Source organism: Devosia sp. (assembly GCF_014860165.1).
GTDB lineage: Bacteria > Pseudomonadota > Alphaproteobacteria > Rhizobiales > Devosiaceae > Devosia.
This window is the reverse complement of the sequence record NZ_JACZKG010000009.1, coordinates 1-55085: the sequence shown is the minus strand read 5'-3', so window position 1 is coordinate 55085 and position 55085 is coordinate 1. Positions and strand designations below refer to the sequence as shown.

At 64.9% G+C, this 55085-nt stretch carries 58 protein-coding genes and 1 riboswitch (1 of these 59 running past the window's edge); of the genes, 24 read left to right on the top strand and 34 right to left on the bottom strand.

Annotation, left to right across the window (positions count from 1 at the left end; translation table 11 throughout):
• The 11 genes from IH615_RS01970 to coxB all read right to left on the bottom strand — a co-directional run.
• On the bottom strand, positions 1-567 hold the 5' portion of the coding sequence (locus IH615_RS01970) for a GNAT family protein (RefSeq protein ID WP_291359397.1). The gene continues 42 nt to the left of window position 1, outside the view; 567 of the gene's 609 nt are visible here — the first part of the coding sequence; it begins with the start codon at positions 565-567; the stop codon falls past the left edge of the window.
• A 15-nt stretch (positions 568-582) separates the two neighbouring features.
• Complete coding sequence (locus IH615_RS01965) at positions 583-1812, bottom strand: pitrilysin family protein (protein ID WP_291359457.1); 1230 nt, start codon at positions 1810-1812, stop codon at positions 583-585.
• 84 nt (positions 1813-1896) lie between these two features.
• Complete coding sequence (gene thrC / locus IH615_RS01960) at positions 1897-3288, bottom strand: threonine synthase (protein WP_291359396.1); 1392 nt, start codon at positions 3286-3288, stop codon at positions 1897-1899.
• Between the two features lie 69 nt (positions 3289-3357).
• The gene (locus IH615_RS01955) at positions 3358-4113 is read right to left on the bottom strand and encodes an SURF1 family protein (protein WP_291359395.1); all 756 of its coding nucleotides are present in this window, start codon (positions 4111-4113) and stop codon (positions 3358-3360) included.
• On the bottom strand, positions 4110-4463 hold the full coding sequence (locus tag IH615_RS01950; protein WP_291359393.1) for a DUF983 domain-containing protein: 354 nt from the start codon (positions 4461-4463) through the stop codon (positions 4110-4112). Before IH615_RS01950 ends, IH615_RS01955 begins: the two co-directional genes overlap by 4 nt.
• Positions 4464-4529: 66 nt before the next feature.
• The gene (locus tag IH615_RS01945) at positions 4530-5363 is read right to left on the bottom strand and encodes a cytochrome c oxidase subunit 3 (protein ID WP_291359391.1); all 834 of its coding nucleotides are present in this window, start codon (positions 5361-5363) and stop codon (positions 4530-4532) included.
• Positions 5364-5365: 2 nt separating this feature from the next.
• The gene (locus IH615_RS01940) at positions 5366-5932 is read right to left on the bottom strand and encodes a cytochrome c oxidase assembly protein (protein WP_291359390.1); all 567 of its coding nucleotides are present in this window, start codon (positions 5930-5932) and stop codon (positions 5366-5368) included.
• Positions 5932-6114, bottom strand: coding sequence for a hypothetical protein (locus IH615_RS01935; protein WP_291359389.1), 183 nt, complete (start codon positions 6112-6114; stop codon positions 5932-5934). The genes IH615_RS01940 and IH615_RS01935 overlap by 1 nt, the downstream gene beginning before the upstream one ends.
• Positions 6114-7046: a heme o synthase gene (locus IH615_RS01930; RefSeq protein ID WP_291359388.1), complete on the bottom strand. Its 933-nt coding sequence runs from the start codon at positions 7044-7046 to the stop codon at positions 6114-6116. Before IH615_RS01930 ends, IH615_RS01935 begins: the two co-directional genes overlap by 1 nt.
• Before the next feature lie 54 nt (positions 7047-7100).
• Positions 7101-8798, bottom strand: coding sequence for a cytochrome c oxidase subunit I (gene ctaD, locus IH615_RS01925; protein ID WP_291359387.1), 1698 nt, complete (start codon positions 8796-8798; stop codon positions 7101-7103).
• A 24-nt stretch (positions 8799-8822) separates the two neighbouring features.
• Positions 8823-9746: a cytochrome c oxidase subunit II gene (coxB, locus tag IH615_RS01920; RefSeq protein ID WP_291359386.1), complete on the bottom strand. Its 924-nt coding sequence runs from the start codon at positions 9744-9746 to the stop codon at positions 8823-8825.
• Between the two features lie 352 nt (positions 9747-10098).
• Here coxB and IH615_RS01915 point away from each other — a divergent pair, with 352 nt between their 5' ends.
• Positions 10099-10587, top strand: a complete 489-nt coding sequence (locus IH615_RS01915) for an invasion associated locus B family protein (protein WP_291359455.1) — start codon at positions 10099-10101, stop codon at positions 10585-10587.
• A 15-nt stretch (positions 10588-10602) separates the two neighbouring features.
• Positions 10603-10857, top strand: a complete 255-nt coding sequence (locus tag IH615_RS01910) for a PilZ domain-containing protein (RefSeq protein WP_291359384.1) — start codon at positions 10603-10605, stop codon at positions 10855-10857.
• Between the two features lie 175 nt (positions 10858-11032).
• Here IH615_RS01910 and IH615_RS01905 read toward each other — a convergent pair whose 3' ends face one another.
• Positions 11033-11287, bottom strand: coding sequence for a hypothetical protein (locus IH615_RS01905; protein ID WP_291359382.1), 255 nt, complete (start codon positions 11285-11287; stop codon positions 11033-11035).
• A 151-nt stretch (positions 11288-11438) separates the two neighbouring features.
• On the opposite strand from IH615_RS01905, the gene IH615_RS01900 reads away from it, so the two are divergent.
• From IH615_RS01900 to IH615_RS01885, 4 genes are read left to right on the top strand one after another with little or no spacing between them, the layout of a single operon-like run.
• Entirely contained in the window at positions 11439-12326 is an 888-nt protein-coding gene (locus IH615_RS01900) for a LysR family transcriptional regulator (RefSeq protein ID WP_291359380.1), read from the top strand.
• 41 nt (positions 12327-12367) lie between these two features.
• The gene (xseA, locus tag IH615_RS01895) at positions 12368-13981 is read left to right on the top strand and encodes an exodeoxyribonuclease VII large subunit (RefSeq protein ID WP_291359379.1); all 1614 of its coding nucleotides are present in this window, start codon (positions 12368-12370) and stop codon (positions 13979-13981) included.
• Positions 13982-14030: 49 nt separating this feature from the next.
• Positions 14031-14252 (top strand): DUF2093 domain-containing protein, encoded by a 222-nt coding sequence (locus IH615_RS01890; RefSeq protein WP_291359378.1) that lies wholly within the window; start codon positions 14031-14033, stop codon positions 14250-14252.
• Positions 14253-14254: 2 nt separating this feature from the next.
• Entirely contained in the window at positions 14255-15403 is a 1149-nt protein-coding gene (locus tag IH615_RS01885; RefSeq protein WP_291359376.1) for a hypothetical protein, read from the top strand.
• A 151-nt stretch (positions 15404-15554) separates the two neighbouring features.
• Here the strand turns inward: IH615_RS01885 and IH615_RS01880 are convergent, their stop codons facing one another.
• A complete protein-coding gene (locus IH615_RS01880) occupies positions 15555-15797 on the bottom strand; it encodes a DUF4170 domain-containing protein (protein ID WP_291359374.1) in 243 nt (80 codons plus the stop codon).
• Positions 15790-16650 (bottom strand): 3'(2'),5'-bisphosphate nucleotidase CysQ, encoded by an 861-nt coding sequence (locus IH615_RS01875; protein WP_291359372.1) that lies wholly within the window; start codon positions 16648-16650, stop codon positions 15790-15792. The genes IH615_RS01880 and IH615_RS01875 overlap by 8 nt, the downstream gene beginning before the upstream one ends.
• Before the next feature lie 267 nt (positions 16651-16917).
• On the opposite strand from IH615_RS01875, the gene IH615_RS01870 reads away from it, so the two are divergent.
• The gene (locus tag IH615_RS01870; protein ID WP_291359370.1) at positions 16918-17433 is read left to right on the top strand and encodes a DUF6101 family protein; all 516 of its coding nucleotides are present in this window, start codon (positions 16918-16920) and stop codon (positions 17431-17433) included.
• Positions 17434-17574: 141 nt separating this feature from the next.
• Here IH615_RS01870 and ubiA read toward each other — a convergent pair whose 3' ends face one another.
• Positions 17575-18510, bottom strand: a complete 936-nt coding sequence (gene ubiA / locus IH615_RS01865) for a 4-hydroxybenzoate octaprenyltransferase (RefSeq protein ID WP_291359368.1) — start codon at positions 18508-18510, stop codon at positions 17575-17577.
• Between the two features lie 147 nt (positions 18511-18657).
• Here ubiA and IH615_RS01860 point away from each other — a divergent pair, with 147 nt between their 5' ends.
• The 4 genes from IH615_RS01860 (at position 18658) to IH615_RS01845 (ending at position 23342) form a co-directional block, all read left to right on the top strand.
• Positions 18658-19398, top strand: a complete 741-nt coding sequence (locus IH615_RS01860) for a 16S rRNA (uracil(1498)-N(3))-methyltransferase (protein ID WP_291359366.1) — start codon at positions 18658-18660, stop codon at positions 19396-19398.
• 75 nt (positions 19399-19473) lie between these two features.
• Positions 19474-20844: a glutamate--cysteine ligase gene (locus tag IH615_RS01855; RefSeq protein WP_291359364.1), complete on the top strand. Its 1371-nt coding sequence runs from the start codon at positions 19474-19476 to the stop codon at positions 20842-20844.
• Positions 20845-21043: 199 nt separating this feature from the next.
• Positions 21044-22318: a phosphoribosylamine--glycine ligase gene (purD, locus tag IH615_RS01850; RefSeq protein ID WP_291359362.1), complete on the top strand. Its 1275-nt coding sequence runs from the start codon at positions 21044-21046 to the stop codon at positions 22316-22318.
• Positions 22251-23342 carry a patatin-like phospholipase family protein gene (locus tag IH615_RS01845; RefSeq protein ID WP_291359360.1) on the top strand — a complete coding sequence of 364 codons (1092 nt, stop codon included), beginning with the start codon at positions 22251-22253 and terminating at the stop codon, positions 23340-23342. Before purD ends, IH615_RS01845 begins: the two co-directional genes overlap by 68 nt.
• On the opposite strand, the gene IH615_RS01840 is transcribed toward IH615_RS01845, so the two are convergent.
• Both IH615_RS01840 and IH615_RS01835 read right to left on the bottom strand, forming a co-directional pair.
• Complete coding sequence (locus tag IH615_RS01840; RefSeq protein ID WP_291359359.1) at positions 23339-23812, bottom strand: DUF5680 domain-containing protein; 474 nt, start codon at positions 23810-23812, stop codon at positions 23339-23341. The genes IH615_RS01845 and IH615_RS01840 overlap by 4 nt on opposite strands.
• A gap of 62 nt (positions 23813-23874) precedes the next feature.
• Positions 23875-24306 (bottom strand): nucleoside deaminase, encoded by a 432-nt coding sequence (locus IH615_RS01835; RefSeq protein WP_291359358.1) that lies wholly within the window; start codon positions 24304-24306, stop codon positions 23875-23877.
• 260 nt (positions 24307-24566) lie between these two features.
• Here IH615_RS01835 and mutL point away from each other — a divergent pair, with 260 nt between their 5' ends.
• From mutL to IH615_RS01820, 3 genes are all read left to right on the top strand, one after another.
• Complete coding sequence (mutL, locus tag IH615_RS01830) at positions 24567-26366, top strand: DNA mismatch repair endonuclease MutL (RefSeq protein ID WP_291359357.1); 1800 nt, start codon at positions 24567-24569, stop codon at positions 26364-26366.
• Positions 26367-26725: 359 nt separating this feature from the next.
• Positions 26726-27145 carry a hypothetical protein gene (locus tag IH615_RS01825; RefSeq protein ID WP_291359355.1) on the top strand — a complete coding sequence of 140 codons (420 nt, stop codon included), beginning with the start codon at positions 26726-26728 and terminating at the stop codon, positions 27143-27145.
• 207 nt (positions 27146-27352) lie between these two features.
• Positions 27353-28282, top strand: a complete 930-nt coding sequence (locus tag IH615_RS01820; RefSeq protein ID WP_291359353.1) for a tetratricopeptide repeat protein — start codon at positions 27353-27355, stop codon at positions 28280-28282.
• Between the two features lie 130 nt (positions 28283-28412).
• Here the strand turns inward: IH615_RS01820 and edd are convergent, their stop codons facing one another.
• The 4 genes from edd to IH615_RS01800 all read right to left on the bottom strand — a co-directional run bounded on the left by edd (position 28413) and on the right by IH615_RS01800 (position 33671).
• Complete coding sequence (gene edd / locus IH615_RS01815; RefSeq protein ID WP_291359351.1) at positions 28413-30227, bottom strand: phosphogluconate dehydratase; 1815 nt, start codon at positions 30225-30227, stop codon at positions 28413-28415.
• A gap of 123 nt (positions 30228-30350) precedes the next feature.
• Positions 30351-31046: a 6-phosphogluconolactonase gene (gene pgl / locus IH615_RS01810; protein WP_291359349.1), complete on the bottom strand. Its 696-nt coding sequence runs from the start codon at positions 31044-31046 to the stop codon at positions 30351-30353.
• 177 nt (positions 31047-31223) lie between these two features.
• Complete coding sequence (zwf, locus tag IH615_RS01805; protein ID WP_291359347.1) at positions 31224-32705, bottom strand: glucose-6-phosphate dehydrogenase; 1482 nt, start codon at positions 32703-32705, stop codon at positions 31224-31226.
• 27 nt (positions 32706-32732) lie between these two features.
• On the bottom strand, positions 32733-33671 hold the full coding sequence (locus IH615_RS01800) for a BadF/BadG/BcrA/BcrD ATPase family protein (RefSeq protein WP_291359346.1): 939 nt from the start codon (positions 33669-33671) through the stop codon (positions 32733-32735).
• A 216-nt stretch (positions 33672-33887) separates the two neighbouring features.
• Between IH615_RS01800 and cobU the strand changes: the two genes are divergently transcribed.
• Entirely contained in the window at positions 33888-34442 is a 555-nt protein-coding gene (cobU, locus tag IH615_RS01795; protein WP_291359344.1) for a bifunctional adenosylcobinamide kinase/adenosylcobinamide-phosphate guanylyltransferase, read from the top strand.
• A gap of 156 nt (positions 34443-34598) precedes the next feature.
• Here the strand turns inward: cobU and cbiB are convergent, their stop codons facing one another.
• The 4 genes from cbiB to cobA form a co-directional block, all read right to left on the bottom strand.
• Positions 34599-35561, bottom strand: coding sequence for an adenosylcobinamide-phosphate synthase CbiB (gene cbiB / locus IH615_RS01790; protein ID WP_291359342.1), 963 nt, complete (start codon positions 35559-35561; stop codon positions 34599-34601).
• 130 nt (positions 35562-35691) lie between these two features.
• Complete coding sequence (locus IH615_RS01785) at positions 35692-37140, bottom strand: cobyric acid synthase (RefSeq protein ID WP_291359341.1); 1449 nt, start codon at positions 37138-37140, stop codon at positions 35692-35694.
• Positions 37141-37148: 8 nt separating this feature from the next.
• Positions 37149-38444 (bottom strand): cobyrinate a,c-diamide synthase, encoded by a 1296-nt coding sequence (locus tag IH615_RS01780; RefSeq protein ID WP_291359339.1) that lies wholly within the window; start codon positions 38442-38444, stop codon positions 37149-37151.
• Complete coding sequence (gene cobA / locus IH615_RS01775; protein WP_291359453.1) at positions 38431-39198, bottom strand: uroporphyrinogen-III C-methyltransferase; 768 nt, start codon at positions 39196-39198, stop codon at positions 38431-38433. The genes IH615_RS01780 and cobA overlap by 14 nt, the downstream gene beginning before the upstream one ends.
• A gap of 283 nt (positions 39199-39481) precedes the next feature.
• Between cobA and IH615_RS01770 the strand changes: the two genes are divergently transcribed.
• Positions 39482-40210: a cobalt-precorrin-6A reductase gene (locus IH615_RS01770; RefSeq protein ID WP_291359337.1), complete on the top strand. Its 729-nt coding sequence runs from the start codon at positions 39482-39484 to the stop codon at positions 40208-40210.
• On the opposite strand, the gene IH615_RS01765 is transcribed toward IH615_RS01770, so the two are convergent.
• On the bottom strand, positions 40144-40575 hold the full coding sequence (locus IH615_RS01765) for a cobalamin biosynthesis protein (RefSeq protein ID WP_291359336.1): 432 nt from the start codon (positions 40573-40575) through the stop codon (positions 40144-40146). The genes IH615_RS01770 and IH615_RS01765 overlap by 67 nt on opposite strands.
• Before the next feature lie 279 nt (positions 40576-40854).
• Here IH615_RS01765 and IH615_RS01760 point away from each other — a divergent pair, with 279 nt between their 5' ends.
• The 3 genes from IH615_RS01760 to IH615_RS01750 all read left to right on the top strand — a co-directional run bounded on the left by IH615_RS01760 (position 40855) and on the right by IH615_RS01750 (position 42568).
• Positions 40855-41754: a cation diffusion facilitator family transporter gene (locus tag IH615_RS01760; protein WP_291359335.1), complete on the top strand. Its 900-nt coding sequence runs from the start codon at positions 40855-40857 to the stop codon at positions 41752-41754.
• Positions 41755-41843: 89 nt separating this feature from the next.
• A complete protein-coding gene (locus IH615_RS01755) occupies positions 41844-42017 on the top strand; it encodes a hypothetical protein (RefSeq protein ID WP_291359333.1) in 174 nt (57 codons plus the stop codon).
• An 83-nt stretch (positions 42018-42100) separates the two neighbouring features.
• Positions 42101-42568 carry a hypothetical protein gene (locus tag IH615_RS01750; protein ID WP_291359331.1) on the top strand — a complete coding sequence of 156 codons (468 nt, stop codon included), beginning with the start codon at positions 42101-42103 and terminating at the stop codon, positions 42566-42568.
• A gap of 172 nt (positions 42569-42740) precedes the next feature.
• Here IH615_RS01750 and cobO read toward each other — a convergent pair whose 3' ends face one another.
• The 6 genes from cobO to IH615_RS01720 all read right to left on the bottom strand — a co-directional run bounded on the left by cobO (position 42741) and on the right by IH615_RS01720 (position 50308).
• Positions 42741-43382 carry a cob(I)yrinic acid a,c-diamide adenosyltransferase gene (cobO, locus tag IH615_RS01745; protein ID WP_291359330.1) on the bottom strand — a complete coding sequence of 214 codons (642 nt, stop codon included), beginning with the start codon at positions 43380-43382 and terminating at the stop codon, positions 42741-42743.
• Positions 43379-47296, bottom strand: coding sequence for a cobaltochelatase subunit CobN (gene cobN / locus IH615_RS01740; RefSeq protein ID WP_291359329.1), 3918 nt, complete (start codon positions 47294-47296; stop codon positions 43379-43381). Before cobN ends, cobO begins: the two co-directional genes overlap by 4 nt.
• A 6-nt stretch (positions 47297-47302) precedes the next feature.
• Positions 47303-48358, bottom strand: coding sequence for a cobalamin biosynthesis protein CobW (gene cobW / locus IH615_RS01735; RefSeq protein WP_291359328.1), 1056 nt, complete (start codon positions 48356-48358; stop codon positions 47303-47305).
• Positions 48355-49125, bottom strand: coding sequence for a CbtA family protein (locus tag IH615_RS01730; RefSeq protein ID WP_291359327.1), 771 nt, complete (start codon positions 49123-49125; stop codon positions 48355-48357). The genes cobW and IH615_RS01730 overlap by 4 nt, the downstream gene beginning before the upstream one ends.
• A 25-nt stretch (positions 49126-49150) precedes the next feature.
• Complete coding sequence (locus IH615_RS01725) at positions 49151-49336, bottom strand: CbtB domain-containing protein (protein WP_291359326.1); 186 nt, start codon at positions 49334-49336, stop codon at positions 49151-49153.
• Positions 49337-49432: 96 nt separating this feature from the next.
• A riboswitch (cobalamin riboswitch) is annotated at positions 49433-49628 on the bottom strand.
• An 80-nt stretch (positions 49629-49708) separates the two neighbouring features.
• Positions 49709-50308, bottom strand: a complete 600-nt coding sequence (locus IH615_RS01720) for a hypothetical protein (protein WP_291359324.1) — start codon at positions 50306-50308, stop codon at positions 49709-49711.
• A 94-nt stretch (positions 50309-50402) separates the two neighbouring features.
• Between IH615_RS01720 and IH615_RS01715 the strand changes: the two genes are divergently transcribed.
• Together IH615_RS01715 and IH615_RS01710 are read left to right on the top strand one after the other, a co-directional pair.
• On the top strand, positions 50403-50657 hold the full coding sequence (locus tag IH615_RS01715) for a DUF2164 domain-containing protein (RefSeq protein ID WP_291359322.1): 255 nt from the start codon (positions 50403-50405) through the stop codon (positions 50655-50657).
• Between the two features lie 89 nt (positions 50658-50746).
• Complete coding sequence (locus tag IH615_RS01710; protein WP_291359321.1) at positions 50747-51103, top strand: DMT family protein; 357 nt, start codon at positions 50747-50749, stop codon at positions 51101-51103.
• Positions 51104-51221: 118 nt separating this feature from the next.
• Here the strand turns inward: IH615_RS01710 and IH615_RS01705 are convergent, their stop codons facing one another.
• Complete coding sequence (locus IH615_RS01705) at positions 51222-52169, bottom strand: zinc ABC transporter substrate-binding protein (protein ID WP_291359319.1); 948 nt, start codon at positions 52167-52169, stop codon at positions 51222-51224.
• A gap of 159 nt (positions 52170-52328) precedes the next feature.
• Between IH615_RS01705 and znuC the strand changes: the two genes are divergently transcribed.
• The 3 genes from znuC to IH615_RS01690 are packed head-to-tail and all read left to right on the top strand — an operon-like array spanning position 52329 to position 54367.
• Positions 52329-53156: a zinc ABC transporter ATP-binding protein ZnuC gene (znuC, locus tag IH615_RS01700; protein WP_291359317.1), complete on the top strand. Its 828-nt coding sequence runs from the start codon at positions 52329-52331 to the stop codon at positions 53154-53156.
• The gene (locus IH615_RS01695; RefSeq protein ID WP_291359452.1) at positions 53146-53964 is read left to right on the top strand and encodes a metal ABC transporter permease; all 819 of its coding nucleotides are present in this window, start codon (positions 53146-53148) and stop codon (positions 53962-53964) included. Before znuC ends, IH615_RS01695 begins: the two co-directional genes overlap by 11 nt.
• Positions 53954-54367 carry a Fur family transcriptional regulator gene (locus IH615_RS01690; RefSeq protein WP_291359316.1) on the top strand — a complete coding sequence of 138 codons (414 nt, stop codon included), beginning with the start codon at positions 53954-53956 and terminating at the stop codon, positions 54365-54367. The genes IH615_RS01695 and IH615_RS01690 overlap by 11 nt, the downstream gene beginning before the upstream one ends.
• A 31-nt stretch (positions 54368-54398) precedes the next feature.
• On the opposite strand, the gene rsmD is transcribed toward IH615_RS01690, so the two are convergent.
• Complete coding sequence (gene rsmD / locus IH615_RS01685; RefSeq protein ID WP_291359314.1) at positions 54399-54962, bottom strand: 16S rRNA (guanine(966)-N(2))-methyltransferase RsmD; 564 nt, start codon at positions 54960-54962, stop codon at positions 54399-54401.
• Positions 54963-55085 lie beyond the last annotated feature (123 nt).

The following is a 55085-nucleotide window of genomic DNA, read 5'->3' as shown; positions in this document are numbered from 1 at the left end:
GGTCAGTCCCATGAGCACATGGTCTTCCCAGCGACCATTGATCTGCAGGTATTTCTCGGCAAAGCCTTCTTCGACGAAGCCGTTCTTTTCCAGCACCCGGCGCGATGCGGCATTGCCCGGCAGGAAGGCAGCGTGAATGCGGTGCAGGTCGAGCGTGTCGAAAACGAATGGCAGGCTGACGCCCACAGCTTCGCTCATCAGGCCCTGGCCGGCGAATGGCTGGCCCATCCAATAACCCAGGCTGACGAATTGCGCCGCCCGGCGTCGCACATTCGACAGGGTAATGCCGCCAACCAGCGTCTCCTGCTGGCCCGCAGGGAGAAAGATGAAGAACGAATAGTCGCTCCCCTCCTCAGCTTCCTCGCGCGCCCGCTTGACCCGTGAGGCGAAGACGCGCCGCCCGAGGTCGGCCTCGGTCCAGCGCGGCTCGAACGGGCGCAGGAAATCCCGGCTCGCGTGGCGCAGGGCATACCAAGGCTCATAGTCGTCCATGCGTGGCAGGCGCAGCAGCACGCGTGGGCCACGCAGGGCTATCAGCGGTGCAGGGGATGACCAGGGCCACAGCATGAAGGGTCAGCGGCCTCAGCGCTTGAGATGGTCGCCAATGGTGCCGACATCGGCAAGATTGCCGATGGGGCCAATGCCCGCCAGCGTGGGCGAACCAATGGTGAATATCTGCTCGGCCACATCCTGCACCCGCCGGGCGGTGATGGCATTGATGCGGTCCACCGTCTCCTGCATGTGGATGGGCCGGCCCCACAGGATCTGCTGGCGGGCCAACTGCCCGGCGCGCGCCGACGGACTCTCCAGCGACATCAGCAGGCCCGCCCTGATCTGGTTGCGGACGCGGATCACCTCGTCGTCGGTGATGCTCTCGGTGGCGCGCTTGAGTTCGTCGAGCACGACCGGCACCAGGTCGCCGACCTCGTCCCCGCCCGTGGCCGCGGCGACGCCGAACACGCCGCTATCGGCAAAGGCCCAGTGGAAGGAATAGACCGAGTAACAGAGGCCGCGTTTTTCGCGCACCTCCTGGAACAGGCGCGAGCTCATGCCGCCGCCCAGGATCGATGCCAGGACCTGCGCGGCATAAAAGCCGTCTGCATTGTAGGCGCGGCCTTCGAAGCCGATGACGATATGGGCCTGTTCGTGGTCGGACAGGAGGCGCTCCTCGCCGCCCTGGTATTCGGCCCGCTGCGGCGCCGGGGCACCATTGGGCTTGAGCGTCGCGAAGCGCTCGCGGGCAACATCGACCAGCCCGTCATGATCGACATTGCCGGCCGCAGCCATGACCATGTGGTCGCCCACATAGTTGCGGTTCATGTATTTGCGAACGGTGTCGGGGGTGAATTCGCGCACCGAATCCACCGTGCCCAGGATGGTGCGACCGATTGGCTGGGTGGGGAATGCCGCGGCCTGGAACAGGTCGAAGACATGATCGTCGGGATTGTCGCGCGCTGCGCCGATCTCCTGAACGATAACCTGCTTCTCGCGTGTCAGTTCGTCGTCCTCGAACAAAGAATTCTGCAGGATATCGGACAGAATGTCCGCGGCGAGAACCACGTCTTCCTTGAGCACCCGGGCGAAATAGCCGGTATGCTCGATCGAGGTTGCTGCATTGAGGTCGCCGCCGACATTCTCGATCGCCTCGGCAATCTGCAAGGCGGAGCGCGACGTGGTGCCCTTGAACGCCATGTGCTCGAGCAGGTGTGAAATGCCGTGCTCGGCCTTGCGCTCGCTGCGCGCGCCGGCCTTGACCCAGACGCCGAGGGAAGCACTTTCGAGATGCGGCATATTATCGGTGAGCACCACCATGCCATTATCAAGGGTCGTCGATTGTACGCTCACACGAGGCTCCTCCACGAGGCCTGCGGTCGAGCGACCACTGGCCCCCGTTCGTCAGGCAGCGCGCGTACGCGCTGAAATGAAATCTTCGACTGCCGTCTGGTCGTTGGCAAGGACGCTGAGGCGCTCCTGGCGGCTATGTAGATCGGCCAGCCACGCCGGCAGTGCCGGATCGATACCCGACGCGGCCTTCACGGCAGCCGGAAATTTGGCGGGATGCGCCGTTGCCAGCGTCACCATCGGCGTCGCACCGAGGTGGCTGCGCGCCACATGGGCGCCGACGGCGGTATGAGGATCGAGCAGATAGCCCGAGTTCCGCAATATGGTGGCGATGGTCGCCACCGTTTCCGCTTCGCCGGTGGTGCCGGCAGCAAAATCGCGGCGGATGGCGCCGAGGGCGTTGTCGGGCAAGGCAAAGCCGCCTGACTGCTTCAGCCCGTCCATCATGCGCACCACGGCAGCGGCATCGCGCCCGGCGCTCTCGAACAGCAGTCGCTCGAAATTGGAAGATATCTGGATATCCATCGAGGGGCTGATGGTGGGGGCCACGCCATCCATCTCGTAGCGACCGGTATCCAGGGTCCGGCGCAGGATGTCATTGGCATTGGTGGCTATGACCAGCCGGTCGATCGGCAGGCCCATGGCCTTGGCGCAGTAGCCGGCGAAGATGTCGCCGAAATTGCCGGTCGGCACGGTGAAGCTCACCTTGCGGTGGGGGCTGCCCAGCGACACGGCTGATGTGAAGTAATAGACGATCTGCGCGACGATGCGGCCCCAGTTGATGGAATTGACGCCGGAGAGCCGCACGCGGTCGCGGAAGCGGTGATTGTTGAACATCGCCTTGACGATGTTCTGGCAGTCGTCGAACGTCCCCTCGAGCGCGATGTTATGGACGTTGTGATCGAGCACCGTCGTCATCTGCAGGCGCTGCACCGGGGAGGTGCGGCCCTGGGGATGGAGGATGAAGATGTCGGTTGTGTCGCGGCCGCGGAAGGCCTCGATGGCCGCCGAACCGGTATCGCCCGAGGTGGCGCCGACAATGGTCGCCTTTAGGCCGCGTTCGGCCAGGATGTGATCCATCACCCGGCTCAAGAACTGCATGGCCACGTCCTTGAAGGCCAGCGTCGGCCCGTGGAACAGCTCCAGCACGAAGTGGTTGGGTTCGAGCTCGAGCAGTGGCGTCACCGAGGGGTGGCGAAAGACTGCATAGGCGTCGTCGATGATCTGCTTGAGCTTGTTGGGCGCGATCTCATCGCCGGTGAAGCGGCTGATGATGGCATAAGCGACATCGGCATAGGGCTTGCCGGCGAAGGCGGCGATCTCGGTGGCGTCGATCTGGGGCCAGGTCTGCGGCACATAGAGGCCGCCGTCGGAAGCCAGACCAGCAAGGACCGCGTCAGAGAAACCGAGCACCGGCGCCTGGCCGCGCGTTGAGACAAACTGCATTCGGGAGAAGCGCCCTTTTAGAATTGTTGCAACCTAGTGAAACGGAGGGGGAACCGCAAGTTTGCTGGCTCAACCACTGCCGGAGGCGCGCTGGCGGGCCAGCCAGAAGGCGAGCATGACCACGGCGACGATGGCGAAGCCGTACCAGGTATAGGCGTAGCCCAGGTGGTTGTTGGGGAATTCGACCACGGTTTCGCCGCCCTGTGGCAGCTCTCCTGCCGGACCGGCCGGCAGGTCGACATAGAAGGGGGCGAAGGGCGCAAGAGCCGGATCGACCATCTCGGCGAGGCGCTGGGGGTCGCGCACCCATTCGATGCGGTCGGACGTATTGGGGCCGGGCGTCATCATGCCGGCGGCCTCAGCGGGGCGCAGCAGGCCCGATATCGTGACCTGGCCATCCTCGCCCTGGCCGTCGGTAACCGCCGCTTCCTGGTAATCCTGCGGCACGAAACCGCGATTGACGAAGACGGTGCCGCCTTCGGCCAACAGGAAGGGCGTCACCACCCAGTAGCCGGGGCCGTCTGCCGGGCCGCGCGCATTGGCGAGGCTGGTGAACACAGTCACAGTCTGATTGTAGCGGAACGCGCCGGTAAGCGAGACCGGCTGGAAATTGAGGGCTTCGAGGTCGAGTTCGGCCCACTGCTCCGCCGGTGGCACCGGCACCGGATCCGCATCCAACCGGGCATCGACGGCGGCGACCAGGGCTTCCTTCTCGCCCAGCCGCTGCAACTGCCAGGTGCCGAGCCAGACGCAGGTGGCGGCAAGGGCCAGCATCAGGACCGCGAAGGTCCACGTCATCACCGGACTGACGCGCCGCTCGCTCACTGGTGGCCCTCATGGGCATCGTGGCGATATTGCAGCGCCACCAGCACGCCCTTGAAGGGCGGCAGCAGCAGGAGCGACAGAACCAGGGTCGTAGGGATCCAGAGGATCAGGTGGACATAGGGCGGCGGATTGAACAGCGCCCCGACCAGCAGGGCCAGGCCGATGACGATGGGCGCGACCAGGAAAATGACGAAGATGGCCGGGCCATCGCCGCTGTCGGCGAATTTGAGGTCGAGCCCGCAGGTGGCGCAGACGGGCGCCACCTTGAGGTAGCCGGCAAACAGCTTGCCCTCGCCGCAGCGCGGGCAGCGGCAGAGCAGACCGGTCAGGATGGGCGACGGCTGGGCCAAAACTGGTCTCCAAACAATTCGGGGCGCAGCTTCCGGCTGCGCCCCGTGAATTTTCGTCCGGGCGGACTAGTGATGGATCGCCACGCCCCAGCTGCCCCAGACATAGATCGAGGCAAACAGGAACAGCCAGACCACGTCCACGAAGTGCCAGTACCAGGCAGCGAATTCGAAGCCGAGGTGACGCTCGGGGGTGAAATCGCCGCGCAACGCCCGGATGAGGCAGACCAGCAGGAAGATGGTGCCGATCAACACGTGGAAGCCATGCAGGCCCGTCGCCATGAAGAAGGTGGCGCCATACATGCTGCCGGCGAAGGAGAAGCCGGCCTCGCTGTATTCAAGGATCTGCACGCCGGTGAACACGGCGCCCAGCAGCACGGTCAGCACGAGGCCCCACTTGAGGCCTTCGCGGTCGCCTTCGAGCAGCGCATGGTGGGCCCAGGTCACCGTGGTGCCCGAGGTCAGTAGGAGTAGGGTGTTGAACAGGGGCAGGTGGAAGGGGTCGAACAGCTCGACGCCTGTCGGCGGCCAGGCACCGCCGCTGGCGGCGAGGCGGGCATATTGCTCGACGTCATCCCAGCGGAAGAAGCCGTCGAAATAGGCCCAGAAGAAGCCGAAGAACACCATCACTTCGGAGGCGATGAACAGCATCATGCCATAGCGGTGGTGCATCTGCACAACGGCCGTATGGTCGCCCTGGTTGGCTTCCTTGATCACGTCGCTCCACCAGGCAAACATGGTGTAGAGCACGCCAGCCAGGCCGATGAAGAAGACGAACGGGGTCCAGTCCTTCATCCAGAAGATGGCACCCATGGCCATGATCAGCACGGCGGCCGACATAACGAACGGCCACGGGCTCGGTTCGACCATGTGATAGTCGTGGTTCTTGGCTATTCCGGCCATGGTCAGCTTCCCTCGTTGTCTGAAGCGTAGAAAGTGTAAGAGAGCGTGATCTCTTTGATGGTGTCGAGCTCTTGGTTGTCGTCGAGCTCGGGATCGACGAAGAACACGATCGGCATGTCCACGGTTTGGCCGGGCTGCAGCGTCTGCTCGGTGAAGCAGAAGCATTCGATCTTGTTGAAGTAAACGCCGGCCTTTTCGGGCGAGACGTTGAACACGGCCATACCTGTAATCGGCTGGTCCGAATTGTTGGTCGCCACGAAATTGACCGTGTCGACCTTGCCGATATTGTCTGTGATGTGCGCCGCGGGCGTCACGGTCCAGGCCAGGTCGTGGGCCACGTTGGAATCGAAGCGCACCGTCATCTGCCGGGCGATGAAGCCCTTGGGCGCGTCGCCGGCGATCTGGGTGGTGCCGCCAAAGCCGGTGATCTGGCAGAACAGCTGGTAGAGCGGCACCGAGGCATAGGCCAGGCCGACCATGCCCGCTGCGACGAACAATCCGGCCATCGCCACGCGCTTATTGCGGCGAGCCAGGACAGGATCGATGCCGGGGTGGTGCAGTTCGGTCATCACAGCGACCGATCAAACAGCGCCGGGCCCATCTTGGCGATGGTCAGCACGTAGAAAGTCACCGCAAACAGCGCCAGCGCGATGCCGAGCGCAATCGAACGCCGGCGACGGATCCGGGCCCGCGCCGCTGCCACTTCGGGCGTCTCGGGCTCAACGCTGCGCATTTCGTCAGGGGCGCTCATCAGATCGAGCCCCCGAAACGCGTCAGCAGGTTGTCGGTCATGAAGGCGAAGAACACGATGAACAGATAGCTCAGCGAGTAATTGAACAGGGTCCGGGCCGACTTGCGCATGGCGATGTCCTCGCGCGTCTGCAGCAGGCGCCAGGCCAGGAGGATAAACGATGCGCCTGTGATCACGGCCACGGTCGTGTACACCCAGCCGGCAAAGCCGAACCAGGTCGGCAGCATGGCCGATGCGGCGAGGATCAGCGTATAGACGAAAATCTGCAGCTTGGTCGAAGCCTCGCCCACCACGTTAGGCATCATCGGCACGCCGGCAGCGCCATAATCGGATTGCTTGTAGAGCGCCAGCGCCCAGAAATGCGGCGGGGTCCACAGGAAGATGATCAGGAACAGCACGACGCTTTCGAGCGACACCGTACCCGTGACCGCAGCCCAGCCGACGACCGGCGGGAAAGCCCCGGCCGCGCCGCCAATGACGATGTTCTGCGGGGTCGAGCGCTTGAGCCACATCGTATAGATGACGGCGTAGAAGAAGATGGTGAAGGCGAGCAGGCCCGCAGCGACCCAGTTGGTCGCGAGCCCGAGCAGCGCCACCGAGAATCCTGACAGCACCAAGCCGAAGACCAGCGCATGCTCGCGGGGCATGCGGCCGGCAGGAATTGGCCGGTTTTGCGTGCGGCTCATGATGGCGTCGATATCGGCATCATACCACATGTTGAGCGCGCCCGAGGCGCCGGCCCCGATGGCGATGCAGGCAATGGCGATGACTGCTATGACCGGGTTGATGCCGCCCGGCGCCACAATCAGCCCGACGATGGCAGTGAACACGACCAGTTGCATGACGGACGGCTTCAGCAGCGCGAGGTAATCCTCCACGCGCGCTTCGCCGGCCATGCCGGGCAGGTTCCTGCTGTCGTCGATCAGAGCCAATGGCCTAGCCTTGGTTGGTGTGGAGCGGGCCGCGCGGACGCGGCCCTCGATACCTTAGTGTGCGTTGGTCGAGTCGATCTTGGGCAGCGTGGTGAACTGGTGGAACGGCGGCGGGGAGGACAGAGTCCATTCCAGCGTCGTCGCGCCATCACCCCACGGGTTGTCACCGGCCGGGCGCTTCTTCCGGCTGGCTTCCCAGGTTGCGTAGAAGAAGATCAGCATGGCCGCGAACGTGATGTAGTAGCCGAACGAGGAGATGCGGTTGAAGAAACCGAATGCGTCCGGATAGTCGATATAGCGGCGCGGCATGCCGGCAAGGCCGAGGAAATGCTGCGGGAAGAAGATCAGGTTCACGCCGACGAACATGACCCAGAAGTGCAGCTGAGCCAGGAACTCGTTGTACATGTAGCCGAACATCTTGGGGTACCAGTAGTACCAGGCCGCGAAGATCGAGAACACGGCACCCAGCGACAGCACGTAGTGGAAGTGCGCGACCACATAATAGGTGTCGTGCAGCGCGCGGTCAGCACCGGCATTGGCCAGCACCACACCCGTCACACCACCAACGGTGAACAGGAAGATGAAGCCGATGGCCCAGAGCATGGGCGACTTGAAGGTGATCGAGCCGCCCCACATGGTGGCGATCCAGCTGAAAATCTTGACGCCCGTCGGCACCGCGATGACCATGGTGGCGGCAACGAAGTAGCGCTGCACATCCAGGCTGAGGCCCGTGGTGTACATGTGGTGAGCCCACACGACGAAACCGACGAAGCCGATGGCGACCATGGCATAGGCCATGGCCATGTAGCCGAAGATCGGCTTGCGGCTGAAGGTCGATACGATGTGGCTGATGATGCCGAAGCCCGGCAGGATCATGATGTACACTTCGGGGTGACCGAAGAACCAGAACAGGTGCTGGAACAGGACCGGATCGCCGCCCTTGGCGGGATCGAAGAAGGCCGTGTCGAAGTTGCGGTCAGTCAGCAGCATAGTGATGGCGCCGGCCAGCACGGGCAGTGCCAGCAGCAGCAGGAATGCCGTCACCAGTACGGACCAGGCAAAGAGCGGCATCTTGTGCAGTGTCATGCCCGGAGCGCGCATGTTGAAGATGGTGGTGATCAGGTTGATGGCGCCCAGGATCGAGCTCACACCGGCCACGTGCAGCGACAGGATGGCAAAGTCCATGGCCGGGCCGGAGTGGCCAACGGTCGAGAGCGGCGGATAGACGGTCCAGCCGCCACCGAAGCCGAGCCCACCAGGACCACCGGCGCCTTCGAAGAACAGGCTCATCAGCAGCAGGATGAAGGCGGGCGGCAACAGCCAGAACGCAATGTTGTTGATGCGCGGGAAGGCGGTGTCGGGTGCACCGATCATCAGGGGTGCGAAATAGTTGGCAAAGCCGCCCATGGTGGCGGGCATGACCACGAAGAACACCATTATGAGCGCGTGAGCGGTGGTGAACACGTTGTACATGTTCTTGCCCGCATCGAGCGCTTCGCCACCGGAAACGCCATAGACCATCGCTGCCAGACCATGGAAAATCTGGATGCCGGGTTCCTGAAGCTCCATGCGCATGACGCCGGACAGAAGGCCACCGATGATCCCCGCGACGATCGCGAAGACCAGGTACATGATGCCGATGTCTTTGTGATTGGTCGAATAGACCCAGCGGCGCCAGCCGGTGGGCTCATGGTGCGAGGCGGCATCGTGGCCGGTCGCGTGGGCTTCGAGGTGGGCGGTTGTGTCAGCCATTTGTAGTGTCCCCTGACCCTTTTGTTACTGCACGGCCACGAGCGTGGCGTTGGCGGCGGCATAGTCGCCGCCCTCGAACGCCGCGATGAAGGCCGCGAATTCTTCCTTGGTGACCACGCGCACGGCGATGGGCATGAACGCATGGTCCTTGCCGCACAGCTCCGAGCACTGGCCGTAATAGATGCCCGTCTCGCGCGCATTGAACCAGGTCTCGTTGAGACGGCCGGGCACGGCGTCGATCTTGATGCCGAATGACGGCACGGCGAAAGCATGGATAACGCCGGTCGGATCGGCGGTGACCTGGACACGCACCGTCGTATCCACCGGGACGACGAGTTCGTTGTCGACCGCCAGCAGGCGCGGCTGGCCCGGCTTGGTAGCCGCGCGGTCTTCTTCATTGAGCATGAAGGAATCGAAGAACAGCCCCTGGTCCACATACTCGTAAGACCAGGACCACTGTACGCCGGTCACCTTGACGGTCAGCTCGGGCGCCGGAACCTCGACTTCGCCGAACGAGAAGATGTTGGCGCCCAGATACTTGCGCTCGCCATCGGGCGTCGTCAGCTGGTCGCTCAGCACGCCGAAGGAGGGGATAGCGATGATGATGAGAATAACGACCGGCAGGACCGTCCAGACGATTTCGACCAGCGTATTGTGGGTGAAGCCGGCCGGGACAGGGTTCCGCTTGGCATTGTAGCGGAACATGATCCATACCAGCAGCGCCAGCACGAAGACCACGATCAGGCTGATGGTCCACATCAAGATGCCATCATGGAAGCTGGTGATCGAGTCCATGATCGGGGTCACGGAGCGCTGCAGGTGATACTGGCCGGGCAGCGGATGGCCCGCTGCGGTGCCAACTTCTTCCTGCGCGGTGGCCAAAGCCGGGATCAGCGCCATTGCGGCTGCCGAAAGAGCCCCCATCTTTCTCAAGAACTGCCCGGTCACCTAAACCCCCTGTCGACTTCCATTTGGTGTGTCCACACCGGGATTGAGGGGGCGAAAACAGCGGCATAGCAAACGCCGCCCCGACTCAACCTCGGAGCGAAAAACTCTTCCTTGACCTAAATCACATCGCAAAGGCCAAGTCCATTGCAGCGAGCGGCGCGGCGACTGCGTCATATTGTGCGCCAGCCCCACGGGAACACGCCTCATCCCCGCCGCAGTTTGACCGCATATCCCCAGCATTTCCGGGCGTTGGTTGACTTGGTCCCCTGCCTGTCGGAAACAGGAAAGGCCTCGCGCTAACGCGCGATTCGTCGGGAGAATTGACAGAGTGAAGCGGATTGTGAAGCGTCGTCTGGCCGGGCTGGGCCTTGCTCTGGCCGCCATCGTGAGTGCGACAGGCGCGGGCCTCGGCCAGGGCGTCGTGCGCGCGCAGTACGGCGATTGGCAGATGAGCTGCGACACGCCGCCCGGAGCCAGCTTCGAGCAATGCGCCATCATCCAGAATGTGATGGCCGAGGACCAGCCCAATGTCGGCCTCTCGGTCATTGTGCTCCGCACGGCCGATCGCGAGGCGCGCCTGCTGCGCGTGCTGGCGCCGCTGGGCGTGTTGCTCCCAAACGGGCTTGGCCTCAATGTCGACGGCAAGGATATGGGCCGCGTGGCCTTCGTGCGCTGCCTGCCCAATGGCTGCGTGGCCGAAGTCGTGCTGGACGACAGCCTGATCGAGACGCTGTCAGCTGGCACGGATGCCATTTTCGTCGTCTTCAAGACCCCGGAAGAGGGCATCGGCATTCCCGTGTCGCTCAATGGCTTCAAGGACGGGTTCGCCCAGCTCCCCTAGTCTGGAGAGTCCAGCATGACGGAAGATCATCGCGTCGCCCCACGCCAGCGCGTGCTCAAGGGTGGCCGCATCGTCATCAACGATGGCTTTTCGACCTTCCAGTGTACCGTGCGAAACCTGTCCGCAACTGGAGCGCGACTCAAGGTCGCCGGTGTTGTCGGCATCCCCGATGCCTTCGAGCTGCTGATGGATGATGGGCGCCGGTTTGCCTGCATCGCCAAGTGGAAGACCGAGTTCGAGATCGGCGTAGAATTCGACCCGACGGCCTGACGAAAAAAGCCGGACAAGCGCCCGAGGCGCCGGTCCGGCAAGTCATCAGGAAACGGGACCGGCGGCAAAACCGGCCCGGGAGATGGCACGAGCGCTCGAAAACGATTGTTCGTACCAACGGGGAGGCGCCGGCTGGAGGTCGATGCCGGCGCAAGCTCGAATTTAGGGTGATCGATCAGGCGCGGGCGTTGCGGGCGCGGGCGGCGTTGAGGATCGGGGCGTGCGACTTGGCCGCCAGGGCAGCGGTGATGTCGTTGCGCGAAATACCCAGATCGTTCAGCCTGGCATGATCGAGTTCCAGCAGGGCCGACAGCGCTACCCGACGGGCACGGGCGGCTTTTGCCTTGGCGATCCAGCGCACGAATGCGGCAAACGGATTGGCGGGCGTGGCGGCCGCAAGTGACCGCTCGCCGGGAAGCGAGAGAGCCATGGTAATCTCCAAACATGTGGTTGTGCCGGGGAGGCCGGCGGGTTCGCCGCGAGGTCTTTGCGTCGATGATGATGTGATAGCGCTCTGGACATCCATTCGTCCAACAAATAGATTTCATCTGCCTTATCAATTCGAGTGATGGAACATCGCGATGACCGCACCCCTCGATCTCGACCAATTGCAGAGCTTCTGTGCCATTGCCGATTGCGGCAGCTTTACCGAGGCGGCGCGCCGGGTGAACAAGACCCAGTCCGCCGTCTCCATGCAGATCAAGCGCCTGGAAGAGCGGCTCGGGCAGACGCTGCTGACGCGCGATGGGCGCAGCGTGACGCTGACCCTGCATGGCGAGGCACTCTATTCCCGCGCCCGCAAGATGCTGCGGACCAATGCCGAGATACTCGACCACTTCTCGGATGGCGACCTGGCGGGTTCGATCCGCTTCGGCGTGCCCGACGATTATGCCGTGCGCCTGCTGCCGGTGATTCTGTCCAGTTTCCAGCGGACCCATCCCCGAATTGCGGTCGATGTGAGCTGCATGGCCTCCGAAGAACTGCTGCAGGGCATGCGGGCGGGACGCTACGACCTGATCGTCTTCACCCAGGGCACCGAGCAGAATTTCGGTGAGCTGTTCCGCACCGAGCGCATGTTCTGGGTGGCCAGCCATGGCGGCCGGGCCCTGGCCAGCGAACCACTCGCCATTGCCTGCGGCCCCAATTGCTGCATCTGGCGCAAGGATGCCATGGAACAGCTCGACCGCACCGGCAAGGACTATCGCATTGCCTATACGTCCTCCAACGCGACCGCCATTTCGAGCGCCGTGCTGTCCGACCTCGCCGTCGGTTTCTTGCCGGAGAGTGCGTTGCAGCCCGGGATGCGCGTCATCAGTGACGAGCAGAGCCTGCCGCGCCTGGCCGATGCCCAGATCGCCCTGATGCGCGCCAGCCACGCCTATGGAGGCATTTATGATGCCCTGGCCAATCATATCGTGCAGTCGATGGGCAACCTGCCCGCGCCGCGCCAGGCCGAGGCAGCGGAATAGCGCGGGCTTGACCTGACACATTCGATGTCGCACCAGATGGCATGGCCGAGATCCTTACCAACGCCCCCGAATTTTCCGTCAGCGAGATCGCCCAGGCGGTCAAGCGCACCGTCGAGGACGAGTTCGGCCATGTGCGGGTGCGGGGCGAAATTTCCGGCTATCGCGGCCAGCATGCTTCCGGCCACGCCTATTTCACGCTCAAGGACGAGAATGCGTCGATCGACGCGGTCGTCTGGAAGACCAGCTATGCGCGCCTGACCTTCAAGCCGCAGGAGGGGCTGGAGGTCATCGCCACCGGAAGGCTCACCACCTTCCCCCGCTCGAGCAAGTACCAGATCGTCATCGAAAATATCGAGCCGGCCGGCGCCGGGGCGCTGATGGCGCTGCTCGAAGAGCGGCGGCGCAAGCTCCATGCCGAGGGCCTGTTCGCGCGGGAGCGCAAGCGCCCCCTGCCCTATCTGCCGCGCGTCATCGGTGTCATCACCTCGCCCACCGGGGCGGTTATCCGCGATATCCTGCATCGACTGGCCGATCGCTTCCCCAGCCATGTGCTGGTCTGGCCGGTGCGTGTGCAGGGCGAGACCTGCGCGCCAGAGGTGGTCAACGCCATCGAGGGATTCAACGCGCTGCTGCCCGATGGCCCCATCCCCCGCCCGGACCTGCTGATCGTGGCACGCGGCGGCGGCTCGATCGAGGATCTGTGGGGCTTCAACGAGGAGGCGGTGGTCCGCGCCGTCGCCGCCAGCGGCATTCCCGTCATCTCCGCCGTGGGGCACGAGACCGATACGACGCTGATCGACTATGCCTCGGACATGCGCGCGCCGACGCCGACGGCTGCCGCCGAAGCGGCGGTGCCGGTGCGGGCGGAACTGGTCGGCTATGTCGATGATCTGGGCGCGCGGCAGCGCCAGGCCAGCCGCCGCATTGCCAGCACCGCACGGGACCGGTTTCGCGCGGCGGCGGCGGGCCTGCCCCGGCCCGGTGACCTGGTCTCGGGCCAGCGGCAACGGCTCGACCATGCCGCCAGTAACCTCCTGGCCTGCCTGCGCCATTCGGTGCAGGACCGGCGCGTGCACCTGGCCCGCGTGGAGCCGCGCCTGACGCCGCACCTGCTGCTGCGCCGGCAGACCGAACTGGGTGAACGTCTCGGGAACCTGTCGCCTCGCTCCGACAACGCGGTGCGCAAAACCGTCGATCGCGCCCGCTTCACCTATGATCCAAAGGCCACACGCCTGGCCGCAGCCACCGCCCAGTCGCTGGAGCGCAAGCATGCCCAGCTTGCTGCAATCGGCCCCAAGCTTTCTCCGGGCACGCTTAGGGCTGAAATCCGCCACGGCCAGGCCCAGCTCAGCCCGCTGGCGACGCGGCTCTATGCCAGCATGCTGCAGGGGCTGACCCTGCGCGGCGCGACGCTGGCGCAGGCCGGCAAGCTGTTGGGGTCGCTGAGCTACAAGAGTGTGTTGGCGCGCGGCTATGCCGTGATCAAGGATGACCAGGGCAATCTTGTGCATCAGCGCGACGGGCTCAAGCCGGGCGATATGGTGGCTATCGAGTTCGCCGACGGCGCCGTGGGCGCGACGATTGCGGGCAGTCCGGTCATAAAGAAGAAATCACGACCTCAATCTGACCCGGATCGTCAGGAAAGCCTCTTTTGATCGAGCCCATAGCTCGCTATATCGGGGCAAAGGTTGAAGGAATGCCCGCATGAACATCTTCGACAAGGGCTTTGCGCCCACAGAGGCAGTCATCCGCTATGTCGATGGCGACTATGTTGTCCTCAAGCCCGGCAGCTTCGTCCGCTGCGCCATCACCCAGAAGCCGATCCCGCTCGACGAGCTGTTCTACTGGAGCGTGGACCGGCAGGAGCCCTATGCCGATGCCGTGGCGGCCCATACCGCCTTCGAGCGCTTTGGCCGCGGGGCCTGAAGGTGGAGGCCGAAGCGTCGGGCCGAAGCCGATTTCTGTTCATTTCCAATGGCCATGGCGAGGATGCGATTGCGGCGGCTGTCGCAGCGCGCCTGCCTGATACGGTTGCGGTCGAAGCCTATCCCATGATCGGGTCGGGCAATGCTTATGCCGGCGTCTGCCCCATTGTCGGGCCGCGCGCCACGCTGGCTTCCGAGGGCTGGCGCAATGTGAAGGGCTCGCTGCGGCGCGATATCGCTACGGGCGGCCTGGCGACGGTGCCCCCGGCCCTCGATTTCCTGCGCAAGGTCAAAGGCAAGTATGACCGCGTGGTCGTGGTCGGTGACATGGTGGGGGTATTCGCCTGCTATTTCTCGGGCCATCGCGGTCTCACCTATCTCGACGTCTACAAGACGGGCGCGGCCCGGCTCTATGCGGCGCCCGAACGCTGGGCCATCAAGCAGGCCTGCAAGACGGTGTTCTGCCGCGCCGACAACCTGGCGCGGACGCTGGAGCATATCGGCGTCGATGCCCGCTCGGCCGGTAATGTGATGATGGATGCCATTCCCTATGGCGATTACGACGCCCGGGCTCGGCGCAGCCGGGCCCTCGCTGTGACCCTGCTGCCGGGCAGCCGGGCCCTGACATCGGAGAGTTTTGCGCTCCAGGTCGATGCCCTGCGCAGCCTGCCCGCGGAGATGCGTCCCGATGTGTTCCTGGCGGTTGCGGGCAGCGTCAGCGTGGATGAACTGGCGCGCAAGACCGGGCTCAAGCGTACGCCCATGCTCAGCGCCGAGCCGTCCGACCTGGGTGAATTGTCCGATGGGGACCTCACCATCCACATGGCGCGGGGCGGCGCCATGGGAAACCTGCTCGCGGCCTCCGATGTGGTGCTGTCGCAGGCGGGCACGGCGACGGTGCAGGCACTGGGCCTGGGCAAGCCCGCCATCACCTTCGTCAATCCCCGCGACCGCCGCTCCCGCTTCACCGACGAGCAGATGCTGTTCGGCGAGGCCCGTACGGTGGTGAATGCGGAGGCGCCGGCTATTGGCGCGGCCTTGCGAAAGCTGCTGTCCGACGACGAAGAGCGGCGGCGCCTGGGCAATATCGGCCGCCAGCGCATCGGCGGCCCGGGAGCCATGCACGCGATCATCGACGCGCTGATGGGGTAACTGAACCCCTTCACCTCTCCCCCAGGGGGAGAGGTCGACCGCCTTCGGTCGGGTGAGGGGGCCTTCCCCCAAAACCGAGCCACGAATAGGCCCCCTCACCCGGCGCTACGCGCCGACCTCTCCCCCGAAGGGAGAGGTGAAGGGAAGGCGGTTAAGCCTTGTGGGTTTCCGGCTCGAGCAGGCGGTGCAGGTGGACGATGAAATAACGCGTCTGGGCGCTGTCGACCGTCATCTGCGCCTTCTGCTTCCACACTGCATAGGCGGCGGCATAGTTGGGATAGAGCCCAACGATGTCGACCTTGTCGAGATCGGCGAAAGTCACGCCTTCCAGGCTCGACAGCTCGCCGCCAATCACAAGGTGCAGCAGCTGCTTGGTGGTTTCTTCTTTAGCCATCGGTCAGGTCCGTGTGTGAAGGAATGGGCAGGTCCGCTGCACCTGTCTCGGCCGGGCAGCCATAGACCTTGATCAGCGCCGCGTGGACGTGCGGTTTTAGGCTCATGTCGCCGAGCGCCGCAAGCGCTCCATGGCGCACATCTCGTTTGTTGAATCTGGGGTAGCCGGCGCAGACATCGGCGATGTGGGCGCCGCATTCGTCCAGGATCACGGTTGCAGCAGCAATATCCCAATCCTGGCTGCCGCGGCGGTTGGCGACCGCATCGAGCTTGCCGGTCGCTACCTGCACCAGCCGGTAGGCGAGCGAGGGATAGTAGGGACCACGGGTATAGACGAGCCCGGCCGCCTGCATCTCCTGGTGCACCGCTCCGGCGGCGGGAATGATCGGGGCGGCGCCGGCCCGGCGGCTGCGCTGGATGAGCCTGCCATTGAGACGCGCGCCCTCGCCCCGTGCCGCGTCATACATTTCGTCGCGGACAGGCGCATAGACCACGCCGGCCACCGGCACGCCGTTCTCAACCACGGCCAGCGATACGGTCCAGCTGTCCTCGCCGCGCAGGAAGCCACGGGTGCCGTCGATGGGATCGACCACGAACACCCGCTCGCAATCGAGGCGGCTGGGATTGTCGACCGTCTCTTCGCTGAGCCAGCCATAATCGGGTCGGGCGTGCAGCAGCGAGGCGGCCAGGTAGCGATCGACCATGATATCGGCCTCGCTGACCGGAGAAGCATTCTCCTTGGTCCAGCTTCTGACGTCGCGACGGAAGAAACCGCTGGCAATGATGCCGGCCGCGACCGCCGAGGAGCGGAGCAGTTCCAGATCGTCGCTATAGGTGGTCGCGGGCGCAGGCATTGCCGGCCTTTTAGGCCGGGCGCGGGCCGCGGGCAAGGGCCGCGCCGCGTGGCGTGATCTGCCGGCGAAATGTGGCAGGGTTAACACCCCGCCACGTGGCTGGGTTAACCGCTCCCTACTGGGTGCAAGACCCTGCTAACCCTCTCGGAAAACAAGATAAACTTAACCGAACCGATTAAGGGGGCAGGTAAGGGGGCGGGGTATGGTGGGCCTACAAAAGAGAGCACCAAAAACCAGCTCTCGAAGTTGACAGGAAGGCGAATTCAAATGGTTCATGGTGTCGCGTTGGAAGGGACCTCGGTCATTCTCGCATTCGGCCGCCCCACGCTGGCGGAGCGCCGCTTCGTGGCGGCGAACGACAATGGCCCCCGGGATCCCGTCAAGACCGTTACCGTGCGCCGCATGCTCGAGCAGAGCGGCGTGGCGATCAAGGTGAAGGTGCCGGTCACCGAATTCATCGGCGTCGCCGTGGCGACCCGCATTTCCGAGGAAGGCGTGCTGACGAGCTCAATCGAGCTGGTCCATTCCGACAGCGAGCTGAACTATCAGGTGTTCGAGGAAGAGGGCAATCACAGCGTCGTCGCCGAATGGCAGAACTGGGGCAAGAAGCTCCGCCTGCCGCTGTTCATCAAGGCCGGTGATGGTGCCTACATGCCCTATAGCCAGCAGGTCGATGGCGTGATGGTCGGCGGCAATCAGAGCCGCCGCAAGCTGGCTGCCGAAGCCGGTCGTCGCCCGCGCTTCCTCAACCGCCGTAAGCCGGGCATGCAGCCCGACGCATAAGTTTCTGCCCTCCAAAGCACGTCAAAGGGGTCGACCGGTGGTGCGGTCGGCCCCTTTGACGTTTGGGGTCCATTGGTTAGCAGACTGTCAGCATCTGGTGTGACCGATAGGCCTAAAACCACAGCAGAGTGGCACCCCCAATCACCATACCCACTCGGCCAGCAGCGCCAGGGCAATGACGATGCCGACATATTTGTTGCTGTCGAAGCGGAACCGGGGATTATCCGGCACCGCGGCATCCACCGTCCACACCTGCCAGGTGAACAGCGCGACCGCCACGAGCGACAGGGCGGCGAAGACAATGCCGCTGCCGGCCAACAGGGCTGCCACGTTCCAGAGCACGAAGGCCCCGGCATAGAGCGTGGCGACGGCGGGCTTCACATGCTCGCCGAACAGACGCGCGGTGGATTTGACGCCGACCAGGGCGTCATCCTCCACATCCTGCAGCGCATAGATCGTATCATAGCCGATGACCCAGAGGATTGTTCCGGCATAGAGCAGGACCGGCGCCCAGCCCAGGCCACCGGTCTGCGAGCTCCAGCCGACCAGTGCGCCATAGGAGAAGGCGAGGCCGAGAAAAGCCTGCGGCCACCAGGTGACCCGCTTCATGAATGGATAGATGGCCACCAGCACCAGCGAGGCGACGCCGGCCCAGACGGTGAAGCGGTTGAACTGGAACAGCACGACCGAGCCGAGCAGGGCCTGGGCAATCAGGAAGGCCAGGGCATCGCGCGCCGTGACCTGCCCTGAAGGAATCGGGCGAAGACGGGTGCGGGCGACCTGCATGTCGATGTCGCGGTCGACGATATCGTTGAAGGTGCAGCCGGCGCCACGCATCAGGATGGCTCCAACAAGCATGAGCACGGCGCCCCACCAGTCAAAGCCCAGGGCCGGATTGGCAATGGCGGCGAGGCCAAGGCCCCAGGCGCAGGGCCAGAACAGCAGGTAGAAGCCGATCGGCCGGTCCCAGCGGGCCAGCCGCGCATAGGGCTTGAGCCAGTCGGGAGCATAGCGATCGACCCAGTTGCCGGATTTGGCGTCTGGGACGGGAGTGGGTTGCTGGCCGGGTTCGCTCATTCAATCACCGCGTCATTCCCGCGAAGGCGAGAATCCATTCCTCCTGAATAGACCAGCGTGGCTGGCCGGTAAAAGCGCGAATGGGCGCAGCTTCAAAGAATAGATTCCCGCCTTCGCGGGAATGACGTGGTGGTGTATGAGCAAAACATGCCCCGCACCCATGCCGCCCTGCCCCGCCTGTTCGTCACCCCCGACCTCGCCGGGGGAACCCAGCTCAACCTGGGCAAGGAGCAGTCGCTTTATCTGGCGGCGGTGCTGCGCAAGAGCGTGGGCGACGAGGTGGTGCTGTTCAATGGACGCGACGGCGCCTGGCTCGGCCGGCTGGTCAGCGACTCCAAGAAGTCGGTAACGCTCGAACTGGTCGAGCAAATCGCCGAGCAAACGCCGGTATCGGATCTCTGGTATGGCTTTGCCCCACTCAAGACCGAGCGGCTGGATTATGTGATCCAGAAGGCGGTGGAGATGGGCGCCGGCACCATCCAGCCAGTGCTCACCCGCTTCACCCAGGTCGCCCGGCTCAAGCATGAGCGGCTGGTCGCCAATGCCATCGAGGCTGCCGAGCAATGCGAAGTGCTCAGTGTGCCCAAGGTCGAAGCCGAGGTGACGCTGGAGCGGTTGCTCGATGCCTGGCCGGCGGACCGCACCCTTGTTCTGGCCGATGAAGGTGAAGCGTCGTCATCGCCCGTCGAGGCACTGAACGCGCTCAGGGGGCACAAGGTGGGCCTGCTTGTCGGCCCCGAAGGCGGATTTTCCGACGAGGAGCGGGCCAAGCTGCGCGCCCTGCCCTTTGTCGTGCCCATTAGCCTCGGCCCCCGCATCCTGCGGGCCGACACCGCCGCAGTCGCTGCGCTAGCCGTGATTCAGGCTATCATCGGTGATTGGCGATAAAAGGCGATTGCTTTCGGCCCGTGCAACGCTATGTTCCCGGCCAGCATTTGAACCTTCACCGTCCGAGGACAACTTATGGCTGGTGCCGAAACCTACTCGCCCCCGATTGAATCGCGGGCGGACCTGATCGAGGTCATGTCGCGCGGCTGCAAGCCCGAAAGCGAATGGCGCATCGGCACCGAGCACGAAAAGCATGTTTTCCACACCAATCCCCTGCGGCCGGTAGCCTATGAAGGTCCCAATGGCATCAGGGCCCTGCTCGACGGTATGGCCAAGCGTACCGGCTGGGAGCCCTTCTACGACGAAGGCAACCCGATTGGCCTGTGGGACACGGTCGCCCATGGCGGCATTTCGCTGGAGCCGGGCGGTCAGTTCGAGCTGTCGGGGGCGCCGCAGCCGGACCTGCATGCCACGGCCGCCGAAACCGAAGAGCATATGCGCCTGGCCAGGGAAGTCGCGGCCCCCCTCGGCATCCATTTCCTGGGCCTGGGGGTCACCCCGCTGTGGAGCGTCGCCGAAATCGAGCGCATGCCCAAATCGCGCTACGGCATCATGGCGCCCTATATGGACACTGTGGGGACGCTGGGGACATCGATGATGTTCCGCTCGGCCACCGTGCAGACCAATCTCGATTTTTCCAGCGAGGCCGACATGGTCAAGAAGCTGCGGGTCGGGCTGGCGCTGCAGCCGGTCGCCACGGCTTTGTTTGCCAATTCACCCTTCTCGGAAGGCCGCGACAGCGGCTATCTCAGCTTCCGCAGTCATATCTGGCTCAATACCGACGACAGCCGCACCGGCATGCTGCCCTTCGTGTTCGAAGAGGGCTTCGGCTTCGAGCAATATGCCGACTATGCACTTGATGTGCCGATGTATTTCGTCATCCGCGATGGCAAATATGTCAATGTCGCCGGCGAGAGCTTCCGCGACTTCCTTGAGGGCAAGCTGCCGCAATTGCCCGGCGAGAAGCCGACGCGCCGGGACTGGAACTACCACCTGGGGACGATCTTCCCCGAAGTGCGCCTCAAGCAGTATCTGGAGATGCGCGGCGCCGATATGGGCGACGAGAAGTCCATCACCGCGCTTTCAGCCTTCTGGACGGGCCTGCTCTATGACGCGGTATCGCTCGAAGCGGCCTATGAACTCATCGAGCCGTGGAGCCGCGAGGAGCGCGACCGCATCCGGCGTGAAGTGCCGCGGCTGGGCCTGATGACCCCGCATGATCGCTCCAACCTCTATGACGTCGCCGCCCAGGCCGTCGGCATTGCCGAGGCGGGCCTGGTTCGCCGCAATCGTCGCAATGACCAGGGCAAGGATGAGAGCATCCACCTCGCCCCGCTCGAGGAAACCATCCGCCACGCCAAATCGCCGGCCGAACGCTGGCTGGACAAATATCGCGGCGAATGGAACGGGGACCTGACCCGGATTTTCAAGGAAGCCGAGATCTAAGTTCTTTCTCACCTCTCCATTTGGGGGAGAGGTCGACCGTCTTCGGTCGGGTGAGGGGGCCTTTCTTGGCCGGGTGTTCGGGGAAGGCCCCTCACCCGCGCGACGCGCCGACCTCTCCCCCAAAAAGGGAGAGGTGAAGAAGCTCTTGCCTCTCCAGCACTCATCGTGCATCACGCCACAACAGCGGTGGAGGCACAGTATGCGGGTTCTGGTGATCGGGTCGGGTGGGCGCGAGCATGCGCTGGCGTGGAAGATTGCCCAATCACCTGACCTGACCAAACTCTTTGTCGCCCCGGGCAATGGCGGCACCGGCGCGGTGGCGGAAAACCTGCCGGTCGACATTACCGACCACGCGGCCGTGGTGGCCCTGTGCCACGAGCACCAGATCGACTTCGTCGTGGTCGGCCCGGACGCTCAGGTGGTGGCGGGGCTCGGCGACGATGTGCGTGCTGCCGGCTTCACCTGCTTCTGCCCCAGCAAGGCTGCCGGCCAGCTCGAGGGGTCCAAGGGCTTCACCAAGGCGCTGTGCGACGAGATGGGCATTCCCACCGCCGCCTATGGCCGCTTCGACAATGAGGCGGCGGCTTTGGCCTATCTCTATACACAGGGCGCGCCCATCGTCATCAAGGCCGACGGGCTGGCGGCCGGCAAGGGCGTGACCGTTGCGATGACCGTCGAGGAGGCCGAGGAAGCCATTGTCGACTGCTTTGCCGGGGCGTTCGGTGCGTCCGGCGCCGAGGTGGTTATCGAGGAATTCATGGAGGGCGAGGAGGTGAGCCTCTTCGTGCTGTGCGACGGCAAGGACATCCTGCCGCTGACGACCGCACAGGACCACAAACGCGCCTTTGACGGCGATGCCGGCCCCAATACGGGTGGCATGGGCGCCTATTCTCCTGCCCCCGTCATGACTCGAGAAATCTATGACGACGTCATCGAGCGCATGATCTGGCCGACGGTCAGGGGCCTGGCCGCGCGGGGCACGCCCTATCAGGGTGTGTTCTTTGCCGGACTGATGCTCACCCCCGATGGCCCCAAGCTGGTGGAATACAATGCCCGGTTCGGCGACCCGGAAACGCAGGTGATGATGATGCGTATGGAGAGCGACCTACTGCCGCTGCTGCATGCCACGGCGACCGGCGCGCTGGCCGGACATGACGTCACCTGGAAGGAGCAGTACGCCTTGACCGTGGTCATGGCGACGCAGGGCTATCCAGGCGCCTATGGCAAGGGCTCGGAAATCCGCGGCGCCGATGCCATCGACAGCGATACGCTTCATGTGTTTCACGCCGGAACGCGTCGCGATGGTGAACGTTTACTTGCCACCGGCGGTCGCGTTCTCAACGTCACCGCCCTGGGCGGGGACGTGAAGGAGGCGCAGAGCCGTGCTTACGCAGGCGTGGACCAGATTGATTGGCCAGAGGGTTTTTGCCGCCGAGACATCGGCTGGCGCGAGCTCGCCCGCACCACGTCTTGAACCCTTCCTAAACTTCAGCGGCGTACCCTACCTCAAGACCGTCTTTGACGAGACGCCGCCGCAACGCAAGCCAACACCGCTGCAGAAGCGCGGCCTGGCGCTCGCCGAACGGCTGCGCAGCCAGGGCGAGGAGCGGGGCAGCATGCATGTGATCTCTGGACCTCGGATCGGAATTGCGCTTGGCGGCGGCTCGGCGCGCGGCCTGACGCATATCCCCTATATCGAAGCCATGGACGAGCTGGGACTGAAGCCGGCGGTGATTTCGGGCACCTCCATTGGCGCGCTGATCGGCGCCGGCTGGGCCGCGGGAATGACCGGCAAGGAATTGCGCGAGCATTCCTATGAGGTGCTGGGCACCATGCGCACCATTGCCACCAAGCTATGGGCCACCCAGATCCGCGGCATTGGCGGCATTCTCAAGAACGGGATTTCGATGCAGCTCGATGCCACCAGCATCGTCGACGCATTCATTCCGCAGGGCTTCCCGCTGGAGTTCAAGGAGCTGAAGGTGCCGCTCTATGTGGTGGCGACCGATTTTCAATCCTGGCACCAGGTGGTGTTCAATACCGGCCTGCTGCGGCCGGCCATTGCCGGCTCCATTGCCATTCCGAGCCTGTTCAAGCCGGTGGTCTATGCCAATCACATCCTGGTCGATGGCGGCGTGGTCAATCCGCTGCCGCTCGACCAGGCCGATATCGACACCGATTTCCTCATCGGCATCGACGTCAACGGCGATCCCTCGGAGGGCATTGCCAAGACCGATCACAAGGCGATCGATATCTGGTTCGGCTCGGCCCAGATCATGATGCATTCGCTGACCGCGCATATGATGGCCGCTTATCCGCCCGACATCTATATCCGCCCGCATGTCGCCAATTTCGGCGCTCTCGAATTCTGGCGCGTGCGCGAGATCGTGGCCCATGCCGAGGTCGAAAAGGAGCGCTTCAAGCGCATCCTGGCCGAGAAGATCGATGCCTATATTGCCGGGCAGGTCGAGGTGATCGACAGCAATCCGAACGACTAGGGCTTTACTAGGCCGCCGTAATAATCGAGCGCATAGGCCTCACGCCCCTCGACCGTGATGACCTCGCGGCCATGAAAATGGGCGACATCGCCGGTGCTGCTGTCGATATAGGTCCCGTGAGCGCCCGACCATTGGAAGCCGCCGAGAAACCGGCCCTCCGCATACATGGCTGACAGTGCCGCCTTGATGGTCTCGCCGGCACGCTGGCCGTCGATCAGTCCAGGCAGCACGATATGGCCATAGTAGTTCATGGCCCAGACCGGCTCGTCCTCGAACCAGGTCACCTCCTGCCCGAGGAAATCGGTGCCGCCGAAATAGCTGTCGAGATAGCGCCAAGGCCCATCGGACCAGGCGAGGTCATGCGCGCCGGGTCGGCTAGCGCCGACCTTGGTCCCGCCGCCCACATAAGTTGCGGCCTTGGCTTTGACGATGATGTCGTTGAGCAACCTGATATCCATCTCGTCCCCCATGGTCTGCTTCGACGAGATTAACCGATCCGCTGCCAGGAGTTGTCAGGAGCCGCAAGGCCTGCCTAGGGCCGCAAAGCCCGGAAGAAATCGCGCAGCATGGCTTCCGAGCGGGAGGCGCCGAGGCCGCCGATGACTTCTGGGCGGTGATGGCAGGTCGGTTGCTCGAAGAGCCGAATGCCATTTTCCACCGCGCCGGCCTTGATATCCTCGGCGGCGAAGTAGACGCGGCGCAGGCGCGTATGGGCGATGGCACCAGCGCACATGGCGCAGGGCTCGAGCGTCACATAGAGGTCGCAGCCGTCCAGGCGCCCGGTGCCGCGGGTCGTCAGCGCAGTCCGGATCGCCAGCATTTCGGCATGCGCGGTAGGGTCGTTGAGTGCCTTCATCCGGTTGCGCTCGGCGGCGAGGACGGTGTCGCCGTCCATCACCACGGCACCGACCGGCGCTTCGCCATGGGTGGCGGCCTCTTCGGCGAGGGTGAGGGCAAGGTCCATGGGGGAAGGATTGGGCATAGGGAGGGTGTAGCGGGTGGTGCGAGAGGGCTCAAGAGCTGAGGCATCGGAGTTCCCCCTCCTAACCTCCCCCTAATAGGGGGAGGAATCCGGCCGGCGGGGTGGGGCAGTGTCGTGCCCCAAACTCGATCTGTCCTCCCCCTTTCAGGGGGAGGTTAGGAGGGGGCATTCGCAGGAATACGCAAATCCCGGTCGGAAACCCGCGTCCCCTACCCTATATTCCCCCTCCAGGAGAATCGCCCTTGCCCATCCGTCAGCTGCCCGAAGACCTGATCAACCGCATCGCCGCCGGCGAGGTGGTGGAGCGGCCTGCCAGCGTGGTCAAGGAGTTGGTGGAAAATGCCATCGATGCGGGCGCCAGCCGGATCGTGGTGACCACGGCAGCCGGCGGCAAGGGGCTGATCCGCATCGAGGATGACGGCCACGGCATGGACCGCGCCGACCTTGTCCTGTCGGTGGAGCGGCATGCGACATCCAAGCTCAGCGAGGACGAGCTGGACGATATCCGCACATTGGGGTTCCGCGGCGAGGCCCTGGCCTCGATCGGCTCGGTGGCAGAACTCAGCATCGCCTCGCGCACCGCGCAGGCCGATAGCGGGCTGCGGCTCGAGGTGCGCAATGGCGTGCGGTCCGGCCCGGTGCCGCAGGCGATGAACCGGGGCACCATTGTCGAGGTGAAGAACCTCTTCGCCAAGGTGCCGGCGCGACTCAAATTTCTCAAGTCAGACCGGGCCGAAGCAGGCGCGATCACCGATGTGGTCAAGCGACTGGCCATGGCCAATCCGGCGGTGCATTTCGTGCTCAATGGCAGCGACCGAACGGCCAGCAACTGGCCGGCGGTATCGGGCGCAGGGGCGCTGCAGGCGCGGCTGGGCCAGGTGATCGGCGACGACTTCGCCCGCAATGCGGTGACGCTGGCGTCGAGCCGCCATGGCGTGGTGGTGGCGGGGCTGGCGGGCCTGCCGACCTATACGCGGGCCAATTCGCTCAGCCAGTTCTACTTCGTCAACGGCCGCTCGGTGCGCGACAAGGTGCTGGTCGGCGCCATTCGCGCCGCCTATGCCGACTATACGTTCCGCGACCGCTTTCCGGTCGTGGCGCTCTATATCGCCGTCGATCCCGGCGAGGTGGATGTGAACGTGCACCCGGCCAAGGCCGAATTGCGGTTTCGCGATGCCGGGGCGGTGCGCAGCGCGGTGATACGGGCGATCGGGGAGGCGCTGACGGCGGCCGGGTTCAAGGCTTCGGCCACGGTGGCCGAGGATGTGCTGGGGGCGTTCACGGCGCCGGCCTATGAGAGCGCCGAAGCGCCGGCATTCCGTGCGCCGCAACAGGCTTCTGCCTGGGGCGGGTCCAGCATGCGCGCCGCGCCCGACAATGGCTGGGCATCACCGCGGCTGGACGGCTTCACCGAGCCCAGCGCGCGGGTCGAGGCCGAGCCCTCCCCTGCCTTTGCCGAGTACCCGCTCGGCACGGCGCGGGCGCAGATGTTCGACAATTTCATCATCGCCCAGAATGGCGAGGGCCTGCTGCTGGTGGACCAGCATGCGGCGCATGAGCGGCTGGTCTATGAGCGGTTCAAGGCGCAACTGGCCTCGGGGCCCGTGCCGAGCCAGGCGCAATTGATCCCCCTGGTGATCGAGCTGCCGGAGGAGGACTGCGCCAGGCTCGAAGAGGCAGCGCCGGAGCTCGAGCGCTTCGGGCTCTATCTCGAGCGCTTCGGCCCGCGCGCCATTGCGGTGCGCGAGACCCCTGCCCTCCTCGGCAATTCCGACATCGACGGCCTGGTACGCGACGTCGCCGACGGCCTCGCCGAATGGGATTCCATCGCCGCTGTCAGCGACCGCATGGAAGCCATCATCGCCCGCATGGCCTGCCACGGCTCGGTGCGGTCCGGCCGGCGGCTGCGGGTCGACGAGATGAATGCCCTGCTGCGCGACATGGAGGCGACGCCCCATTCCGGCCAGTGCATCCACGGCCGGCCGACCTATGTCGAGCTCAAGCAGAAGGATATCGAGCGGCTGTTCGGGCGGAGCCGGTAACCGCCGATGCGGATGATTCGCAAAGGTTAACGAATCACTCTCGACTCGGATTTTTGTTCATGCAATGTTCCTTTGAACAAAGGGGGAACAATCATGCGTGACTATACAGTCGGACCTTGGCCCAGCGCAGGTATCAAGTCCCACCCGCCCTGACCGGCGGAGTCGTTCAGCAATAAACGCCAAGCAATGCGGCCCAGACGACCCCGCTGCGGAGGTCTGATGCTTCCTTCGGGCCTGATCTAAGCATCAGCCTGGACGCAATCGCCATTGCCGCCTGAGAAGGACCGCGCGCCTGCCAACAGCCCGCGGATCGATGCGGCGCGTCCGGCCAACCCCATCACGCGACTACAGGAGAAACCATGCGCGTCAGCATGTTATTGCTCGGTACCTTGTCGTTGTTCATCGGTTCGGCCAGCGGCCAGGATTGGCAAGGGCCAATGGGGACCTTTGCTGGAGGATTCAACCCTTCGGGTGCGAGCGAATACAGCCTGGCGGTTCTGGAGAGAGCCGCGTCGCTTGGGCAACGCGAGGCATCGGCGCAGCTGGCGGTAATGTTGCAGGATGCCGCGGACGTCGAGGACAATCTCGTCAAATCGGCGCTGCACTTTCAGGCCGCCATTGCTGCGGGCTGCAGCGACCTCGACATCCTGGCCGCCCACGTCGTCGGGCGGCTATCCGGGGAACAACGGGCGGCTTACGAGCGCGACTTGCCGCATTGGGCCCCGGCGACGGCGGCTGGACCCGACCCGCGCCTCAAAGGCCCCTGCCTGCACTGGTAGCGACGTCGGTCGGCGCCGCGCTACAACACGCGCCGCCGTGCGCAATGGTGGCCGATGTCAGCAGGGGGTGGACGAGATGATTGCCCTGCTGCGGGATATGGAAGTGACGCCCTATTCAGGACAGTGCATTCTTGGGGGCCGACCTATGTCGAGCTCAAACAGAAGGGTATGGAGCCGCTGTTTGGAAGAGGTTGGTAAGGAGGTTGCATGCGCTGGCTGGTTACAATCGTGGTCGTGCTCGTGGTCTGGGGTACATCCGCGACAGGGGGTGAGTGGGAGGACGCAATGGCGGCCTTCGACGCAGAACGCTTTGATGAAGCATTTTCGCTCATGACGCCGCTGGCCAAAGCCGGCCATATGGGCGCGCAGGACAAGCTCTTTCACTTGTACTACTATGGTGAAGGCACTGCGATGGACCGCGTGGAGGCTTGGTTCTGGGCGCAACGGGCGGCCGACCAGGGCAGCGCATTGGGACAGTTCAACCTGGGTACGGTCATCCTAGCCGGAGCCGCCCCTGGCGTTCACAGCAACACCGAAGCGATGCGTTGGCTCCGGCTTTCAGCCGATCAGGGATACGGTCCTGCCCTCAACAATCTGGCAATATTGCTAGGAGCGGCAGACGGCGACCGGGACATTGCGACGTTGGTGAGTCTGGCGACCAAGGCGGCAGAGCAGGACATGCCGGAAGCCCTATTTGCAATGGCGATCGCTCATCTGCGCGGGACACCGCCTTACGTGCGGGACTCGGACCTTGCGGGAACATTTCCGATCGACGAGGCATTGGCAGCCGACCTTTTGAGCCGCGCAGCAAGACAGTGGCACCTCGACTCTCTGGTTCTGCTGGCTGGACAGAACATGCGTCGCGACGCGCCGACCGCCGTTCTCTACTTGCGGGTTGCGGCCAGCAAGGGATGCCTTGCCGCCGGACCGCTGTTGCAGCTCGCCATGGCGCAACTTGACACTGAAGAGCTCCTCGCCTCCGATCAGCGGACCAGGGACTGGATGTCGGACAATCCCGACCCAAAGAGGCACGACCACTCAAATTTCGGGGTCCAGGGCGCCTGCCGCATGTCGGTGCTGGACCTGCTGAAACCCTTGGGACCCGCTGCAGGCGCCGGTCCAAGAGTGCAAACGTGACCCGAGCAGGGCTGGCGAACCCCTCCTGGCAGCGGCATGGACCGGATCGACGTAGCCGAATTCGGTGGTGGTGGCGTTGCCAGCCGCACCACGCCGTGGCACCAGTGGCAACTCCTGGCGAAGCGGGTTGCTACTGGAACACGCTCGCCCCGCGATCGGCCACGCCGACCAGGCTGCGGAACCCGGCGAAGAGTTCGCGGCCCATGCCGTAATGCTGGCTGCGCAGGTCCTCGGTGGCTGGCGTGCGCGAGCGGAATTCCTTTTCGTCGCCGAGGAAGGTCAGGGTGCCTTCGTTGGCGTCGAGGCGGATCATGTCGCCGTCGCGGATCTTGCTGATCGGGCCGCCATCGACCGCTTCTGGCGTCATGTGGATGGCGGCTGGCACCTTGCCCGAGGCGCCGGACATGCGGCCATCGGTGAGCAGGGCGACCTTGAAGCCGCGATCCTGCAGGATGCCGAGCGAGGGCGTCAGCTTGTGCAGCTCGGGCATGCCCAGGGCACGAGGACCGGAGAAACGGACCACGGCGATCATGTCGCCATTGAGTTCACCTGCCTTGAATGCTGCCTGGAGGCCCTCCTGGCCGTGGAACACCTTGGCAGGGGCCTCGATGACGCGGTGCTCGGGCTTGACGGCCGAGACCTTGATCACGGAGCGACCCAGATTGCCGGTCAGCAGCTTGAGGCCACCGGTTTCCTGGAAGGGCGTCGCCACCTTGGTCAGCACCTTGGGCAAAGCCGATTCCTTGGGCGCGGCCTCGAAGGTCAGCTTGTCCTCAATCAGCTTGGCCTCGACCTTGTAACCGGACAGGCCATCGCCCCAGACGGTCTTGACGTCCTCGTGCAGGTGGCCGCTTTCGAGCAGTTCCTGGATGAGGAAGCCCATGCCGCCGGCAGCATGGAAGTGGTTCACGTCTGCCACGCCATTGGGATAGACGCGGGCCAGCAGCGGCGTCGCGTCGCTGAGGTCGCTCATGTCGTCCCAGGTGACATGCAGGCCTGCGGCGGCGGCAATGGCGATCAGGTGCATGGTGTGGTTGGTCGAGCCGCCCGTGGCATGCAGGCCCACCAGACCATTGACGATGGCCTTCTCATCGATGATGTGGCCGACCGGGGTATAGTTGTTGCCCAGAGCGGTCAGCGACAGCGCGCGCACGGTGGCCTCGCGAGTGAGTGCGTCGCGCAGCGGCGTGCCGGGATTGACGAAGCTGGCGCCCGGCAGGTGCAGGCCCATGATCTCCATCAGCATCTGGTTGGAATTGGCGGTACCATAGAAGGTGCAGGTGCCGGCCGAATGGTAGGACTTGCTCTCGGCCTCGAGCAGTTCGGCGCGGCCGACCTTGCCTTCCATATAGAGCTGGCGGACCTTGGACTTTTCGTCGTTGGGCAGGCCCGAGGGCATTGGCCCGGCGGGCACGAAGACGGCCGGCAGGTGGCCAAAGGTCAGCGCGCCGATCAGCAGGCCCGGCACGATCTTGTCGCAGATGCCGAGGTAGACCGCCGCGTCGAACATGTTGTGGCTGAGCGAGATGGCCGTCGCCATGGCGATGACATCGCGGGAAAACAGGCTCAGGTCCATGCCCGGCTGGCCCTGGGTGACGCCGTCGCACATGGCTGGCACGCCGCCGGCAACCTGCGCCGTGGCACCGATGGCGCGGGCCGCTTCCTTGATGATGTCAGGGTAGAATTGATAGGGCTGGTGGGCGCTCAGCATGTCGTTATAGCTGGTGACAATGCCCAGGTTGAGCGCCTTGTTGCCGGCCAGAGCCGCCTTTTCGGAGGGCGTGCAGGCAGCGAAAGCATGGGCGAGGTTGCCGCAGGAGAGCACGGCGCGATTGACGCCTGCTTCGCGCGCGGCATCGAGACGACCGAGATAATCCCGACGGCTATCGCGGCTGCGCGCGGCAATGCGATCGGTGACATCCTGGATGGCCTGGCGGACAGACATGTGTAGCTCCTACTCTTTGCTGGGCACGTTCTCGAACCGGAAAAGTGGGGCCACTTTTCCTGACAACGCGCCGGCTGGAGCCTTTCGTGGCCTAAGCGGTCAATTGGGGACCGCGAAGGGGACTCAAGGGCACCAGTAGACAGTGACGGCGTGGCCGGACCGCAAGACGGCACGAATGGGCATGTCCTCAATGGGACCATCACCCAGAGCCGTGTCGAGAACGTCGGCCTTTTCCTCCCCCTCGATGTGAAGGTACAGCCCATCCGTGCGGAGGAGACGCGGAAGGGTAAAGGTGATGCGCGGTTCGCCCGCGCCGGGGGCGCGGATGGCGATGGCCGGGCCATCTGCTGTCAGCGCCTCGGACAGCGTATCGCCGCCGGGGAAGAAGCTGGCCGTGTGGCCGTCGCTGCCCATGCCCAGCACAACGGCAGCGAACGGCTCGGGCAGTTGAGCGAGAAGCGCATTGGTCCTGGCAACCGCCGCCGCGTCAGGCTCGTCGCCGCCCGAATAGAGCGGAAAAAAGCGCGCCGTGGCCGCGGGGCCCTGCAGCATGCGCTCGTTGACCAGGAGCGCATTGGAACGGCTGTTGGTCTCGTCCACCCAGCGCTCATCGACGAGGGTGACGATGACCTTGGACCAGTCGATATCCTTGGTCTTGCCTAAGGCCTGGAAGAAGCGGGCTGGGGTCGAACCGCCGCTCACCGCAATTGCAGCGGCGCCGCGCTCGGCTATCGCCGTACGGATGCGGTCGGCCACCGACTCGGCCAGTTCGATGGCCAGGGTGGGCTTGTCGGCGAATGTGCGGCGGTCGATGGTCATAACGTCCTACCTCTAGAGTCATCGGCTCTTTCGCCTCCCTCCCCTCGAGGGGAGGGACCGAGGGTGGGGGTCCATCGGTGAGCCACAAGACCACCCCCTCCCCAGTTTTACCAAGGCCCAGCGGGCCGGCGTCCGCTACCCTCCCCTCAAGGGGGTGGGTGGGCAAGAGTCGAACCTTTAGTTATCGTCCTCGTACCACGTCCGGCCGTCGCGTTCGATGAGCGCAATCGCCCCTGATGGACCCCAGGTGCCGGCGACATAGGACTGTGGTGGCTCACTCGAGCGGTCCCAGGCTTCGCGGATCGGGTCGACCCATTTCCAGGCCGCCTCGAGTTCGTCGCGGCGCATGAACAGGGTCTGGTTGCCGCGCACCACATCGAGCAGCAGGCGCTCATAGGCTTCCGGCGTCCGCTCGCTGAAGGTCTGGGCAAAGCTGAGGTTCAACGGCACTTCGCGCAGGCGCATGCCGCCCGGGCCCGGATCCTTGATCATCATCATCAGCTTGACGCCCTCGTCGGGCTGCAGGCGGATGATGAGCTTGTTGGCGCGCGGCGCGCCCTCGGCGTGATCGAAGATGGAATGCGGGATCGGCTTGAACTGGATGCAGATCTCGGACACGCGGTTGGCCATGCGCTTGCCAGTGCGGAAATAGAACGGCACGCCGGCCCAGCGCCAGTTTTCGACTTCGGCCTTGAGGGCCACGAAGGTCTCGGTGCGGCTGCCCTTCTTGTCGTCGGGCAGCTCGTCCTGATAGCCGGCAACCGAAGTGGTCTCGGATTTCACGCCCTTATACTGGCCGCGCACGGTGTTGCGGGACACCTCGCCATTGGTGATGGGCTTGAGGGCGCGAAGCACCTTGAGCTTTTCGTCGCGCAGCGCATCGGCATCGTCGGAGGCGGGCGGCTCCATGGCCACAAGGCACAGCAGCTGCAGCATGTGGTTCTGGATCATGTCGCGCAGGGCGCCGGATTCGTCGTAATAGCCACGCGTGCCGGCGCCGACCGATTCAGCCACGGTGAGCTGGACGTGGTCGATGTGGGCCGAATTCCAGATGGGCTCGAACAGGGCATTGGCAAAGCGGAGGGCCAGCAGGTTCTGCACCGTCTCTTTGCCGAGGTAGTGATCGATGCGGTAAACCTGATCTTCCTTGAAGATCTTGGCTACGCCGTCATTGATCTCCATGGACGACGCCAGGTCATGGCCCAGCGGCTTTTCGATCACGACGCGGGCGTCGCGGCGATAGAGCTTGTTCTTGGAGAGGTAGTCGGCAATGGGCTCGAACAGGTCAGGCGCGACGGCCAGATAGAACGCGCGAACCACCTGTGGGTCGCTGCGGAGGGCCTTGCCCAGGTCGCCCGAGGCCTCCGGATTGCTGGCATCGACCGGCACATAGGAGAAGATCTTGATGAAGCGGTCGATGACCTTTTCGTCCTGATATTCCTTCTCGACGAAAGCGGTGATGGCGTCGCGTGCTGCCTTCCGGAAATCGGCATCCGTCAGCTTGGACCGCGAAGCGCCGATGATGCGGCTATTGTCGTCGAACTGGCCGTCCTTGAAGCGGTGATAGAGCGCAGGGATCAGCTTGCGCTTGGTCAGGTCGCCCGTGGCGCCGAACACCACATAGTCGAAAGGCTGGACGGGAATGATGCGGCTGGACAATGGGCTAGTCCCTGGTTGAGGCGAGGTTCAGGCGGAAAAATTCTGCTTGGCGAGGATGACGGCACCATGCAGCGGTTCGAACTTGGGTAGGGCGACGAAGGCGCCATAGCGCTGCTCAAGGATGGGGAACAGGCGCTGGCCGAAACCGCCGACAATGGCCATGACCTGCGCACCGTGACCCTTGAACCAGCGCACATAGGTGTCGATGTAGCCGAGCTGGATATCCATCATCCTGGCGGCGACCGGATCGCCCTTGTCGAAATGCTCGATGAACAGCGGCATCAGCTTGCCATATTCGGCCGGGGCGCGGCCGATCAGGGCATCGTCGCAGCCCTCGGTGCCGTCGCGGCTGATGATCTTGAGGTCCATGGCGGTGGCGAAGGACCAGGTCATGGCAGCCTGGTTGTCGCCACCCAGATGCGCGATCACCGCGCGGGTCAAAGGCGACGCCTCGACCAGACCATCTTCGGCTTCGACCGAATAGCGGGCCAGTTCGCGGCCCAGAATGGCGCCGCTCATCTGGTCGCCGATCTGGAACCCCCAGCCGCCCGCCTGATAGCGCTTGCCATTGACGATGGACATGGCGGCAGAACCGGTGCCGACGATGATGACGCCACCTTCACCGCCGCCCAGCGCACCGGCATGGGCGATGTCGATATCGTCATAGACCTTGACGCCGGCAAAGGGCCAGGGACGGGCCGCGAACTCGGCGCGGGCCGTATCCATGCGGCCGCCGGCCATGCCGAAGCAGGCATAGGTATTGGCGGTTTCGGCATAATCGAGCCCGGCGGCCTGGAACACGTCGCGGGTGCCGTCGCTGATGGCGCGGAATGCCGGTTCGCCGTCGTCGATCTGCAGGTTGGAGCGGCCGTTCTTGACTTCGGCGAGCGTCACGAGATTCTCGTCGGCCAGGCGTACGCGGCAATTGGTGCCGCCGCCATCAACGCCAAGATAATAGCTGGGCACGCGGGGATTCTCCATTAGTCTGGAGGGATTCTAGGGTGTCGTTTCGGCGCGGACCATAATGCGAAAGCTGCTAAGACGAAAGTAGAATAAGCCACAAAAAACGCCCGCCAAGCGCGCCATATGCATGGCTCGCGTGCATGGGCGGCGCAACCGGTTCGGGCCTCACGCCTTTTGCTGGGATAGCCGCGGCGGCGGACGGTTAGGGAGAGCATCGCGATGACACGACATGTGCTGGTTCTGGGCGGCGCCCGATCGGGCAAGACGGCCTTTGCCGAACAGCTGGCGATCCGTAGCGGCAGCCGGCCGGCTTACCTGGCCACCGCCGAAGCGCTCGACGCGGAAATGCGCGACCGGGTGGAGAGCCACAAGGCCGGTCGCGCCGCGCGCTTCACCACGATCGAGGAACCATTGGCTCTGTCCGACACCCTGGTGAAGGCCTCAGCCGAGCATGACGTCATCCTGGTCGATTGCCTGACGCTGTGGATCACCAACCTGCTGGTCGCCAATGACGATGTGGCCAAGGCGGTGAGCGAGCTCGGGGCGACGCTGGTGCAGCTCAAGACAAGCAAGGTGATCCTGGTCAGCAACGAGGTTGGCCTGGGCATCGTCCCCGACAATGCCATGGCGCGGACGTTCCGCGACCTGGCGGGGGCAGCGCATCAGCGCCTGGCGGAGATTTGCGACGATGTGCACTTCATCGTGGCCGGTCTGCCGATGACGCTCAAGGGCGAGGCACCGGGGCAGGTGGAGACGCGGGTGCATGAGGCTTGAGTGGCTCTTCATCACCTCTCCCCTGAGGGGAGAGGTCGCCGCGAAGCGGCGGGTGAGGGGTTCAGCAATGCGGCTCGAGGCGGGATGAAGCCCCAACTCTGAACCCCTCACCCCGCCCTCTCCCCTCAGGGGAGAGGGAGTCAAAGATCGTGGCTCTCACGCCGCCCAAACCAGCAACGCGATCACCGCGCTCACCCCCAGCAGCACATTGAGCGTGCTGCGATACAGCATCAGCGCCCGCAGGATGTCGCTGCCGACGAGTTCGGACTTGCCGTCGCCGAAGCTGGGCAGGTCGACCACTTCGCCGTCATAGCTGCGCGGGCCGCCGAGCCTGAAGCCAAGCGCCCCGGCGAAGCTGGCTTCGGGCCAGCCGGAATTGGGTGAGGCATGCTTGCGCGCGTCGCTGATAGCGATGGCCCAGGCGCTGCCAGGGCTGGCATGTTGGGTGAAGAAGCAGGCGGCGGTGATCAACACGGCGCTCAGGCGGGCGGGGATCCAGTTGACCACATCATCGAGCTTGGCCGCGGCCCAGCCATAGTCGCGGTAGCGCTCGTTCATATGCCCGATCATCGAATCGGCGGTGTTGATGGCCTTGTAGAGGGCGATGCCGGGCAGGCCGAGCAGCACCAGCCAGAACCAGGGCGCGACGACTCCGTCCGAGGTGCTTTCGGCCAGGGTCTCGATGGCGGCGCGGGAGACACCGGCTTCGTCAAGCGCCTGCGGATCGCGACCGACAATGTGGCTGACGGCCTCGCGACCGGCATCGAGCGAGGTTCGAAGGGCGGTGGCCACCGCCTCGACGGCACGGCCGAGTTCCTTTTGCGCCAGGAAGGGCGTGGCGACGAGGATTTCGAGCGCCCAGCCGAAGGGAATGCCGCGCAGCAATTGTTGGACGACCAGCGCAATGGCCAGCGTCACCACCAGCAGGACAGCGACGGTGAAGATGCCGGCCTCGCGGCGCTGGCGCGGCGTGCGCTCACGCTTGTCGACGCCCCGCTCCATAAAGGCAATGAAGCGGCCCATCCAGATGACGGGATGACCGACAAGATCGGTGAGACGCTGCGGATAACCGATCCAGCGTTCGACGAGGAGTGAGAGGGGGGCGATGAAGGAGGTCATGGTGCCGGCTGTTTCCTTTGTTTCGCTAGCCCACCAGGTCATTCCCGCGAAGGCGGGAATCCCTGTTTCTTTCTTTCGTGCTCTTCCAAAACGGAGATTCCCGCCTTCGCGGGAATGACCCGGTGATTGCCTACCGCGCCAGCCTCAACAGCGCATCGATGTCCAGGTGCTTTTCGAGGTGTGCGGCGAGGGCGTCAAGGGTTTGCTCGATGCTTGTCTCGTAGGCGAGGTCGGGGCTGGCGGCATTGCCGAGGAAGGCGCGGCGGAAGGCATCTGCGGCGAAGAGGCCGTGCAGGTAGGTTCCGGTCACGCGACCATCCTGGCTGATTGCCCCCTCAGGCGCACCAGCGACCTGGGCGAACGGGCGGGCGCGATCGGTGCCGTCGGTGACGCCCATATGCATGTGGTAGCCGCTGATGGCACTGCCGGAAGCGACATGGACTGCCTCTTCGACGCGGAGCTGCTTGACCGGGGTCAGCACGGTGTCGACGTCGAGCAGGCCCAGCCCTGCGCTGGTGCCGGGCGCTCCCTCGATGCCGTCGGGGTCGGCGATGGTGCGGCCCAGCATCTGGTAGCCGCCGCAGATGCCGAGGACCCGGCCCCCGGCCCGATGATGGGCCGCGATATCGACGTCCCATCCATTTTCCCTTAGCGCGGCGAGATCGCTGCGCGTGGCCTTGGAGCCGGGCAGGATGACCAGGTCGGCATCACGCGGCAGCGGCCGGCCGGGTTCGACCAGCACGACATTGACGCCCGGCTCGGCGCGCAGCGGATCGAGATCGTCGAAATTGGCGATGCGGGGCAGGTGGGGCACGGCGATGGTGAAGCCGCCTGTGCCGTTGGTGGCATAAAATTCCAGCGCCAGCACATCCTCGGCCGGTAGTTTGGCTGCATCGGCGAACCACGGCACCGGGCCGAAGCACGGGACGCCCGTGCGGTCGGCGACAAAGCGAGTGCCATCGGCAAAGAGCGCCGGATCGCCCTGGAACTTGTTGATGAGCGTGGCGCGGATAAGGGCCGCGTCGGCGGGGTCGATGACGGCGAAGGTGCCGACGACCGAGGCAATGACGCCGCCGCGATGGATATCGCCGACCAGGATCACCGGTACGCCAGCCGCCTGGGCGAAGCCGAAATTGGCCAAGTCGTTGGCGCGGAGATTGACCTCGGAGGCGCTGCCGGCGCCTTCGACGAGAACCACGTCCACATCTGCAGCAAGCTCGGAGAAAGCTTGCAGCACTTCGGGCAACAGCTTGCCGCGTTCCTGCCAATAGGCTCGCGCCGACATGGAGGCGCGACGCTGGCCGCGGACCACGACCTGCGAGCCGGTTTCCTGCTCGGGCTTGAGCAGGACCGGGTTCATCGCCGTGACCGGATCGCGGCGGGCGGCGCGGGCCTGCAGGGCCTGCGCCCGGCCGATCTCGCCACCGTCCGCGGTGACGGCGGCATTGTTGCTCATGTTCTGCGGCTTGAACGGGGCGACCGACAGGCCACGATTGGCCAAGGCGCGGCAGAGGCCGGCGACCAGCAGCGATTTGCCGACATCGGAGCCGGTGCCCATGAACATCAGTGACTTAGCCATGGCGCGTCTTATGCCGCATCGATGACATGGGCGTAAGAGCCCATGACGCGGCCGATGACGGCGCCCATCGGCGGCAGGGTCTCGCCACGGGCGTCGGTAGCGGCGAAGAGTGGCGTGAGGCGCGATTGTTTGGCCGAGGAATAGTGGAATTCGTGGCCGTTGAGATGGCCGGGCCAGGGCAGGTCGCCGGGCTGGACGAGGCGGCGATAGCCCAGGATGCGCTTGGGGCGATCGATGCGCGTGGTGATCGGCAGCAGGCCGGCCATGGCATGCCCCTGCCCGGCCTTGTCGACCAGCGTCTCCCCCAGCACCATGAAGCCCCCGCACTCGCCATAGAGCAGCGCGCCACGGTCGCGGGCGGCGAGCAGGCCGGCCTTGAAGGTGCCGGCATTGGCAAGTGTGGCGCCATGCAGTTCGGGATAGCCACCCGGCAGGAAGACCGCGTCCGCCTCGCCTTGCGGGGCTTCATCGGCCAGCGGCGAGAAGAAGCTGAGTTCGGCGCCCATGGCGCGCCAGCCATCGAGCAGGTGGGGGTAGAGGAAGGCGAAGGCGTCGTCGCGGGCGATGGCGATGCGCTGACCCAGCGGTGCCAGCGGCGCGGCAGGGGTTTCGCCCCCGGCGATCGGGGTGGCGATTGCCTGCAGGCGGGCGAGATCGACATAGCTGCCGATTGTCTCGGCGGCGGCATCCAGGAAGGTGTCGAAAGCGCCCACTTCACCGGGAAGCACGAGGCCCAGATGGCGTTCGGGCACGACCAGCGCGGCATCGCGCGGGATGGCGCCGAGGCAGGCTATGCCGGTAGCCGCCAGGGCCTCGACCAGCATGCGCTCATGCTTCATGGAGGCGACGCGGTTGAGGATGACGCCGGCAATCCGCACGCCGGGGCGCCAATTGGCGAAGCCGGCGACGAGCGGCGCCACCGACTGGCTCTGCCGCTCGGAATCGACCACCAGCACGACGGGAAGTTCGAGCAGTTCGGCCAGGTCGGCGGTGGAGCCGGTATTGTCGGCCGCGCCGTCAAAGAGGCCCATGACGCCCTCGACCAGCAACAGGTCGGCCCCCGTCGACTGCATGGCGGCGAGGGCCTTGAGCCGGGCCGGGCTCATGGCCCAGGGGTCGAGGTTCACCGCCTCGCGCAGAGCGGCGCGGCCGAGAAAGGCCGGATCGATATAGTCGGGGCCGGTCTTGGCGGGGGCAACGACGATGCCCCGGCGGCGCAGGGCGGCCAGCAGGCCGAGCGTGATGACCGTCTTGCCCGAGCCGGAACGCGGCGCGGCGATGACGAGGCCCCTAGCCAAAGACATGCCGGCGCGCCTCCCCCACATACCAGTCGAGGGACTGGCGATAGGCGCTGACGGGGCCGAGGACGACGATGGCGGGCGTGGGCACGCCGGTCAACAGATGCGCATCGGCGAGCGTCGTCTCGATGATCGATTGATGCGGCGTCGCGGCATGGGACACGATGGCGACGCGATCGGCGCCATCGCGGCCGGCGTCCAGCAGCTTTTGCGTGATCGAGCCGAGGTGCTTGACGGCCATGAACATGACGATGACCGGCGCGGCCTTGGCCACGGCGGGCCAATCGACGCTGCCGGGCACGGCGCCGCTTTCATCGTGGCCGGTCAGAAAGATCACGGCGTGGTTGGTGTCGCGATGGGTCACCGGAATACCGGCATAGGCCAGGCCTCCCAAGCCCGACGAAATGCCGGGCACGATGCGGAACGCAATGCCCGCGCGCGTCAGGGCACCGGCCTCTTCGCCGCCGCGACCGAACATGAAGGGGTCGCCGCCCTTGAGGCGCAGGACCCGCTTGCCTGATCGAGCAAGCTCGATCAGTTGCAGGGAAATATCGGACTGCTTGGGCGATGGCTTGCCACCGCGCTTGCCGGCGAACAGCCTCTGGGTGCGTCTGGGCGCCATGGCGAGCAGCTCGGACGAGACCAGCGCATCATGCACGATGACATCGGCTTGCCCAAGGGCATGATAGGCCAGCAAGGAGACCAGGCCCGGGCCGCCCGGACCGGCGCCGACCAACCAGACGGTGCCCGGCTCGAGCATGGGAAAATCGGCCCGGTCGAGCGCGGCGAAATGGCCTTGGCGGGCGGGGCGGCGGATCCAGTCAAACATGGGGGCACCATCTTGTGCCAGGAGTGGAGCGGCAACTCCCCCTCGACGGGGGAGGTTGGGAGGGGGTGGCGATTGGCCCGCATATCCGGGCTAAACACCCCCCACCCCTGATTCCTCCCCGCGAGGGGGAGGGTGTCGACCGATACATTGGCGCGCCTGCTTGAGCATAGGGGCGGGAATATGCACATTGGGCTTGAGGAGAGGCGCAGCACCAATGAAAATCCTGATCCTGGGCGGCACGGCCGAAGCGCGCGAATTGGCGAACCGGCTGGTGGCCATGGGCCATGACGTGACCACGTCGCTGGCCGGGCGCACGCAGGACCCCAAGCTGCCCGAGGGCAAGCTGCGCATGGGCAAGTTTGGCGGCATACCCGGGCTGGCGGCCTATCTGCGGGTGGTCGGCATCGAGCGGCTGGTGGATGCCACCCACCCCTATGCGGGGCTGATTTCTATCAATGCCGTGGCGGCCGCGCAGCAGGCCGGCATTCCGCTGGTGCGCTATATGCGGCCGGCCTGGGAGCAGCAGCTGGGCGCCGAATGGATCACGGTGGAGACCGCTGCCGAAGCCGCCGCGGCCCTGCCGCCCAATGCCGATGTGCTGCTGACCACCGGGCATACCGGGCTCGAGCAGTTTCTCGAGCGCGACGACTGCCAGTTCGTGGTGCGCACCATCGAGGCGCCGGCCATGGAGCTGCCGCGGCACGCGACCCTGCTGCAGACGCGGCCGCCTTATGATGTGAACGACGAGATGGCGCTGATGGAGCGCGAGGAGATCACTCATCTGGTCACCAAGAATTCGGGTGGCGGGCAGACGGCGGCCAAGCTGGAAGCAGCCCAGCGCCTGGGGGTCAAGGTCATCATGATCGCGCGGCCGGTCTATGGTCCGGCCAACGAGGTGGCCAGCGTCGACGCGGCCATCGCCGCGCTGGGGCTTTCGGGCTGACCGAAGGCGGAAAGGACGAAGCCGGCGCGGCAGGCCGCGATCGCACAGGTGGCGTAGCGCGACTTGCGCTTGCCCAGCAGCAGCGGGCCGGCGGCAGCGGCAACGGCCTCACAGGTGCCCGATATGCCCTGGGCCAGTTCGTCATCGGCCAGGAAGCGCAGGGGCACTTCATAATGCCCAGCGGCCTGGGCCAGCGCCATGCTGCCGCGCTTGCGGACATGCGTGGCGAATGCCGAAATGCTGGCGGAATCACGATCGATCTCGGCGAGGCAGGCGGCAATGAGCGCGACGACCTCGGTGGCGCTGGCGGCTGATGAGCAGCCGAGCCCGATGATCAATGGAGGGTGGCCGGGGATCGTCGTCATCTGTCGCCTCTCGAACAAGAGGCAGGTTCGCCTAGACCGTTGCAGCCCGGACTTGGTCCCCTGTTTGGGTCGACCGCACCGAAATCTGTTTCAGTTCCGTCGTGGGAACTCTGCGTGATTCCGTTCTAGGCGGGCGGAAGCGCGTGGTCAATCAATGGCTTGCCGCCGAAGACGCGCAGATCGGAATGCTTCTGAAAATGATTTGCATATTCAAGGACTTGCTGTCGACAAAATGAGGGGCTATGGCCTCCCGTATCAATCCCCATCGAAAGACGCGCCGTGAGCACTGCCGCCAACAGGACGCTGGCCATCGCCGCATCCAGCCTGCTTATCGGGCTTGTCGTGCTGGGGCTCAAATTCCTGGCCTGGTATGTCACCGGGTCGATCGCGCTCTATTCGGATGCGCTGGAATCGATCGTCAATGTGGTGACCGCCATCGTGGCGCTGATCGCGGTGCGGCTGGCGCAGAAGCCGGCCGATGCCGCCCTGCCCTATGGCTACCACAAGGCCGAGTATTTCTCGGCCGTGATCGTGGGCGTGATGATCATCGTCGCCGCCATCCTGATCGCGCGTGAAGCGGTGCTCGGCGCCATGGCGCCACAACTGCCCGAGGCCCCGATGCAGGGGCTGGCCATCAGCGGCGTGGCCACCGTGATCAACGTGATCTGGGCCATGGTGCTGATCCGGCATGGAGGCAGGGTGCGATCGCCCGCGCTTGAGGCAGATGGCCGGCATCTGCTGACCGATGTGGTATCCAGCCTGGGCGTGCTGGCAGGCCTGGCCCTGGTGTTGCTGACCGGCTGGGCGGTGCTCGACGCAATCCTGGCGGGGCTGGTGGCGCTCAACATCCTGTGGTCGGGCTGGGGCGTCATCCGGCAGAGCATTGGCGGGCTGATGGATGTGGCGGTACAGCCCGAGACGCAGAAGGTGATCCGCGAGATCATCGCCACCAATGCCGACGGCGCCATCGAGGCCCATGACATCCGCACAAGGCAGGCGGGGCGAATGACCTTTATCGATTTCCACCTGGTGGTGCCTGGCGCGATGAGCGTGGATGCGGCGCATGCCATCTGCGACCGGATCGAGGCCAGGCTGCGCGAGACTGTCAAGGATGCGCTGATCACCATCCATGTCGAACCAGAGGAAAAGGCCAAACATTCCGGCATTGTGGTGGTGTAACTGAGCGGTGCGTAACCCCAGGGCGGCGATTTCGAATCTCGGCAACTCGCATAGGGTTTGATCGTCAACCTTGGAGGAGGAGGATTATCTTGAACCTGTCTGCGCCGACCCAACTGATGTTCATCATCTCTGTCGTGCTCGCCGTCATCGCGCTTGTCGGCTACTTCGTGCCGACCGTGGCGATCATCGGTGTCTATGCGTTCTGGATCATGACGGCAGCATTCGTCGTGCTGGCCGCCGGCGTGCTGTTCCGCGGCACCTGAGCCTTCCTGCGTCACGGGACCGGCCGAAGCGTCTTGGCCGGTCCGCTCTTGCGGCGCCGCAGCCGTGACGGCACACTGGCGCCATGCGCACCGCTTTCCTCATCCTCTTCGCCCTCCTGACCACTCCTGCATTGGCGCAGGGCTGGCAGACGTATGACAATGCCCGCTTCGGCTATTCGATCGACATTCCGCCCGCCTTTTCCGGCCAGGGTGAGAGCGACAATGGCGACGGCCAGGCGTTTGCCGCCGAGGGCAAGCCGATCGACCTCCTGGTCTGGGGCGGATATGCGCTGGAGGGCTTCGACGCCGAAATCGCCCAACGCATGGTCTGGGATACAGAGGAAGCCTGGAACATCACCTACCAGGCAACTACGCCGCGCTGGGCCAGCTGGTCGGCCATCAAGGGCTTCCGCATTGTCTACCAGCGCATGGTGCTGCTCTGCGACGGCAGCAGCTACGCCGCGTTCCGCGCGGAATATTCGGTGACCGACAGCGCGGAGATGGACCCGGTGATCGAGCGGCTGGTGCGGTCGCTGCGGGGGAATTGTTAGCGACAACTCCTCACCTCTCCCTTTGGGGGAGAGGTCGACCCGACTTCGGATCGGGTGAGGGGGCCTTCCCCAATCACCTAACCCAGAAAAGGCCCCCTCACCCGGCGCTACGCGCCGACCCCGGATCAAGTCCGGGGCAGGCTCTCTACCCCCGAAGGGAGAGGTGAAAAACCTAAAACTCGATGCCCTTCTGCGCTTTCACGCCTGAGCGGAAGTGGTGCTTGATCTCGGTCATTTCGGTGACTAGGTCGGCGATCTCGATCAGCTCATCCTTGGCGTTGCGGCCGGTGACGATGACATGGGTGTCGACCGGCTTGTTGCGCAGGAATTCGACCACTTCCTCGATGGGCAGATAGTCATAGCGCAGCACGATATTGAGCTCGTCGAGCAGCACCAGCTTGTAGCTGGGGTCTGATATGAGGGCCTTGGCCTGGTCCCAGGCTTTGCGCGCCGCGGCGAGATCGCGCTGGCGGTCGGCAACGTCCCAGGTGAAGCCCTCGCCCATGGCGTTGATGGTGACGAGTTCGGGAAACTTCAGCAGCACATCGCGCTCGCCGGTCTCCCAGACGCCCTTGACGAACTGCACCACGCCGACCTTGAAGCCATGGCCCAGCGCGCGGAACACCATGCCGAAAGCGGCCGTCGACTTGCCCTTGCCCTTGCCGGTATGGACGATCAGCAGGCCCTTTTCCTGGGTCTTGGTCGCCAGGATCTTGTTCCGCGCCTCGCGCTTCTTTTTCATCTTTTCGGCATGATAGGCATCGCGCTCGGCTTCGCTCATCAGGTCGGTCTTCTTGGCTGGCTTGTCGGTCATTTGGATTCCTCCAGATAGGCAAAAGCGGAGTTTGAGCGGGGGGTCCACAGCCCCCGTTGGCGCGCTTCGTTGAACTTGGCGATCAGCTCGTCATAGCCGTGGCGGTTGGCCGATTTGAGCCAGTCCCTGACAGCGTCGTCCTCGACGAAGGCCTCGAAGGCGAGGTCGAAGTGATGGGTCTTGACCGCACCCGTGGTGGCGGCGAAGGCGGACATGAAATCGACCGTGGCGATGATCTCGAAGGCGCCGCGATAGCCGTGGCGCTGCATGCCCGAAATCCATTTCGGGTTCACCACGCGGCTGCGCATGACGTGGGAGATCTCCTCTTCCAGCGTGCGGATCAGCGGGCGTTCGGGGCGGGAGTGATCGTTGTGATAGGCTGATGGCTTGACGCCGGTCAGCGTCTCGGCAGCGGCGGAGAGGCCACCCTCGAACTGGTAGTAGTTGTCGCTGTCGAGCAGGTCGTGCTCGCGATTATCCTGATTGTGGATGACAGCGTCGATATCGCCGAGCCGGGCGGCGAAGCGGTCGCGCTGGGGCGTGCCGGCGTCCCGGGCGCCATAGGCATATTGGCCCCAATCGAGGGCGCGGTTGGCGAGATCGGCCTTGGTCGACCAGGCGCCGGAATCGATCAGCGCATTGAGGCCGGCGCCATAGGTGCCGGGTTTGGAGCCGAAGATGCGATGGCCGGCGGCGCTTTCGTTTTCGCCGGCCGCGATCAGCCCCAGCGCGTCGGTACGCATGGTGGCTGCAATGGGATTGTCCTCGGTCGGCTCGTCCAGCGCGCCGATGGCGCGGATGGCGCGGTCGAACAGGGCGATCTGGGCCGGGAAGGCGTCGCGGAAGAAACCCGAGATGCGCAGGGTGACGTCGACGCGCGGGCGGCCGAGTTTCGCCAGGGGAATGATCTCGTAGCCGGAAACGCGCAGCGAGCCGGGATCCCAGGTGGGTTTCGCGCCGATCAGGGCCAGGGCCTGGGCGATATCATCGCCGCCGGTGCGCATATTGGCGGTACCCCAGACCGAGAGGGCGACCGAGCGCAGGTGGTGGCCATGATCCTGCAGGTGTCGGAGAACCAGGTTTTCGGCGGATTTGCGGCCCAGTTCCCAGGCGGTGGGCGTGGGCACGGCGCGGCTGTCGAGGGAATAGAAGTTGCGCCCGGTCGGCAGCACATCGAGGCGCCCGCGCGAGGGGGCGCCTGATGGGCCGGGGCGGATGAACTTGCCATCGAGCCCATCGATGAGGGCCGCCATTTCGGCCGGGCCGGAGGCTGCGAGGCGGGGGCGGATGATGGTGGCGATGGTGGCGAGGACGGCAGAGGTGGCAGTCCAGTCGGGATCGGACGTGAGGGTGCCATCGACGAGCGCGGCGGCGATGGATTCGAGATGGTCGACCACGTCGCCGATGCTTCGGAGAATTGAGTCAGCCGAGGCCGGGAGCAAGAGTTGTGGCCCGGTCCACGGCTCGCCGAGCTTTGCTGTGAGCGGATCAAACCCAAGTTTCAGATCATCGGCCAGGGCCCGGACCAGCGATCCCTCCCCTGCCCCTTCGCCGCGCGGGACGCGGGCCAGCGCCACGATGAGATCGCGCTCCAGATCGCCTGCCGGCGATTGGCCGAAGATGTGCAGGCCATCGCGGATTTGGGCTTCCTTGAGGTCGCAGAGGAAGTTGTCGATCTTGATCAGGGCCGCCGTCTCGTCCTCGGGCAGGCCGATGTCACGATCGAGCTTGGTATCGCTGACGAAGTCGAGGATGCGGCGGCGCAGGTCGGCAAGGCGGCGGCGGTCCATGCCGGAGGCGGCATAGTATTCGTCGAGCAGGGCCTCAAGGTCCTTGAGCGGCCCATAGGTTTCGGCCCGCGTCAGCGGCGGCACGAGGTGGTCGATGATGACAGCGCCGGTGCGGCGCTTGGCCTGGGTGCCCTCACCCGGATCATTGACGATGAACGGATAAAGGTGCGGCAACTGTCCCCAGAGCGCGTCGGAATAGCTGGCTTCATCCAGCGCCGTCGCCTTGCCGGGCAGCCATTCGAGCGTGCCATGCTTGCCATTGTGAATGAGGGCATGGGCGCCGAATTCGTGACGCAGCCAGAGGTAGGCGGCGATGTAGGCATGCGGCGGGACGAGCGCCGGATCGTGGTAGCTGGCGGTCTCGTCGAGCTGATAGCCGCGGGCGGGCTGCAGCAGGATGGCGATGTTGCCTGATATGAGCGCGGGGAGGTGGAACACCTGATTAGGAATCAGGTGGTCTGCCCCAGGTCCGGTGCGAACGAAGGGGTCCGTTGCCGGACGGCCCCATCGCGCCGTCACCTCGCGTTGAATCTGCTCCGGAAGCGTCGCGAAGAGCGCGGTATACCGGCTCAGCGGGAGTGTGGCGGGAGATATGCCCCGGCTCGGATCGGCGTTGGTGGGACCCGACTGGAGGAGTGTGATGAGGTCGGCCGAAGATTTCGGGTAGGCGGAACCTGCGGAACCCCCACCCTCGGTCCCTCCCCTCAAGGGGGAGGGAGGCGCTGGGGGCGAATTCAGCGCATAGCCCGCCCTCTCCAGCTCCTGCAGCATGCGTACCGTGGACTCCGGCGCGTCGTAGCCGACGCCGTTGGCCAGGCGGCCGTCGCGGATGGGGTAGTTGGCGAGGACGATGGCCACCTTGCGTTCGGCGCGGGGCGTGGCGCGGAGGCGGGACCAGTTCTGGGCCAAGGCCACGGCGCGGGTGATGCCCGAGGCGTCGGGCGCGTAGCTGGTCAGTGGCACCTGGCAGCGCTCGTGGCAGATGGCGTCGGCCTTGTGGCCGACGATGAGGCCGCCCAGGCGCCCATCGACTTCGGGCATGACGAGGAACATGGCCATGTCCTTGGAGCTGAGCCCCTGGCTATCGGCCTCCCATTGCGCCTGCGAGCGGCCGGACTGGATGAGCTGGATGACCGGTGCGTCGCTGCCCGAGAAGGGATTGGATTTGTCCTCAAGGCCATCGATGCCGAGGGCGAAGCCGGTGAGATTGAAGATGGCGGAAGGCTGAAAGGCCGCCAGTGCGTCCTGCACGAAGCGGATGCAGGGCCCCTCCTTGAGCGAGGAAATGAGCAGCGGGACCGGGGCAAGGCCTTGCGCTTCGAGCTCGGCGATCAGCGCTTCGATGGTGGCCGTGCCTGCGCCTTCGAGGGCGGCGCGGTAAAAGAGGATGGGGATGTAGGACGCACAATTCCCCGAACTGCCGTCACCACCGGGCTCGTCCCGGTGGTCCATGGATTGCCGGGACAAGCCCGGCGATGACGATGAAGGGATAGATTTGTGCTGGGCGCGCAATCCACCCTCGTCGGTCATGCCTGTGCTGGGGTGCCAGAGACCGAAGCGGGCGAAGGGCTGGGGAGCAAGCGAAGAGAGCCGGGCCCCTTCACCCGTCGGCTGCGCCGACGACCTCTCCCCCGAAGGGAGAGGTGAAGACAGGGCATTGAACGCTGCCAGGACCGTGTCGGCATTATCGGGGCCGCCGGCGATGAAGAGGCTGTGCAGGCGCGTCCAGTCGTCGGGGTGGATAGTGGAGCGCGATTGCAGGATGGGGTCGGGATTGGCGTCGCCCGGCAGCAGCGCCAGCGGAATCCTGCGGTTGGCGCAGAGGGCCGTCAGCTCGTCGACGCCATACTGGAAATAGGCGGCGCCGCCGATAAGGCGGAGCACGACCAGGCGCGCTTGCGCGACGGTCTTTTCCAGCCAGAGATCGACCGAGAGATTGTTGGAGAGGCGCAGCGTGTTGGCGAGGCGGAGTTCATCCTCCCCTGCCCGGTCAGCGGCGCCGGCCAGCATGGCCAGTTCACTATCGGCCGAGCTGGCAAAGACCAGCGCCCCGGGGCGCTGGTTGAGATCGATGGCTTCGCCTTCCTGCTGGATGGCGCCGGCCTGGGCGGAGAGGAGGTGCATGGGCCGTCAGGCGGCGAGCGCCGCGGCCTTCTGCAGACTGGCGGTAATCGCCGCTCGGTCGAGCGGGCTTTCGCCGATCACCACCAGCGCTGTTTCGCGCGGTTCTCCGTCTTTCCACGGCCGATCGAAATAGGCGGTGACGCGGGGGCCGACGGCCTGGATGGCGAGGCGGGCGGCGGCACCGGGGATGGCGGCGAAGCCCTTGAGGCGCAGCACGTCATGGTCGCGGATGGTCTGCTCGATCACCGAGAGCAATGCGTCCTTGCTGTTCACACTGGGAATGCGCAGCGAGAAGCTGTCGAAGTCGTCATGCTCGTGGGTTTGCCCGCCATGCTCCAGCTCGTGGTGGCTGGGGCGGTTGGCAATGTCGTCTTCGCTGCCCATGCCCATGCCGAGCAGGGCCGCGATGTCGACATGGCCATTGCGGGCATGGATGACGCCGACGCCGGGGCGCAGCTCGGCACGAATATTGGCTTCAACCTTGGCGAGCATCGCGGCATCGACGAGATCGGCCTTGTTGATGATGACGAGGTCGGCGACCGAAAGCTGGTCCTCGAACAATTCGCCCAGCGGCGTTTCGTGGTCAAGCATTTCGTCCTGGCGGCGCTGGGCATCGACAGCGGCTTCGTCGCTGGCAAAGCGGCCTTCGGCCAGAGCGGAGGCGTCGGCGACAGTGACGATGCCGTCGATGGTCACCTGCGCCTTGATCTCGGGCCAGTTGAAAGCGCGGATCAGTGGCTGCGGCAAAGCCAGGCCGGAGGTCTCGATGACGATGTGATCGAACTTTTCCTGCCGGGCGAGCAGAGCCTGCATGGTGGGGATGAACTCGTCGGCCACGGTGCAGCAGATGCAGCCATTGGACAGTTCGACCATATCCTCTTCCCGGCAGGTTTCGTCGCCGCAACCAGCCAGGATATCCTTGTCGACGCCGAGATCGCCAAATTCATTGATGATCAGCGCGATGCGCTTGCCCTTGGGGGCATGCGCCAGGAGGTGCCGCACGAGGGTGGTCTTGCCGGCGCCGAGAAAGCCGGTGATGACGGTGGTCGGGATCTTGGTCATGCGACGGCTCCTGTCGGGACGGTCGCCTGGCGCGCCGCAAAAGTATCGTTGAGCTTGCCGAACAGGGTGCCCAGCAGCAGCCAGAACACCAGCGCGGTGCCCAGCGTGACGGCGGCGAATTCGGTGGCGAGGTGCGCCGGGACGGCGCTGGCTTCATCGGGCGCGACAGGTGCGCCGATGATGTGCGGGGCCACGATCAATGCGGTGGCGACGGCAAAGGCCCAGCCTGCGCGGGTCTTGGCCAGCAACAGGCAGGCGGCGCCGGTGGCGAGCGCGGTGCCCGTCCACCAGACCTGCCGGGCGACGAGATCGGCGGCCGGCATGCCGGGCAGTTCGGGCGGCAGGCCATAGGCAGGGGCCAGGGTGAAGGTGACGAAGCCGGCCATGCCCCAGAGGAGGCCATTGGCAAAGGTGATCGGGATGTTGGCGAACATCGAGACGGCGCCGATGAGCAGGGCAAAGCCGGCGGCAGCGAGTACTGTGGCGAGCGTCGTATAGGCGGTGCGCTCGAAACCATCCTGAGGCGCCCATTCCTCGGGCGCCGCCGCGGTCGTGGCAACGGCCTCGCCATGGGTGTGCACCGGCGTGCCCTCGGGATGCTCGTGCGCGGCGACGACGGCTTCGGCGCCGTGGCTATGGCCGCCTTCTCCCTCGAAGGTTTCGGCGTGGAGAATAAGCGGGGTGACGCGGAAATGCTGGAGGCCGGCCGTGATGAGGCCAGCACCAAGCGCTGCGACCAGCGCAGCGGCAAACAGATTGCGGATCATTTTGTTTTTTCTCTCGTCGCCTGCCTTAGTGGCAGGGGAAGCCCATGGCGTGGCGGGTGTCGTGGGCGCCGTTATGCAGGCGGAAATCGCCGGCAAAACCGGTGCCAACCAGCAGGGTCAGGCCGAGCATGAGCGCCAGCGAACCGGCAATGATACGCTGGGAAATCGAGAGCGACTGGAGGCCAGTCGAGGTAGTGGTCGTAGTATTCATGGCAGCACCCTCCGTGCGCGGAATAGTCTTGGGCTCTTCGCCCGGCGAGCTTGGGGGTCGCATTTCGAACCGCAAAAGTGGCAGCCACTTTTGCTGAAATACTCCCAAGGCGCTGGCAGGTCTCCTGGCTCACGGTGATAGCCAATCCCCTCGCCTTCCCGGCTTGCGCCAGTGGCATGAGAGGGAATCGCACCGCTTACAGTTGCGGGGGCAGCCACGGTTTTGCGCCCTGATGGGTACGTCGCACCGTGTTCCCTTTTCCAGCCTTCGCACAAGGCGTGATGCCTTATGCTTCAGGCTGGGTATCCCTCCAGCACAACGGCCTTTGGGAACCAACACGAGTTCAGAGTTACGCCTCCCGAGGGGTGGCGGTCAATCGCGGAAATCGGGATGGGGGTAGCCGACCGACATCGAGTTGACCTTCACCTGCATCTGCGCCAGCAGCGGATCGTCGGACGAGAGTTCCTTGTCGCCCATGGCGGGGAGCGTATCGACGCCAGGGGGAGAGGTGCCATAATCGAAGTCCAGGCTGAGCAGGCAATCCCCTGGCAGGTTGGACAGCGCGCCGGATTCAAACCCCGCGGCGCCGCCATAGTCCCAGCCGAAGCCAAGCAGCGTAAACGGCTCGCCGTTGATGATCTCGATCTCGGCCAGCGACATGCCGATGCGGACGCCACCTGGGGCGGTCATCTTGGGAGGCAGGTCTATATAGCTGGGGCTGCTCAGCCCGGCTTCGTCCCACCAGACGAACTGCAGGGTCTTTTTTGGATTGTCCGGAAACACCGTGGTCGCCAGCATTTCGCTGCCCTCTGGGCCCGGCACGATGCCGGTGACGACATTGTCGGCGCCATAGAGCTCGATCAGCCGCGCCTCGGAGCTGTCGATGGCGAAGGCGCCTTCGCAGGCGATCTCCTCGCCCAGGGACGGGCCCGCCAGGGCGAGTGCTACGAAAAAGGACGCGCGAGCAAGCATGAATTTCTCCTCGGACGGCGCAGTTTGCCCTGATGGGCCGCCGTCCGCAATCAACGACTCGCGCTATGAACGGAGCCTGAAGGGAGATTTCGCCATGAAGCCGATCAAGTTCACCAAGGAGGAAACCAAGGCCATTGTCGGGGAAATCCAGGACTATTTCCGCGAGGAACTGGACCAGCCGATCGGCGCCATACCGGCGGAGATGCTGATGATGTTCTTCGTGGACAAGATGGGCGCGTATTTCTACAACCGCGGCCTCTATGACGCCCAGGCGCTGATCCGCGAGCGCATGGACAGCCTCACCGACGACATCTTCGGGCTCGAGCAGCCGACCAAGCATTTGCGCTAGGCGAGCCCTGCACAAATCGCGCTTTCGCGTCATGGCCGATACGGCTAGATAGCGCCGCCGGGGCTGACCGGTTCGTTCAGGAGGAAGCCTTGGGCTTCAACTTTGCCACGCTGGCGCCGATCGGGCTGCTGGTCGCATCCAATCTGTTCATGACCTTTGCCTGGTATGGGCACCTCAAATTTCCCGCCACTGCCCTCTGGGTCGTGGTGCTGATCAGCTGGGGCATCGCCTTTTTCGAATACTGGCTGGCCGTGCCAGCCAACCGGATCGGCTATGGCGTCTATTCGGGCGCCGAGCTCAAGACCATCCAGGAAGTGATCTCGCTCTCGGTCTTCGTGCTGTTCGCGGTGTTCTATCTTGGCGAGAAGTTCACCTGGAACCACGGCATCGGCTTTGCCATGATCGCCCTGGGCGCCTTCTTCATCTTCAAGGGGCCGCTGAAGTAAGCTTGGTCGGTTACCCCCACTCAGCCTCCCCCTCGAGGGGGAGGAGCCGCATCAAGTATGTGGCGAAATCTCGGACCGCCACCGGGGAGGCGCAAGGGACGAGGAATCTGGAGTGAGACTAGCCCAGGCAGTCGACAAGGCTTGTGGCCAGCCCGCGCAGCAGGTCGGCATAGAGTCCCGGCCCCTCGGCCAGCGCGCCGCCTTCGGGGTCGAGCACGCCGGCCTTGGCGGGGGTGCCCTCGGTGATGGCCGAGATGACGGCCGGCTCGAAATTGGGTTCGGCGAAGACGCAGGTGGCGCCCGATGTGCCCAGCTTGGCCTTGAGTTCGTCGATGCGGGCGGCGCCGGGCACGACATCGGGCGTCACGGTCACCGAACCGACCAGCGAGAGGCCGAAGCGGGATTCGAAATACTGGTAGGCATCGTGGAAGACGATGAAGGGCCTGTCGGCAACCGGCGCCAGCATGGTGGCCAGTTCGGCCTCGAGCGCATCGAGCCGCACCAGTTCAGCCTCGGCATTGGCCTGGTAGGCGGCGGCGTTGTCAGGATCGGCATCCGCCAGCGTCGCGGCAATCTGGGTGACCATCAGCTTGGCATTTTCTGGATCGAGCCAGAAATGCATGTCGCCTTCGCCATGCTCCTCGTGCGCGGCATGCTCCTCGGGCGTTTCGCCTTCGTGGTCGCCATGCGCCTCGTCCGCATGGGCCTCGAAGGCGCCGCCTTCGCGGACGGGCAGCAGGGTAATACCGGGGGAGTCAGCCAGTTCGACAACCGTGGCATCGTTGGCCAGCGTTTCCAGCGCGTCGGCCAGGAACAGTTCCATGCCGTGGCCGGTCCAGAAGACGAGATCGGCCGATTCCAGTGCCCCCGCATCGGACGGCCGGAGGGCATAGGTGTGGGGTGAAGCGGAGCCCTTGACGATCAGTGTGGGTTCGCCCACGCCGGCCATGACGGCCGAAACCAGCGAATGCACCGGCTTGATCGAGGCAACGACATTGGGCGCGGCCATCGCTGATGTGGTGAGGAGCGCTGTCGACAGCAGGGTAATGGGGGCAAACAGCTTCATGCGGCAACCTCGACGTGATATGTTATGTTATTACACTTGCCGCGGTGTTATGCTATAACGTATTCAGTGGCGTCAAGGGTGGTTCTGGGGAAATCCCCGCCATGCCGCGCCCACCCGGACGGCCCTCAATGGGAGGGCAGAACTGGAGCCGACACAGATATGGATGCCCTGGCCCCAAAGGAAACGCTGATCACCCTGCGCAATGCCGGCGTCCGGCATGGCGCGCGGACATTGGTCAGCGGCGTGGACCTCACCATTTCGCGTGGCGAGATCGTGACGCTGATCGGGCCCAATGGCTCGGGCAAGTCGACCACGGCCAAGCTGGCGACGGGCGTGCTCAAGCCCACCATGGGCAGCGTGACGCGCAAGCCGGGGCTGCGGATCGGCTATGTGCCGCAGAAGCTCACGATCGACTGGACCCTGCCGCTGACAGTGGAGCGGTTGATGACCCTGACCGGCCGGCATGCCCAGGCGGACATAGAGGCGGCCCTCGAGGCCGTGGGCGCTAGGCGTCTGCTCAAGGCCGCCGTGCAGGAACTGTCGGGCGGGGAATTCCAGCGCGTCCTGTTCGCGCGGGCCATGATCCGCAAGCCGGACCTGCTGGTGCTCGACGAACCGGTGCAGGGCGTGGACTTCTCGGGCGAAGTGGCTCTCTACGACCTGGTCCGGCAGATCCGCGACACCACCCATAGCGGCATATTGATGATCAGCCATGACCTCCATGTCGTGATGGCCGAAACCGATACGGTGATCTGCCTCAACGGCCATGTCTGCTGCCGCGGCACGCCCTCGGCGGTCAAGCGAAGCCCCGAATATCTCAAACTGTTCGGCGAACGCGCGGCCAGTACCCTGGCCATCTATGAGCATCACCACGACCACGAGCATCATGATGACGGGTGCGTGGTGCCCGAGGGCGAGGCGCATGACCATCATCATGAGCGTGACCACGATCACCACGACCATGCGGGGCACGACCATGTTCGCTGACTACTTTTCCCGCGCCCTCATCGCCGGCATCGGCCTTGCCGTGGTCACCGGGCCGTTGGGCTGTTTCGTGGTGTGGCGGCGCATGGCCTATTTCGGCGACACCATGGCGCATTCGGCGCTGCTGGGCGTGGCGCTTTCGATCCTGCTGTCCATCAACATGACGCTCGGCGTCTTTGCCGTGGCGGCGCTGGTGGCGGGCGCGCTGATCGTGCTGCAGCGGCAGGCGACGCTGTCGATCGATGCGCTGCTGGGCATATTGAGCCACTCGACGCTGGCGGTGGGCCTGGTGCTGGTGGGGTTCTTGACCACTGTCCGCATCGACCTGATGGGTTTCCTGTTCGGGGATATCCTCGCCGTATCGGTGGAAGACATCGCCATCATCTATGGCGGGGGTGCCGCCATCCTCGCCATCCTGGTGCTGGCCTGGCGGCCGTTATTGGCGGCGACGGTGAGCCCGGAACTGGCCGAGGCCGAAGGGCTGCGGCCCGAGGCGAGCCGGCTGGTGCTGATGATCCTGATGGCATCGGTCATCGCCATTGCGATGAAGCTGGTGGGGGTCTTGCTGATCACCTCGCTGCTGATCATTCCGGCGGCGACGGCGCGGCGGCTGAGCGCGACGCCCGAGATGATGGCCGTGGTGGCCGCGATCCTGGGCGCCATCGCCGTGGTCGGGGGGCTGTTCGGATCAAGAACGTGGGATACGGCTTCGGGTCCCTCGATTGTGGTGATGGCTCTGATAGTGTTCCTTGTGTCGCTGGCGGTGCCCGTCTCGCGGCTGTTCGGCAGGAGAGTGCCCCATGGCGCATAGTCACGATGTTCCAACCGACCTGACGCGCAACCAGGGGCTGGTGCTGGGCGCGCTCAACCATTCCGAATCCCCGCTGAGCGCCTATGACATTCTCGACAAGCTGCGGGCCGATGGCCTGCGCGCGCCGCTGCAGGTCTATCGGGCGCTCGACAAGCTGGTGGAACGTGGCCTCGCGCATCGGCTTGAATCGCTCAATGCCTTCGTGGCTTGTGCCGACGAGCATTGCCACCGCAAGGGGCTGATCGCCTTCGCCATCTGCGAGGGCTGCGGCAAGGTCGATGAATTCGCCGACTCCGTCATCGAGGAGCGGCTCGGGCACTGGGCCGGCGCCAAGGGCTTCAAGGTCGAGCGGACGACGATGGAAATCCGCGGCAAATGCGAGGCGTGTGTGGCGGCGGCGTGAGCACGGGCTCGTGGAACCGGGCCGTTTCTAGTTAGCCCGCGCCCCCAAACGTCAGGAAATACACAGCCGCGGCGCCATATTCCCGGCGGTCATCCAGCGTGAATCCCGCCGGAATTTCCACCGCAGCATCGGCGCTTTCCTCGAACACGATGGTCGCATCAGGCGCTAGCCAGCCATTGGCGGCGATGTGCGCCAAGGCCTGCTCGCCCAGGCCCTTGCCATAGGGCGGATCGAGGAAGACCAGGTTGAACTGGCCGAAGGTGCCCGGCGTGCCCAGGTCGGTGGCGTCGCGGCGTAGCAGCTTGGTGATGCCCCCTGCCCCGAAGGCCTCGATATGATCGCGGATCAGACCGCGCGCTTCCGCGCCGGTATCGACGAAGGTGACGTGGCTGGCGCCGCGCGACAGGGCTTCGAGGCCCAGAGCGCCGGTGCCGGCGAAGAGATCGAGCACGCGAATGCCTGAAAATACTGGACCCAACCGGGAAGCGAGGATGTTGAACATCGATTCGCGGACGCGGTCGGCCGTCGGGCGAATGGAATCGTCCGACGGGGAATTGAGCTGCTTGCCGCGGAATTTGCCGGCGACGATGCGCATGGACGACCTCTCACATTCACGGAGCGTCACCCTCGGGCCTGACCCGAGGGCACCTCACTTGCACGCGCGCGGCTCAGTACAGAGCCCTCGGGGCAAGCCCTGATGCGACGCGCGGTGGTAGAT

Excerpts from the sequence above, each read along its gene's own strand:
- IH615_RS01965 (WP_291359457.1), bottom strand. The coding sequence starts at position 1,812 with ATGGTGGTGCTCACCGATAATATGCCGCATCTCGAAAGTGCTTCCCTC.
- thrC (WP_291359396.1), bottom strand. The coding sequence starts at position 3,288 with ATGCAGTTTGTCTCAACGCGCGGCCAGGCGCCGGTGCTCGGTTTCTCT.
- IH615_RS01945 (WP_291359391.1), bottom strand. The coding sequence starts at position 5,363 with ATGGCCGGAATAGCCAAGAACCACGACTATCACATGGTCGAACCGAGC.
- IH615_RS01940 (WP_291359390.1), bottom strand. The coding sequence starts at position 5,932 with ATGACCGAACTGCACCACCCCGGCATCGATCCTGTCCTGGCTCGCCGC.
- IH615_RS01935 (WP_291359389.1), bottom strand. The coding sequence starts at position 6,114 with ATGAGCGCCCCTGACGAAATGCGCAGCGTTGAGCCCGAGACGCCCGAA.
- ctaD (WP_291359387.1), bottom strand. The coding sequence starts at position 8,798 with ATGGCTGACACAACCGCCCACCTCGAAGCCCACGCGACCGGCCACGAT.
- IH615_RS01910 (WP_291359384.1), top strand. The coding sequence starts at position 10,603 with ATGACGGAAGATCATCGCGTCGCCCCACGCCAGCGCGTGCTCAAGGGT.
- IH615_RS01905 (WP_291359382.1), bottom strand. The coding sequence starts at position 11,287 with ATGGCTCTCTCGCTTCCCGGCGAGCGGTCACTTGCGGCCGCCACGCCC.
- IH615_RS01900 (WP_291359380.1), top strand. The coding sequence starts at position 11,439 with ATGACCGCACCCCTCGATCTCGACCAATTGCAGAGCTTCTGTGCCATT.
- xseA (WP_291359379.1), top strand. The coding sequence starts at position 12,368 with ATGGCCGAGATCCTTACCAACGCCCCCGAATTTTCCGTCAGCGAGATC.
- IH615_RS01890 (WP_291359378.1), top strand. The coding sequence starts at position 14,031 with ATGAACATCTTCGACAAGGGCTTTGCGCCCACAGAGGCAGTCATCCGC.
- IH615_RS01880 (WP_291359374.1), bottom strand. The coding sequence starts at position 15,797 with ATGGCTAAAGAAGAAACCACCAAGCAGCTGCTGCACCTTGTGATTGGC.
- IH615_RS01875 (WP_291359372.1), bottom strand. The coding sequence starts at position 16,650 with ATGCCTGCGCCCGCGACCACCTATAGCGACGATCTGGAACTGCTCCGC.
- IH615_RS01870 (WP_291359370.1), top strand. The coding sequence starts at position 16,918 with ATGGTTCATGGTGTCGCGTTGGAAGGGACCTCGGTCATTCTCGCATTC.
- ubiA (WP_291359368.1), bottom strand. The coding sequence starts at position 18,510 with ATGAGCGAACCCGGCCAGCAACCCACTCCCGTCCCAGACGCCAAATCC.
- IH615_RS01860 (WP_291359366.1), top strand. The coding sequence starts at position 18,658 with ATGCCCCGCACCCATGCCGCCCTGCCCCGCCTGTTCGTCACCCCCGAC.
- IH615_RS01855 (WP_291359364.1), top strand. The coding sequence starts at position 19,474 with ATGGCTGGTGCCGAAACCTACTCGCCCCCGATTGAATCGCGGGCGGAC.
- purD (WP_291359362.1), top strand. The coding sequence starts at position 21,044 with ATGCGGGTTCTGGTGATCGGGTCGGGTGGGCGCGAGCATGCGCTGGCG.
- IH615_RS01840 (WP_291359359.1), bottom strand. The coding sequence starts at position 23,812 with ATGGGGGACGAGATGGATATCAGGTTGCTCAACGACATCATCGTCAAA.
- IH615_RS01835 (WP_291359358.1), bottom strand. The coding sequence starts at position 24,306 with ATGGACCTTGCCCTCACCCTCGCCGAAGAGGCCGCCACCCATGGCGAA.
- IH615_RS01825 (WP_291359355.1), top strand. The coding sequence starts at position 26,726 with ATGCGCGTCAGCATGTTATTGCTCGGTACCTTGTCGTTGTTCATCGGT.
- IH615_RS01820 (WP_291359353.1), top strand. The coding sequence starts at position 27,353 with ATGCGCTGGCTGGTTACAATCGTGGTCGTGCTCGTGGTCTGGGGTACA.
- edd (WP_291359351.1), bottom strand. The coding sequence starts at position 30,227 with ATGTCTGTCCGCCAGGCCATCCAGGATGTCACCGATCGCATTGCCGCG.
- pgl (WP_291359349.1), bottom strand. The coding sequence starts at position 31,046 with ATGACCATCGACCGCCGCACATTCGCCGACAAGCCCACCCTGGCCATC.
- cobU (WP_291359344.1), top strand. The coding sequence starts at position 33,888 with ATGACACGACATGTGCTGGTTCTGGGCGGCGCCCGATCGGGCAAGACG.
- cbiB (WP_291359342.1), bottom strand. The coding sequence starts at position 35,561 with ATGACCTCCTTCATCGCCCCCCTCTCACTCCTCGTCGAACGCTGGATC.
- IH615_RS01785 (WP_291359341.1), bottom strand. The coding sequence starts at position 37,140 with ATGGCTAAGTCACTGATGTTCATGGGCACCGGCTCCGATGTCGGCAAA.
- IH615_RS01780 (WP_291359339.1), bottom strand. The coding sequence starts at position 38,444 with ATGTCTTTGGCTAGGGGCCTCGTCATCGCCGCGCCGCGTTCCGGCTCG.
- cobA (WP_291359453.1), bottom strand. The coding sequence starts at position 39,198 with ATGCTCGAGCCGGGCACCGTCTGGTTGGTCGGCGCCGGTCCGGGCGGC.
- IH615_RS01770 (WP_291359337.1), top strand. The coding sequence starts at position 39,482 with ATGAAAATCCTGATCCTGGGCGGCACGGCCGAAGCGCGCGAATTGGCG.
- IH615_RS01765 (WP_291359336.1), bottom strand. The coding sequence starts at position 40,575 with ATGACGACGATCCCCGGCCACCCTCCATTGATCATCGGGCTCGGCTGC.
- IH615_RS01750 (WP_291359331.1), top strand. The coding sequence starts at position 42,101 with ATGCGCACCGCTTTCCTCATCCTCTTCGCCCTCCTGACCACTCCTGCA.
- cobO (WP_291359330.1), bottom strand. The coding sequence starts at position 43,382 with ATGACCGACAAGCCAGCCAAGAAGACCGACCTGATGAGCGAAGCCGAG.
- cobN (WP_291359329.1), bottom strand. The coding sequence starts at position 47,296 with ATGCACCTCCTCTCCGCCCAGGCCGGCGCCATCCAGCAGGAAGGCGAA.
- cobW (WP_291359328.1), bottom strand. The coding sequence starts at position 48,358 with ATGACCAAGATCCCGACCACCGTCATCACCGGCTTTCTCGGCGCCGGC.
- IH615_RS01730 (WP_291359327.1), bottom strand. The coding sequence starts at position 49,125 with ATGATCCGCAATCTGTTTGCCGCTGCGCTGGTCGCAGCGCTTGGTGCT.
- IH615_RS01725 (WP_291359326.1), bottom strand. The coding sequence starts at position 49,336 with ATGAATACTACGACCACTACCTCGACTGGCCTCCAGTCGCTCTCGATT.
- IH615_RS01720 (WP_291359324.1), bottom strand. The coding sequence starts at position 50,308 with ATGCTTGCTCGCGCGTCCTTTTTCGTAGCACTCGCCCTGGCGGGCCCG.
- IH615_RS01715 (WP_291359322.1), top strand. The coding sequence starts at position 50,403 with ATGAAGCCGATCAAGTTCACCAAGGAGGAAACCAAGGCCATTGTCGGG.
- IH615_RS01705 (WP_291359319.1), bottom strand. The coding sequence starts at position 52,169 with ATGAAGCTGTTTGCCCCCATTACCCTGCTGTCGACAGCGCTCCTCACC.
- znuC (WP_291359317.1), top strand. The coding sequence starts at position 52,329 with ATGGATGCCCTGGCCCCAAAGGAAACGCTGATCACCCTGCGCAATGCC.
- IH615_RS01695 (WP_291359452.1), top strand. The coding sequence starts at position 53,146 with ATGTTCGCTGACTACTTTTCCCGCGCCCTCATCGCCGGCATCGGCCTT.
- IH615_RS01690 (WP_291359316.1), top strand. The coding sequence starts at position 53,954 with ATGGCGCATAGTCACGATGTTCCAACCGACCTGACGCGCAACCAGGGG.
- rsmD (WP_291359314.1), bottom strand. The coding sequence starts at position 54,962 with ATGCGCATCGTCGCCGGCAAATTCCGCGGCAAGCAGCTCAATTCCCCG.